We start from the raw sequence: 55,663 nt of genomic DNA on the forward strand, positions 1-55,663 counted from the left end.
CCACACCGGGAGGATGTCCAGCGGCAAGCCCCGGCACCGACCACCCCGCGGAACATCCGCCCGCGAAGGGAACGACAGATGATGCACGAAGTCCTGCGCCGCCACGTCGACTCCGGGTTCGTCCCGGGCGCGGTCGCCCTCGTCGCGCGCGGCGACGACGTCCAGGTGACCGCGGTGGGATCTCTCGACGTCGAGGGCACCGCGCCGATGACTCGCGACTCCATCTTCCGGCTCGCCTCCATCACCAAGCCGATCACCGCGGCAGCCGTGCTGATGCTGGTCGAGGACGGCCTGTTCCACCTGGACTCACCCATCGCCGAATGGCTGCCCGAACTGGCCGACCCGATGGTCGTCCGGACGCCGCAGAGCCCAGCCGACGACGTCGTACCTGCCGAACGGCCGATCACCGTCCGCGACCTGCTGACCTTCCGCGCCGGGTACGGCTTCCCGTCGGACTTCTCGTTGCCGCAGGTCCAGGAGTTGTTCAAGGTGCAGACTGACGGCCGCGAGGTGCGGCTGCGTCCGGAGCCCGACGTTTGGCTCGCCCGGCTGGCCCGCATCCCGCTGCTGCACCAGCCCGGCGCGGCCTGGCTGTACGACACCTGCGCCGACCTGCAAGGCATCCTGATCGCCCGCGCGTCCGGCCAGTCGCTGCCGGACTTCCTCGCCGAGCGGGTGTTCGAGCCGCTCGGCATGGTCGACACCGCGTTCGAGGTTCCCGCGGCCAAACGGCACCGCTTCGCCAGCTACTACCGCGCGGGCGAGAACGGCCTGGAGCTGGCCGACGCGCCGGACGGCCAGTGGCGCGAGGTGCCGCCGTTCCCGGCCGGATCCGGCGGGTTGGCAGGCACTGCGGACGATTGGCACCGCTTTGCCCGAATGCTCCTTTCCGAGGGCGAAGGACTGCTGTCGAAGGAATCAGTCCGGCAGATGACGACCAACCACCTGACCGCGCAGCAGCGCGCGGCCAACCCGGTCTTCCTCGAAGGCCAAGGCTGGGGGTTCGGCGGCGCGGTCGACGTCGAGCCGACGCAGCCGTGGCAGGTCCCCGGCCGCTACGGCTGGGTTGGCGGCTCCGGAACCAGCGCCTACCTGACTCGCTCGACCGCCGAGGTGGCGATTCTTCTCACCCAGCGCGCGGTGGACGGGCCTGGCGGCATCCCGCAGATGCAGGACTTTTGGCGCGAGGCGGCCGCGCCGGAGTGATCCGGCGCGGGTCGCGCACTGTACTGTGGCCCGCGGGCACGAGGCAACGACGAGGGGTCAGACGTGGGCATCTTCGACAAGATCCGCGGCGAGTTCATCGACATCATCGAGTGGACCGACGACAGCCGGGACACCATTGTGTGGCGCTTCCCGCGCTACGACAACGAGATCAAGATGGGCGCCAAGCTCACCGTCCGCGAATCGCAGGCCGCGGTCTTCGTGAACGAGGGCCAGGTCGCCGACGCGTATCCGCCGGGCATGTACACGCTGCAGACGCAGAACATGCCGATCATGTCCACCCTCAAGGGCTGGAAGTACGGCTTCGACTCGCCGTTCAAGGCCGAGGTGTACTTCGTCAACACCCGGCAGTTCACCGACCTCAAATGGGGCACGCAGAACCCGGTCATCCTGCGCGACGCCGAGTTCGGCATGGTCCGGCTGCGCGCGTTCGGCGGCTACGCGATCCGCGTCGTCGAGCCGGTCGCGCTGCTGAAGGAACTCGCCGGCACCGATCCGCAGTTCCGCACCGAAGAGGTGTCGGACTACCTGCGCAGCATGGTCATCAGCAAGCTCGGCCCCGCGATCGCGGCCGCCAAGGTGCCGATGCTCGACCTGGTCACCCAGCAGGACCAGATCGCGGGCAAGATCGCAGTCGCGCTGAACCTCGAACTGCGCGAGGTCGGCATCGAGATCTCGAAGTTCATGATCGAGAACATCTCGGTGCCGCCCGAGGTCGAGGCCGCGATGGACAAGCGGACCCAGATGGGCGTGGTCGGCGACCTCGACCAGTACACGAAGTTCCAGTCCGCGAACGCGATCGAGGCGGCGGCGAACAACCAGGGCGGCGCGGGCGAGGGGCTGGGCATCGGCCTCGGCATGGCGCTCGGCCAGCGCGCGGCCGGGCCGCAGCAGCAGCCCGCCCCGCAGCAGTACCAGCAGCAGGCTCCCCAGCAATACCAGCAGCCGCAGTATCAGCAGCAGGCTCCGCCGCAGATGCCGCCGCCGCTGCCGCAGGGCGAGCAGTGGTTCATCGGCGCGAACGGCCAGCAGCTCGGTCCGTTCGACCGCTCCGGCCTCGGCCAGCAGATCTCCTCGGGCGCCCTCGGCCAGGACACGCTGGTGTGGAAGGCGGGCATGGCCCAGTGGACCCCGGCCGCGCAGGTGCCGGAGGTGTCGGCGCTGTTCGGCGCGGCCCCGCCGCCGCTGCCGCCGTCCTGAGCCGCTTCAACCTTCCGGGGGACCCATGACTGATCCACGTTCCCAGCAGGGCGGCGTGGCCAACACGACCTATCCGTGCGGCGGCTGCGGCGCGCGGCTGGAGTTCGCGCCGGGCACGACGGCCATGCAGTGTCCGTACTGCGGGTTCCGGCAGGAGATCGCCGCCGGCGACCGGGAGATCCGCGAGATCCCGTTCGCCGAGCTGGCGAACCTGGCGCGCAAGCCGGTGGGTTCGATCGGCAAGTATGTCTTCGTGTGCCAGCGATGCGCGGCGAGGACGGAAACCAACGAGACCGCCAGCATGTGCCAGTTCTGCGGCGCGCCGCTGGTCATCGATCCGGGCGCGTCCGGGCAGCTGGTGCCGGAGGGCGTGCTGCCGTTCGCGTTCGACCGTCCCGCGGTGAGCACACACCTGAAGAAGTGGACGTCTTCGCGCTGGTTCGCGCCGACCGCGCTGAAGAAGGTCACCACGGCCGAGTCCACGAAGAGCACGTACATCCCGCACTGGACGTACGACTCGCAGACCGTCTCCGTCTACACCGGTGCGCGCGGCGAGTACTACTACGTCACCGAGAGCTACTACGAGAACGGCGAGCGCAAGACGCGCGAAGTGCGCCATACGCGCTGGTACCCGGCGCGCGGACGGGTCGCGCGGAATTTCGACGACGTCCTGGTGCCGGCGAGCACCCAGCTGCCGTTGCCGGAGCTGGACAAACTCGCGCCGTGGCCGCTGCTCGACTCCGCGCCGTACCAGCCGCAGTTCCTCTCCGGGCATTTCGCGCTGCGGTACGACGTCGAGCCGGAGAACGGCTTCGAAGAGGCGAAGAACCGGATGGCCCCGGTCATCGCCGACGACTGCAAGTACGACATCGGCGGCGACACCCAGCAGCTGAATTCGGTCGACACACAGCACAGCAACGTGACCTTCAAGCTGATGCTGCTGCCGGTGTGGGTCGCGACCTATGTGTACGCCGGGAAGAACTGGCAGATCCTCGTCAACGGCCGCACCGGCGAGATCCACGGCCAGCGTCCGTGGAGCAAGGTCAAGATCGCCGTCGCGGTGGTGCTCGCGCTGATCGTGATCGCGGCGATCGTCTACTTCGTCGCGATGAAGGGCCACAGCACGGGCACGACCCACCATTCCGTTACGCACCACTGAATTTTCCAGGGAAGTGATGTTCCATGCTGATGGGCATGGTTCTCGGCGACCGCTGCTCCCGCGCTTCGCGGGAGCACGCGGGTTCGCCACTGTCTTGACCGGCGGGAATCCTCGCCCGCTCTCCGCGAAGCGTCGACGGCTGACTGGCCCTTCGACCCTTCCCGGGAGCATTAATGTCCACCGTCCAGTGGACCGAAAACGGAACCCACCACACCGCCCGTTGGCATTCCGAAAACGGAACTCTGCCGCCGGGCCGCATTGTCGTCGTCGATGATCGGCTGACCGCTGCCGCGGCGCTGCGTTATGCCCGCGCTGGCACCGGAATGCTGTGGCGCGGCGACTTTCCCAACGCACGACAGCTCGTCCGCGCCATGGACCGACGGCTCCCGCAGCGTTCGGGTTCTTTCGCCGAGGTGCGTTCAGCACGCTCGGAACGCGCGACGCTGCTGGGGAAAGTCCTGGTCTCCGTCGAGGACGACCATTCGCTGCGCCTCCGCCGAGCCCCTGACGTCCGAGCCGCCTGCGAGCACGCGTTCGGCGGTTTACCCGGCACGTTGCTCTCGTTGCGTGAGCTGCTCGGCGCCCTGAGCGCTTTTCAATGGCATCAGAAAGGCATACATATCAAGGCTTTGAACGCGCGGTTGTATCCCGCGTACAGCGTGTTCGCCCCAACACGGAGCGAATACCTTGCTCTGGTCGCGGAGGAACCGTTGCCGGGCAAGGGTTCTCCGGTCGTCTTCGATCTCGGTACCGGCACCGGTGTGCTCGCCGCGATCCTCGCCCGGCGCGGTGCCGCCGAAGTGGTGGCAACCGACCTGAACCCGCACGCCGTCCGCTGCGCACAGGACAACCTGCGGCGGCTCGGGCTGTCCGACCGGGTCCGCGTCCTCGAAGCCGACCTCTGGCCCGCCGACCGACGCGCTGACCTGGTCGTCTGCAATCCCCCCTGGCTGCCCGGAAATCCGGCTTCGGCGCTGGAACTCGGGATCTACGACGCCTCGTCGGCCATGCTGAACCGGTTCCTCGACGGCCTGCCCGAACACCTGACGCCGCACGGCGAAGGCTGGCTGATCCTGTCGGACCTCGCCGAACACCTCGGCTTGCGGACCCGGGCCGAACTGCTCGACCGGATTTCCGCGGCCGGGCTCAAAGTCGCGGGACGTCGCGAAACCACGCCAAGGCACCGACGCGCCACGGACAGTGCCGATTCCTTGCACGCGCACCGCGCCCGGGAGCGGACAATGCTGTGGCGGTTAACCATGTCCAGAGCGTGACCCGGCGTTTCCACACTGGACTACACCAATCGAATATCCTCGCCGAAGACACGGGGAGGGACGATGCCCGGACCGGGTTTTGCCGTACCACGCCGGGAATTCGTGCGGACGCTGCTGCATCGCGGCAGCCCGCCGGAGCGGCCGGACGCGGAAGAGGACCTCGCCGCGGTCGGAGACGCGACGCTGGCCCGCGCCGCGCGGTACTGGGTCGTCGTCCCGGTCGCCTACCGGATCGCCGCGTTCGTGAAGGTGTTCATCGGGTTCGCCGCGGCCAACGGCAGCACCGGACTGGTTCCGGTGCTGCCCGCGGCCGCGCTGGGCGTCGCCGCGAACGCCGCGTTCCTGTGGTGGCTGCTGCGTTCCGGCGGGCTGCCCGCGCGGCGCACGCGACGGGTGCTCACCGTGGATCTCTGCGCGGGGCTCGTGCTGAACCTGCTGATCGCCGTGCTCGCGCCGGACTCGGTGCAGCCGTTCGCGATCGACGTCACCTGGACGTGGCTGGTCGGCTCGGTGGCGATGTGGGCCGGGACGTCCGGGCTGCCCGCGGCGTTGCTGCTGCTCGCCGCGGCCGTCCCAGTGCGCGTCCTGCTGACCGTGGCGGGCGGGCTGCGGCTGGACAACCCGCTCGCGATCAACCGGTCGATCGGCTGCCTGGTCGCGCTGGCCGTGTCGATCGTGGTGGCGTGCGGGATCCTGGTGCTGCTTGGCGTCGGCACGCGGTTCGCGCTCGACATCGGCCTGCGCCGCGGCCAGGAAGCCGAACGCAGGCGCACTCAGCGGTTGCTGCACGACAGCGTGCTGCAGACGCTGGAAGCGCTCGCGATCGCCCCTTCCGACGACGCCGACCACGCCGCCGAACGGCTCGCCCAGCTGCGCTCGGTCGCGCACGCCGAGGCGGCCGAACTCCGCCGGAGCATCACCGAGCCGATCGAACCGCGCACGAGACGCGGTTTCGTGGTCGAACTGGCCGACGTCGCGGCCGATATGGCCCGCGAAGGCCTGCGCACCCAGCTCGTAGCCGCCGACTTCGCCGACGACGACCGCCTTTCCGCTGACCGGCGCACCGCGATGTGCGAGGCGGTGCGGGAAGCGTTGCGCAACACGGTGAAACACGCCGGGACCAGCCGAGTCGTGCTCCGGGTGGAGGAACGCGACGGCGGGACCGCAGTGGTCGCGCGAGACCAAGGCCGCGGCTTCGACGTGCGCGAACGGGGGCCGGGGTTCGGCATCCGCCAGTCGATCGAAGCCCGGCTGGCGGAGGTCGGGGGAACCGGGCAGGTGGAATCGACGCCGGGACACGGGACCCGGGTCACTCTTTGGGTGCCGCACTGAGCGCTGGACGGCGGATTCTTCTCTGAATCAGCGAAACTGTTACGTTTTCCAGAGTAATCAGCACGCTTGAAGATTGTTCTTGTGAGGCGCTTGCGTCATCATTTGCGGACAAACAACCTGCCGCGCATGCACCACGTTCGTAGCTTCACATTCCGGTTTCGCGAGGCTGATAATGGAGGGTCGCGCACGACGACGCCCAGCCGCGGGAGCGCTTGCATGGACACGCCGGACGAGGCACGCACGAGTCGGACCGAGCGGAACCGCCGGATGCTCGAATCCTGGCGGGCCGGCGCGTCGATCACCGAGATCGCCAGGGAACACGGGCTGTCGCTCAGCTGGACCGGACGCTTGCTGCGCCAGGAAGGCGCTGTTCTGCCGGAAATCCGCCAAGGCGTGCGGCGTGAACTTGACGTACCGCGAATAGTCCGCGAGTACGAGTCAGGATCTACTATTCAGAGCATCGCGGACGCGCATCAGGCGTCCTACGGGACCATTCGTCGCTTGCTGCTGCGGGAAAGAGTCACCATCCGCCCACATGGCGGGCAGAACGCTCTCGATCGGCGCAAGACCGGCAATACCGAGCGTCACCCCTGATTTCCCTTTCAGGTGGGTGACTCGCACCTCGTTCCGGTTCCTTTCGTCGCCCGAAACAGGTAAGGAGGAATAATCGGGGGTGTGGAATGACTGAAGCACGGCCAGGGGCAGCGACGTCCGACAGACCTGTGCGAGCGCCGGTCCAGCTTCCGCCCGCACCGCCCGTGCTCCTCGGCCGAGGCCAGGAATTGGCCCGGCTGGACGAACTCCGCGTCCGGTCCGCCCCGGCCCCGTCGGTCGTCGTGCTCACCGGCGTAGGCGGGATCGGCAAAACAGCCCTCGCCCTGCATTGGCTGCACGCCCAGCGCCACCGATTCCCCGACGGCATCCTGTGCACGAGATTTTCCACCGGAGAAACGGAAACCGCGGAATCCGCGAGCGGAGCACTGCACGGTTTCCTGACCGCACTGGGCATTCCGGCCGACGACATCCCCGCCTCGTTCGCCCAGCGAGCCGCCGAATTCCGTGCGGTGACAGCGGATCGCCGGTTCGCCGTGCTGCTCGACGACGTCGTGCACAGCGCCGACGCCCGCGCCGTGCTGCCGTCCAGCCCGCACGCGCTCGTGCTCGTCACCAGCCGGTCCCAGCTGACCAGTCTCGCGCTGGACGGCGCGGAAATCCTTCCGCTCAGCCCGCTTCCGGACCAGCCCGCCCGCGAGGTGCTCGCCCGCGCCGGGCAACGGCAGATCAGCCAGGAGGACGCGCAAGACCTGCTGACCGCCTGCGCCGGTCTCCCGCTGGCGCTCGCCATCACCGGCGCGAGGCTCCGCGTCCGGCCGAGACGCAAGCCGCACCAGGAAGCCCGCCGCGGACGCGTCCGCCCGGCCGGAGGTTTCCCCGCGCTCGCAACGGTTTTCGACGCCTCGTACGCCGCCCTCGACGACTCGGCGGCCCGGCTCTACCGAACCTGCGGCATCCTGCCCGGCCCGCATCACGCCGTCGACGCGCTCGCCGACACCCTCCAGAGTTCGCCCGCCCATCTGGACGACGCCGTCGACGAACTGATCGAAGCCAACCTCCTCCACGAACTGGAGGACGAAACCGTGGCACAGCACGACGTCGTCCGCCATGACGCCCGCGTGCGCGCGGAACGCCAGGACGCCGAGGTCGACCGGGACTATCTCGTGCACCGCTACACCCGGTGGTACCGCGACCAGACCGTCACCGCGAGCGCGCTCATCCATCCGTTCCGGCCGACGTTCGCGTCCGAAACCGTTGCGGCGACCGGGTCTTTCGCCGATCGGGACCACGCGGTGAACTGGTGGCGACGGGATCGGTCAGTCATCAACGCCGTCGCGAAAGCCGCCTCGGCCCACGGCTGGGACGAAGAACTGTGGCAGCTCGCCGAAGCCTCGTGGGGATTCTTCTTGCACCACCGGGATTACGAGCCGTTCCTGGAGCTGTGCACGGCCGGGATCGAGGCGGCCCGGCGGTGCGGAGAGCCGCTGGTGGAAGCCCGGATGCACAGCCAGGCCGGTTTCGTCTGCGACCAGCTCGGCCGTTACGCCGAAGCGGCCGCGCACAACGCCGTCACCCTCGAAATCGGCGAGAGGGAACAGCACGGCCCGACCCAGGCCTCCGCGCTGGCCCGGCTCGCCAGGGACGCGCGAAGACAGCAAGAGTGGGAAGCCGCGCTTGAGCTGTACGAGCGCAGCGCGCGGAAACACGCCGAAGTCGGGCTCCCGCGAGGAGTCGGACAGGCCCGCTATCGCCGCGGCGAGGTCCTCGTCAAGCTGGGGCGCGACGACGAAGCACTGCGCGAGCTGACCGAAGCCACTGCCATTCTGGACGAAGAAGGCGACGTCGCCCAGCACGCGCGTGCTGTCCTCCCGCTCGCCGCGATCCACGCCCGGCGGGGCGACTACCGCCGGGCGCGCGCTGAACTCCGGCATGCGCTCGAAGGCGTCGAACGGCTCCAGTCACCGCATTTCCAGGCCGAGGTCCTCACCGCGCTCGCCGACCTCGAACGCGGCGACGGCGACGAGGCAAGCGCCCAGCGCCATCTCGACGAGGCTCGCCGACTCATCGGGGATTCCGGCGAGCCGCCGCACTGACCACACCGCCCCGCCCGGCCAGCACACCGCCGCGGCGATCGCCCCCGGCCATTCCGCTCGCAGCTCGTCAGCCTCGCACTTCGCCGCGCCGCTGGCCCGGTTCCGGACCACGACGTCCGCGCTGGCCGCCTGCCAAGGTCCGGCCCGATCCACGTCGGCGACCAGCACCGGCGTCGCGCGACGGCCGGGCAGCGCGAGCCGGACGCTCGCGACGCCGGGGGTCACGCGTCCCACCGAGGCAACGGCCGGGGCATCGCCGGCAACGGCGGATACGCCGGCGTGTTCGGTTCGGACAACTCCAGCAGCCGGTACATCGCCGATCGCAAGATCCCCGCCGAGCAGTCGATCCTCGTGCTGACGACCGGCAACACCTCCGCCGCGAGCCTGGGAGCCGCGGCGATCGCGGCCTCCTCCTGACGTTCGAGCGGCTGGTCCAGATCCAACGGCTCCGAACGCGCGCGCACGAGGTCCGCGACGCTTCCCGCTCGCGCTTGTCCGTCCGGCAGCGAGGCGAGCGTCACCGGCCTCCCCAGGGCGGCCGCGTAGCCCGTGGTCGAGCCGTGGTCGCCGATCACCCAGTCCGCCGCGAGCATCGTCGCCTGCCATCCCTGTTCGGGCGGGAGCACGCGAAGACCCCGGCACCCGTCGAGCCAGGCGGCGACCTGACGCCTCCCGTGCACCGCCCAGACGTTCGGATGCAGCACCGCCGCCACCGCGTATCGGTCGTCCGGCAACGCGTTCACGATCGCCTCGGGCAACTTGGGAACGCGGCCGAATGCGGAGTCAGTGAACCAGGTCGAACTCAGCACCACGAGCCGCCGCGATCCGACGCCAAGCGCCCGCCGGTATCGCTCCCGCAAGCCGCTCGCCGCCCGCATCCCGTCGAGGCAGAGGTCACCGGCCACGACCGCCGCCGGCAGCGCCTCCGGGCACCGCTCCCGCAGCACGCCGACCTCCGATTCGGTGGAGAGGCCCAGCACCGCCGGAAGCACCCGTCCGCGAAAGGTGAGCAACTCCCGGTCCAGTCCGGTCGTCTCGACCGTCGCGCTGCCCGCCTTGCGGCTGAACCGGCGCGGCCGGACCTGCCCGATTCCGTGCCCGATCAGCATCAGCGGCCCGCGCACCTGGTCGATCTGCCGGTGGCACGCCGCCAGCACCAGGTCGAACCGGTGCGCCACCGCCTGCTCCCAGGGCAGCAACAGCCCGTGCTGCGCCCGCACGTACTCCTCGACCCCGGCCCACCGGTCGGTGCTGTGCGGCACGGTGAACATCACCTGCACCCGCAGATCCCGTTCGAGCAGCGAGATCAGCTCGAACAGCCGCGTCCCCGCCGTCACCGTCGGAACGACCGCCAGCACGGTGCGGCAGCCCGGCCGCGTCACCCGCGAAGCGGCGTCGAGACCGATCGGACCGCGGACCCATACGTCGTGCGCCATCTTCATCCCCTCCGTCCAGAACCACATCGACGAGCCGAGGCTGCGGCGCGGTTCTGACCGGACGCTTCCCGCCGCTGGACACAAAGCGGACCGAAACCGGACAAGACAATTCCCCGGATGATCGTTATGCCGAACCGGTCGCCGACGCACCGGATCAATGCGAAACTGGGCAATCGACGAGGGAGGACGTCGAATGGACTTCGCCTACGGAATTCTCGGGCAGACTGCGGTGCGGATGCACGGGAAGATGAATGCGCAGTGGGGCCAGCGGCAAACCCGGAATATTCTCGGCGTCCTGCTCACCCGGCCGAGCCAGCGCTTTTCCCAGGACGCCCTCATCTCCTGGCTCTGGGACGACGACCTGCCCGGCAACCCGCAAGAAGCCCTGTACAAGGCGGTCCACCGGCTGCGAGACGCCGTCGCCGAGGCCGACGCGCACGCCTCGGTCACCCGGTCCGGCGACGGCTATCTGGTCGATCTCGACGAGAGTCTCGTGGATGTCGCCCTCTTCCGGAAAATAATTCGGGAAGCGCACACCGCGGCCGAATCCGGCGATCATGAAGCGGCTCACGAATCAGCCGCGTCCGCGCTTTCCTTATGGCGCGACGAACCGCTGGCGGAACTCCGCACCGAACGCGCGGGCAATTGGCGCGAGGACAAAGTCAAATCCATGTTGCTCCCCGCGCGAGAATTCCTGACGAGCCAATTGCTCGCGCTCGGCCGCCCCGACGAGGCCGCGGACTGGATGCAGGAACTGGCCCCCGAGCACGCCAGCCGGCTGGCCTTCGTCAAGCTCCAGATCCAGATCTACTACGCGCTCGGGCAGTCCGAGCAGGCCCAGACGCATTTCCTCGACGCCAACCGCCGGTTCAACGACGCCGCCGACGACACCGCCAAAGCCGTGCTGCACGCCTTCCACACCGAGATCCGGGACCGCTACGAGCACCCGCCCGCCGCTGTCGCCCCAGCGCGCCGAGCCGCGCCGCCGACCCATCCGCTCCCCCGTGATCTCCGCGGGTTCATCAGCCGCGCCGGCGCGCTGGAGACGCTCGACCAGTGGCTCCGGCCCGGCTCGCCGACCCGCTCGCCCGCCGTCGTGCTCAGCGGGCCGCCCGGGATCGGGAAGACGAGCCTCGCGGTCCACTGGGCGCACCGGGCCGCGAACTGGTTCCCGGACGGGACGATCTACCTCGACCTGCACGGCTTCGGCCCGGCCCCGCGGCTCGAACCGTCCGACATCGTCGACCAGCTTCTCCAGGAACTCGGCTACCCCGTCGACCATGTCGTCGACGCGGCCGCCCGCGCCGCCGTCCTGCGCCAGCAATTAGCCGACCGGTCGGTGCTGGTGATCCTCGACGACGCGGAGAACTCCGAACACGTCGACCGGCTGCTGAACGTGCTGTCCGAATGCGCCGTGATCGTCACCTCGCGCCGCCGGCTCGGCGCGCTGACCCGGCGGCACGAACTCGCCGCTCTCAGCCTCGGCCGCCTCGACGACCACGATTCGCTGGAACTGTTCGTCCGGCGCCTCCGCGGCCGCGGCGAACGAGAACTCGACGCGGCCCGCCGCATCGCCCACCTCTGCGACGGTCTGCCGCTCGCGTTGACCCTGATCGCCGAAAGCGCCGCTCGTCGTCCAGGGTTGAGCCTCAGCACCATGCTCGACCAGCTGCGAGACCCGGAAATGCTCCTGAGCATCGGCGACGACGGCGACGACCAAAGCCTGCGCGCCGCCTTTTCCTCGTCGTACCAGATGCTCGAACCGCCAAGTCAGGCCGTTTTCCGGCTCTTCGGCCACCACCCCGGCGCGGAAATCCACGTCGACACCCTGCTGTCGGCGGCCGGACGTCCTGCCGCGGAAACCCGGCGGGCGCTGGAAACCCTGGTCGCGTTGCACTTGATCGACCAACCCGGCGACACGGATCGCTACCGGATCGTCTCGATCTTCCACCGTTACGCGCAGACGCTGAGCACTCAGGACTACGACCCGAAGCCGTTGCGCCGCTTGCTGTCTCATTACTGCAGCACTGCGGACAACGCGCACCGGATGGCGCACCCGCACCGCGACCGCCCGCCGCGACTCGACCCGGAGCCGGACATCCGCCCGACGCGGTTCGAGACGCCGACCGCCGCTCACCGCTGGTTCCTGCGCGAACGCACCAACCTCACCGCCCTCGCCGCGATCGCCGAGCAGCACCAGCTCTTCGACTACGCCTGCACGCTTCCGCATCTCATGCACGACACGTTCGTCATCTACGGCTTCTACGACGAGATGACCACCGGGCTGGCCGTCGCGGCCCGGGCCGCGCGGGCGAACCGGGACTCTCACGCGGAAGGGTCGACGCTCAACGATCTGGGGGAACTGCACCTCACGCTCAGCAACCATCAAGCGGCCGAGGACGCGCTGGCCCGGGCGCTGGAACTGGCCATCGACGACGAATCGCCCGTGGCGAAGCTGACCATCAACATCAACCTCGCCCGGCTGCACCGGCAGACCGGCCGCCCCGCGGAAGCGATCGCCCTCTTCCGCACCTGCATCACGCACGCGCGACGCAACGGCGACCCGGTCCGCGAGGCGAAATCGGAGCACTACCTCGGCGAAACCCTCGCCGAACTCGACCAGTACGAGCAGGCGCTCCCGCACTACCACCGCGCCCTCCACCTGCGCGCGCTCACCGGCGACGCCTCCGGACAGGCGGCCACCTACATCACGCTGGCCGAACTCCACCTCGGCCAGGAGGAATTCGCGGTCGCCCACCGGCATTGCCAGCTGGCGCAAGCCCAGATCGCCGGCGACCTCACCGCCGGGATGCGGCTGCGCACCGTGCAGGCCCGGCTCGCCGCGGCCGAACGGGACGACCGGGCCGCACTGCGGTTGTCGCAGGAAGCCGTCGAACTGGCCGAGCGCGCGCACAATGCGACCGGCCAGGCGCGGGCGCTGGAGGCGTTCGCCGAGATCCTCTACTCGCGGGGGAACCGGGAGGACGCTGTCGACGCCTGGACTCGCGCCGCTGCCTTCTACCGGGGCCGCGGCCGGGATGCCAAGGCCGACCGCGTCGAGGAGCGGCTGTCGGCGGCCCGTGATCCACACCCGATTCCGCAGGCCAGGGACGGCGAGAACGACGGGGAAAGCACCGTTGCCATGCCTTCTCCGCGCCGATCCGCAATCCGCCGCGGCTGATCAAGCCGGGGGCGCCGAAACGGTTCACTCTCCTGTACGGCAAGATTCATCACACTGAGGCTGTCTGCATTTGCCGACAAACTTTGGGTAACCCCTGAAGCTCGTTCGCAGAGGATGTCGGACAGCCCGGTCGTAACAATATCCATGTTACGGAAACGTGAAAAGCCTACACGATCTCCGTAAGGAGTTTTTCTTGAGTTCGATTGCCTCCACCGTGCTCGCTCTCGCACCGTTGGCCGTGATGGCCATCGGAGTCGTCAGCGATTGGTGGCGTTGTTGAATAGTCGTTAATACGGGGCTGGCGTTGCGATTAATCTGATTTTCGGAGTCGCAACGCCAGCGCCGGACAAGCCGCAGCGGCCCGTCGGGCCTCGGCCAGCAGCGGCTTCGGCACCGATTCCCCGCGTACCACCGGGTAACCCCATTCGTCCACAGTGATCAGTTCCGGCAGGACGTCCGCGCACAAACCGTGGGCGCGGCAGGCGATCGGGTCGACCGTCAGGCGGTTCATGCCGCACCTGCCGTGATCCGGCACGAGCCCGCGGTCAGGTGAGCCCGGACATCGGCCGCGAAGACTCGCAGGGCGCTCGCGGCCAGGCGGACCGCTCCGTCCGGGTGGGCGCACGCGCCCCGTCCGGTGAGGAGCGGGAGTCGGCGGGCCAGGCGGCCGGTGGCGTCCCGTCCGGCCAGCAGATCGGTGAAATCCCCCGCGATGGCAGGGAGTCCGAACATGCACGGTCCGCATTGGCGGGCCGATTCGGCGGCCAGCCGGGAAAGAATATTCCGGGTCAGTTCGATGCCGCAGCTCGGTTCCGGGAGCAGGTGCAAAGAGGACAGACCCGGTTCCCGTCCGAGAGGCAAGGGGTCGGCCAGAGAACGCGGCATCCAGGTTCCGCCGTAGCCGCCGAGCAAAACTGCCTGTGCGGCAACGGATCCGCCAGCGCGGGCGAGGATCGCGGAAACGGGAGTGTCGGCCGGGACTTCCAGCACGCCGGGGCGAGCGACGGCACCGGTGACGGTGACCAGGTCAGTGTGGACAGTGCGATACCTGTTCGCGCCGATTCGGGCGACGATCGCGAATCGGGCCAAGGTTTCGACATTCTGGACCAGCGTCGGACGGCCCCGCAGGCCGCGTTCGGCCGGGCGCGGGAATTTGCCGGTCGGGCGGGCGTCGCCGGTGCCCAGGAAATGCACCAGCGCGGTTTCTTCGCTGGCGACGTATCGGGGCGGGACTGCGACGAGCTTCACCGGCACGGCATCACGACGTTCGGCTAACGCGGCCAAGACGCTCCGGTTTTCCCCGTGCAGACAGAGAAATGCCTCGGTCGCCCCGACTGCGCGAGCGGCGACTTGGATACCGTCAAGAACCAGGTGCGGCGCAAGCTCAAGCAGCGCGCGATCCTTGCCGCTGAACGGATCGCTCTCGCAGCCGTTGGCGACCACAATGGACCGTCCAGGCGCGACGGAGCGCAGTTTCGCCGCGGCAGGGAAGCCAGCTCCGCCGCGGCCGCGGATACCGGCGGCGTCGATTTGGTGGATCAGCGCGTCGCGGCCAAGGTTGACGGGAAGTCCACCATGGACGGACAGGTGAGCAGCAAGGTTGTTCCGGTGCAAGGGAAGCACATTCACCTCCTAAGCGGAGAGAGGCGGCGAGCCTCGGTGTCGGGACTGGTGCTGCCGAACCGCACGCTCGCGGCGGCCAAGACGGCGAGCAGGCACGCGATGTCGAGCGCGATCAGCAGTGGACGCGCGCTGTCGGACGCGACGAGACCGATGCTGTGCGCGAGTGCGACGGGCCAGCACAGGTAGGCGAGCCAGTGCACCGCGCGCCACAACCGCGGCGGGATGCGGGTCCGCAGCAGGCTCGTCACGACGATGGCCAGCAGCAAATCCACTGCTACCGCACCGATTCCGATCCAGAACGGCTGATAGCCCGAGACGAACGGAACGACGACGGAGAGCCAGCTGAGGTTCACATAGCCGTCGACGACCGCGAAGACGATGTGTGCGCCCAAAAACACGAGGCTGGCCAGCGCGAGGTTCCGGTGCAGGTCAGCGAGGGCGAAGCGGGGCCACCGCCGCGTCGCGAACCTTCCCGAATTGAGCAAGCCGAGCACGACGACCGCCGTCGAGAACACCAGCGAGACGATTCCGGTGGCACGGCTGAAATACCAGAGTGCGGAACTCACGACGCACACTCCCGACGGTCCGCCGGCCAACCCGCCGTCGTCCGGATCGCGCCGCGCGAACTCACCAGCCGCGCGGGCAATCCCCGCGACCCGAGCCAGTCCAACGCTGCCACGCCCAGCACCACCGAAGCCGTGCTCGCGGTATTGGCGTCCACACAGGACTTCGCTGCCACCGACACCGTTCGCCAGCACGGATCCGCCGGTTCGCCCGTGCGCGGGTCGACGATGTGGTGCACTACGCGACCGCCGCGTCGCCAGGTTCGCCGGGCAACGCCGGACGTTGCCAGGCCGCCGCTGGTGAGCGTGATTGTCGGGTCAGTGTGGGCAATCGCGTCGCTGTGGTCGTCGCCGATCGCCACTTGCCAGCCCCCTGCCGGAGCGGGACCGGCGACAGCGAGGTCACCGCCGAGGTTCACCAGCACACCGCAGCCGGTGCGGTGGGCGATCTCGGCGGCGGTCCGGTCCGCGGCAAATGCTTTCGCGGTCGCGCCGAGGTCCAGCGTGACGCCGCGCGGCAGTACGACAGTCCGCCGGGCCGGTTCGAACAGCACCCAATGCGAACCTGGCGCGGGGACTGGCGCCGCAGCGGGTCCGTCGGTGATCTCGGCGAAATCCCGGTCGTAACCGAGCGCCGCCATCGACCTGCCGACCGTCGGATCGACCAGCCCGCCGCTCAGCCACGAGGCCCGCAAGGCCGCCGACAGCGCGTCGGCCAGCAGTGGGCTCACCTCCACCTCCCGGCCCGCGGCGCGGTGGAGGGCCGAAATTTCCGAATCCGTCCGGAAACGGCTGCATGCCCGATCGAGTTCGGCGAGCCGCGTCCGCAGCAACGCGGTCGCCGGGCCGAGCGCGGCCTCCTCGGTGACGAGCACCCGCGCGGTCGTGCCGAGCGCGGGGAACGCCGCCGAATACGGCGTGGTCACGACGCACCCGATCGAGTGTGCGCGTGGCCGGAACCGGAGCCGGGATCCTGCGTGGGCACCTGCAACTGGTCCTGGCCGGACGTGCTCGACCCGCTCGAAGTCGACCCCGTATCGCTGGTCGACGACGTATCGCCGGTCGACGACGACCCGGTTCCGCTGGTGGACGGCGAGGCCGCCGCCGTCAGCCCGTATCCGATGCCTCCGGCCGCCGCGACCCCGAGCACTGCCGCGGCCGCCGTGACGAACGCGGTCCGATGCCGGACGCGCGCCCGCTCCTCTTGCCGTCTCCTGATGTTCGGATCCATGCCGGGTGTCCTCTCCGGTGGTGGGAACACCAGTCTCAGCCGCGAATCTATGAGTCCGCTGGGAGCGACCTGTCAGTTTGCTTCCAGTCACTACACTCCGCGCATGAGCACGGTCCTTGCGTGGGCGACGCTGGCGGTGTGGGCCGGGCTCGCGTTGGGCCACAGCTGGTTCTGGCGCACCGACCAGCGGCTTCCCCCGCTGGTCCGGCCGGACAACTGGCCGTCCGTCGCCATCGTGGTGCCCGCTCGCGACGAGGCGGAACTGCTTCCGGAAACCTTGCCCACGCTGCTCCGCCAGACCTATCCAGGCGACGCGCGCATCATCCTCGTAGACGACGGCAGCAGCGACGGCACCGCGGAAGTCGCCCGCTCCCTGACTGTCCCCAGTGGACTCCCGCTCACCGTCACGAGCCCCGGCGAACCACCGGACGGCTGGACCGGCAAACTCTGGGCCGTCGCACACGGTGTCCGCGAAGCAGGAGACGTCGACTTCCTTCTCCTGACGGACGCTGACATCTCACACGCCCCCGATTCGCTGGAAACCCTCATCGCCGCGTCCACCAGCGGCTGGGACCTGGTATCTCAGATGGCGATTCTGCGCACCGCAACGTTCTGGGAACGGCTCATCGTGCCCGCCTTCGTCTACTTCTTCGCGATGCTCTACCCCTTCCGTCGCGTCAACTCCGCACGCTGGCGCACCGCCGCCGCAGCCGGCGGTTGCGTCCTCGTCCGCCGGTCAGCGCTCGAACGCGCTGGCGGAATCGCCGCGATCCGAGGCGCAGTCATCGACGACGTCGCGCTCGCCCGCGCGGTCGCGGTCGCGGGCGGCCAGATTTGGCTGGGTTACGCCTCGAAAGTCCGGAGCGTCCGGCCGTATCCCCGGCTCGCGGACCTGTGGCAGATGGTGGCCCGCAGCGCCTACACCCAGCTCCGGCATTCGCCGCTGCTGCTGGCCGGGACCGTCGTCGGCATGATCGCCGTTTTCCTCGCCCCACCGGCACTCGCCCTAACCGGCTCGTGGCAGGCCGCCGCGGCGTGGCTCCTGATGGCGCTGACGTTCGTCCCGGTCGCCCGGTATTACCGGCAACCCCTGGTCGCGGGGCTGCTGCTGCCGTTCACCGCGGCGCTGTACACCCTGATGACGCTGGACTCCGCTCGCCGCCGGACCGGCTGGAAGGGCCGCACGTACTGAGCGGACGAGCGAGCGCACTTGCGACGACGCCGTCCGGATCCCAGCCCGGCCATACCGACGGCCCGGGACAGCCGAACCTCGCACCACCAAGAAGATTTGGCCGCAACTGCCGGAGCGCTCCTAACGAGGCAAGGCCACTCGGACTACCGCCGACGCGGTCATCCCTCAGCTGCCGGATCGATCTCCTTCCGCCTGCCGCCCAGCCAGCCGGACCCTTCCGACCGGGCGAGGATCGGGCTATTCGTTCCGATCGAGAGGCCATCTCCGAACAACTCGCCAAGCCATGCCTCTCCCGGTCCGGCTCGGCGCCCTCCGGAACCCGCGAGGAACCTGGGAGAGCGAGTTCACACCACCCGGGGATGCACGTTCATACATCGTCGTGCATAATCATTCCTATGTCCAAGGTGCTCACTTCCCTTCCCGTCGGCGAGCGGGTCGGCATCGCGTTCTCCGGCGGCCTCGACACGTCCGTGGCGGTGGCGTGGATGCGCGACAAGGGTGCGGTTCCGTGCACCTACACCGCCGACATCGGCCAGTACGACGAACCCGACATCGCGTCCGTCCCCGGCCGCGCGCACGCCTACGGGGCGGAACTCGCGCGGCTGGTCGACTGCAAGGAAGCGCTGGTCGAGGAGGGGCTCGCCGCGCTGACCTGCGGCGCCTTCCACATTCGCACCGGCGGCCGGGCCTACTTCAACACCACCCCGCTCGGCCGCGCGGTCACCGGCACCCTGCTGGTGCGCGCGATGCTGGAGGACGACGTCCAGATCTGGGGCGACGGCTCCACCTACAAGGGCAACGACATCGAGCGGTTCTACCGCTACGGCCTGCTGGCCAACCCGGGCCTGCGGATCTACAAGCCGTGGCTCGACGCGGCGTTCGTCGGCGAACTCGGCGGCCGCAAGGAGATGTCCGAGTGGCTGCAGGCGCACAACCTGCCCTACCGCGACAGCACCGAGAAGGCCTACTCCACCGACGCCAACATCTGGGGCGCCACGCACGAGGCGAAGTCCCTCGAGCACCTCGACACCGGCATCGAGATCGTCGAGCCGATCATGGGCGTGCGGTTCTGGGACCCGGCGGTCGAGATCGCGCCCGAGGACGTCACCATCGGGTTCGAGCAGGGCCGTCCGGTGAGCATCAACGGCAAGGAGTTCGGCACCGCGGTCGAGCTGGTGCTGGAGGCCAACGCGATCGGCGGGCGGCACGGGCTCGGCATGTCCGACCAGATCGAGAACCGGATCATCGAGGCCAAGAGCCGCGGCATCTACGAGGCCCCGGGCATGGCGCTGCTGCACGCGGCGTACGAGCGGCTGGTCAACGCGGTGCACAACGAGGACACCATCGCCAGCTACCACAACGAGGGCCGTCGGCTCGGCAGGCTGATGTACGAGGGCCGCTGGCTGGACCCGCAGGCGATGATGCTGCGCGAATCGCTGCAGCGCTGGGTCGGCACCGCGATCACCGGCGAGGTCACGCTGCGGCTGCGGCGCGGCGAGGACTACTCGATCCTCGACACGTCCGGCCCGGCGTTCAGCTACCACCCGGACAAGCTGTCGATGGAGCGCACCGAGGACTCCGCGTTCGGCCCGGTCGACCGGATCGGCCAGCTGACCATGCGGAACCTCGACATCGCCGACTCGCGCGCCAAGCTGGAGCAGTACGCGAGCCTCGGCATGGTCGGCGGCAACTCGCACCCCAAGCTGATCGGCGCCGCGCAGGCGGCCGCGACCGGCCTGATCGGCGCGATGTCCGAGGGCGGGGCCGAGACGATCGCGTCCCGCGGCCGGGCCGACGACGTCGAACTGCTCGACCGCGCCGCGATGGAATCCGGCACCGACTGAGCTTTTTGCCCCGAATGCCCGCGCCGGAACACCGGCGCGGGCATTCTCTATACCAGGAGCCAGACCCCGCTAACGTCTCTAACTTCGGGCGGAGCCTCCCGGCTAACGTGGCGGCGTGACCCCGATTTTTCAGCTGTCCGCCGACCACGTCACGGCTGAGGCAGCGCTCGACCCGATCGCCGCGACCCTGGACGGCGTGACCACCGACCCGACCGCGCTCACCGACCTCACCCCGGACGGTTTCGCGGCCCGCGCCGACCTGGCCCGGCGCACGCTCGCCACTCTCGCGACGCTGAATCCCGAGTCCCGCGCGGACCGGATCGCGTCCGCGAATCTGCGCCACAGCCTCGAGGCCGAACTGGCCTGGCACGCGCTGGACGAGCCGTTCCGGCAGGTACAGGCGCATTTCGGCACGCTGAGTTCGATCGCCGATTCGGTCCGGCTGCTGCCGCGCCGCGACGCGGACGACTGGCACGTCCTCGCGGTCCGGATGTCCGGCGTCGAAACGATGCTCTCCGGCTGGCAGAAGACGCTGCAGGCCGGTCTCGACCGCGGTCTGCGCGCGGCCCGTCTGCAGGCGCTGGAAACGGCGGCTCAGGCCGAGCGTTACGCCGGTGTCCACAATGCACTAGTCGAGGAGTACGGCGACGGACCTCGGGCCGACGAACTCCGCGCCGGAGCCGACGCCGCGCACCGTGGTTACGCGGCGCTCGCACGGTTCCTGCGCGAGGAATACGCCCCGCACGCGACCGAAACCGACGGCGTCGGCACGGAACGCTACGCCGTCGCGGCCCGGCTTTCCCTTGGCGCGGACATCGATCTCGCCGAGGCTTACGAATGGGGCTGGGCGGAACTTCAGCGGATCGAAACGGAAATCGCCGCCGAAGTCGCGAAAATCCAGCCCGGCGCGAGTGTGGCGGAAGTCCTGACGCTGTTGGACAAAGAGTGCGCGGTGGACGGTGAGCAGTCCTATTTGGACTGGCTGCGGGCGGCGCACGAGCGCGCGATGGAAGCGGCGAGCGAGCATTTCGACATCCCGGAACCGTTGCGTGCCTTGGATGTCGTCCTCGCGTACGGCTCCGCGTCGGGTTCGCCGTATTACACCGGACCCGCCGAGGACGGCACGCGTCCCGGTCGCACGTGGTGGCCGCTGGGCGGACGGGAACGCTTCGCGACCTGGTCCGAGCTGACGACGGTGTTCCACGAAGGCGTGCCCGGACACCATCTGCAGATCGGCGTCGCGGGCCTGGCCGGGGACTCGGTGAGCCGCTACGCGCGCGTTCATTCAGTGAGCGGCCACGCGGAAGGCTGGGCGCTGTACGCCGAGCGCCTCGCCGACGAACTGGGCTGGTTCTCCGAGCGCGGCACCCGGCTCGGCATGCTCGCCGGTTCCGCGCTGCGGGCCGCGCGCGTCGTGATCGACCTCGGCTCGCACCTCGATCTGCCGCTGCCGGACGGTTCCCGCTGGGACTTCGCCACCGCGTGCCGGTTCCTGCAGGAGCGCGGATTGGCCGCGGAACACCGCGTGCACGCCGAAATCGTGCGCTACCTCGGCTGGCCAGGACAGGCGATCTCGTACAAGCTCGGCGAACGCGCGTGGCTGCAGGCGCGCGCCGAAGCCGCCGCGAAGCCCGGGTTCACGCTGCGCCAGTGGCATCACGACGCGCTGGCCGTCGGCCCGGTCGGGCTCGCGGCGCTGCAGGACGCGTTGCGCTAAGCCTGTGGCTCGTGAGTGGCAATCCCGGTTAGAACCGGCATAAACACTCACGAGACCACAGCGCTACGCCCCTTTAGCCTCGCACCCCGCGCACATCCCCCACCACGTGACCTCGGCCTGGTCCACCCGGAAACCGGGCACCGGACCGGGTTCGAGGCACGGCGCGGCTCCGATCGCGCACGGCACGTCCTGGATCCGGCCGCAGCCGCGGCAGACCAGGTGGTGGTGGTTGTCGTGGGTTTCGAGTTCGAACCGCGCCGGCGAGCCCGCCGGTTCGAGAGGACGCAGCAGGCGGGCGCCGACGAGGTCGTCGAGCACGTTGTAGAGCCCCTGCCTGGACAACGCGCCGACGGCCCCGTCGGCGTCGAGCACCGTCGCGATTTCCGCGGCCGTGACGTGCGGGGTCCGCGCGACCGCGGCCAGCACCGCACGCCGCTGCGGCGTGTTGCGCAGGCCCTTGTCGCGCAGGCGCGTCCCGAACTCGTCCATGGCCGGGATCGTACCCGTAGACTTGACCGAATCAACTCTGGCGTGCAGTGGCTCACAGTCCCAGAGTTGACCCGATCTTACATTTGACTGGATCAACTTTGGGGACTAGAAAGGAGGCGTGCTCACGACCTCCGCACCCACCCCGTCCAGCGCCGACGCCGGTAGCCGGCTCCGGCGCGCCGGCCTGCGCGTGACGACCGCCCGGCAGGTCGTGCTGGAAGTTCTGGCCGAAAACCCGCACGTGACCGTCGCGGAACTGCTGCCGCTGGTCCGCGAACGGCTGTCGATGGCGTCCACGAGGGGCGTCCACGACGTGCTGACCACCGGCGTCACCGCCGGTCTTGTCCATCGCTTCGACCACGTCGGCGTGGCGCAACGCTACGAGCTGTCCGGCTTCGATCACCGCCACCTGCTGTGCCGCCAATGCGGCCGGCTGGAGGCAATCGACGGCGCACCAACGGAATCCGCCGAGGAAGCCGTGTCCGGCGTGTGCTCGCGGTGCGCTTCGGCCGAGTAGATCCTCAGCGGAACGCGGCGATATTGCGGGTCGCCCAGTCCGCGAAGGAACGCGGCGCGCGGCCGAGAATGCGCTCGACGTCCGGGCTGACGCGCAGTTCGGCCGGAGTCGGCGAGCTGAGGATGTCCAGGGTGTCGTCGGCGAGTTCGCCCGGCATGCTCTGGGTCATGCCCGCCTTGGCTTCGGCGCGGGTCAGCTCCTGGAACCGCACCGGCTCGCCCAGCGCGGTGGCCAGCGCCGCCGCCTGCTGACGCGGTGTGATCACCTCCGGCCCGGTCAGCTCGTACACGCCGCCGACGTGCCGGTCGTCCACCAGGCACGCGGCCGCGACCTCGCCGATGTCCGCCGGATCGATGATCGGCACCCCGGTGTCGCCGAACGGCGCGGCGACAATCCCTTGCGTACGAACGGATTCCGCCCACCACAGCGCGTTGGAGTCGAACCCGCCCGGCCGCAGGATGGCCCAATCCAGACCGGACTCCCGCAGCACGTCCTCCAGCTCGCGCATCGCGATCCGCGTCGCGCCGAACGGCCTGGTCGCCACGCCCAGAGTGGAGAGCAGGACGACCCGGCGAACCCCGGCGTCCGCGGCCTTCGCGATGAGGTCGGCCGGGTTGGCGCCGACGGCGTGCAGATCGCCGGACAGCAACAAGAACAACGCTTTAGCCCCGGTCAGCGCGGGCTCAAGACTCGCCGGATCGGCCAGGTCCGCCACCACGTGCCGAACGCCGTCCGGCACCTCCGCGGCATTCCGCGACACCGCCGTCACCTGCTCGCCCGCGTCGGCGAGCGCCCGCACCAACGGCTGGCCGATGTTTCCGGTAGCCCCGGTCACCACAATCATGATTCGCTCCTTCGGTAGGCGACCGACGCTAGGCCGATTTGCTTACTCTTCGTAAGGACATACCTTTGGGTAAGCTCGATACGTGACAGGAAGCGCGCAGTTCACCCCGGCCGTCTCGCCGCCGCGTTATGAGGTGTTTCACACCGACTGCCCCGCGCGAGCCGTGATCGACTACGTGACCAGCCGGTGGGGAATCTGGATCCTCATCTCGTTGCGGGACAAGGAACTCCGGTTCTACGAACTGCGCGAGAGCATCCGGGGCATCAGCGAGAAAATGCTCGCCCAGTCCCTGCGCGCCCTGGTCGAAGACGGCCTCGTCTGGCGGCACGTCGAACCGACCACCCCGCCGCAGGTCACCTACGGACTGACCGAATTCGGCAAAGATCTCGGCGAACCGCTGGACGACCTGTTCGACCGGATCACCCAGCGGCTAGGCCCGCAGTAGACATCGCCCCTGGTCAGGACCGGCATTACCGCAGAGGTAATTTACATACAGACTGCATGTATGTATCTTTGCCAGCATGACAGCCCACGAAGAACTCGGCACTGCCCGGCACGTCAACCTCCCCCAAGGCGAGATCCGGTACTTCGAGCGCGGACGCGGCCGTCCGGTCGTTTTCGTGCACGGCGTACTCACCAACGCCCTGCTGTGGCGCAAGGTCACCCCCGCGGTCGCGGACGCCGGTTTCCGTTGCCTGGCCCCAGATCTGCCGCTCGGCGCCCACTCTGTCCCGATGCGCTCGGACGCCGACCTCAGCGCCCCCGGCCTCGCCACCTTGCTGGGCGACTTCCTCACCGCACTCGACCTGGAAGACGTCATCCTGGTCGCCAACGACACCGGCGGCGCCATCACGCAACTGCTGCTCGCGCGGTACCCGGAACGGGTCGGCCGGGTCGTGCTGACGCCGTCGGACAGCTTCGAGTACTTCTTCCCGCCGATCTTCCAACCGCTGCCGACAATCGCGCGCGTCCCCGGCTCGATGGCCGTTCTCGGCCAGCTGCTGCGAATCAAGGCGCTGTACCGGCTGCCGCTGCTGTTCGGCTGGGTCACGAAGCGCCCGCTGCCGCCCGACATCGCGCGGGAGTACCTGGGCAAGCTACGGAAATCCCCTGGCCTGCGAAGGGATCTGCGCAAGTTCCTGCGCACCGTCGACTCCAGCCACACCCTGGCCGCGGCTGAAAAACTGCGCCAGTTCAAGCGTCCAGTACTGCTCGTATGGCCGCCGGAAGACAAGCTCTTCCCGATCAGCCTCGCGCACCGCTTGGCGGAAGTGCTTCCGGACGCCGAGATCGTCGAGGTGCCGGACTCGTACACCTTCGTCTCGGAGGATCAGCCGGACGCTCTGGCCGGGCACATCACGCGCTTCGCCGCCGCCATGGCAGATTAGGTGCGTGCGACGTACCCAGCAAGAACGCTCCGACGCGACGCGAGCCGCACTGATCAAGGCCGCCCGCGACCTCTTCGGCGCGCGCGGCTACCACGACGTGCCCGCCGAAGAAATCACTCGCACAGCAGGCGTCACGCGGGGCGCGCTGTACCACCACTTCGGCGACAAACAGGGCCTGTTCCGCGCCGTGGTCGAAGTGCTGGAACGCGAGCTGACCGCCGAGGTCTCCGAGGTCCTCGATTCCGCGGCGGACCCGCTTACTGGCCTTTCAGGGGCGCTGGGGGTGTTCCTGGACGCCTGCCTGCGACCGGACGTCCGGCGAATCTCCCTGACCGATGCCCCCGCCGTACTGGGCTGGGATGCCTGGCGTGATCTTGAGGCCGAGTACGGCTTGGGTCTGGTGGCGGAGAACCTGGCGGCTGCTCGGGAAGCCGGGTTAATTGTGGACACGCCGGTGGATGCTTTGGCGCAACTGGTCTTGGCCGCGGTGATGGAGGCGGCGCGGATGATCGCCCATGCCGACGACCCGGGCCGAGTGCGGGGGGATGTGCAGCAGGTGTTTTCGGGGTGGTTGAGCGGGTTGTTGCTTCCTAGGTGAGGAGCCTGGCTGTGTAGCCGCTCGCGACCAAGCGCTCGAACGCTCGCTCAACCTGGCTCGGAACGTCTTGCGGTATCGAGAATCCCCGCTGGGCGTAGACGCTGACCCGCTGAGTGTCGCCGACGAGCATGGTGATGACCCGGTCTACGTCGCCGATGCTCTCGACGTATTCGTCCAACGGCAATGGCTGCGAGGGGCAGAGAACGTCCACCTCGGGCCAGAGCTTCTTGCACGTCGCGTAGGCCCGTCGTTGTTGGTAGGGACGCGAGATCAGCGTGACCGGTTTGGGCTCGATCCCCTGTGCTTCCAACAACTGTCGGCTTCGCTCGATGTTGTCGCCGGTGTTCCGCGCTGTTGGCTCGACCAGGATCGCGTTGTCCGGGACGCCCAGCTCCAACGCGTGCTCCCGGTAGTGCACGGCTTCCCCGCGCGGGAATCGCTCTACGGTCGTCGGCGCGTTGGCTCCGGTGAAGACGATCTTCGGGAAGTACCCCTGCTGGTACAGCTTCGCGGTGTGGGCAGCGACGCCGAGGTCGTGGCTGCCCAGCCCGATCCCGACGTCCGTGGGGCGGAGTTCGTGGTGCAGGTCGTGGTAGTCCCAGAGCGTTTGAACGTCAGCGCGGAGGCGGTCCGGCAGGGTGCTCGAACGCTCGGGCATGCGGGGACTCCGAAGTCAGTCGGGGCGCTTGAGCGTAGCTTGGCCACGAATCAAAGCCGGATCGACTTCTGGTTCATGAACTATCCCGGCGTCCAGGCCACCTCGGGCCATACCTGGAGAAACCGCCTCTGAACTGCCTTTTTGCGTCCTATTAGGTCCGGTCGTGCCCGGACCGATCTTGACGTCTGACGGCCTGGTGACGGCTTGGCCCGCCGCGCCCAAACCTCCCGCTTCCTCGTCCCTACCTCCGTTAGCAGCGGGACGCTGGTGTCAAGGGTGGACGCTTGCGGCCATCGCGCAGCGACGCCGAAGGCGCCCTTGATGGCGGCGTCCCGGTGTTAAACGATCAACGACGAGGGAGCGGGCGGTTACAATCTCGCACCGCTTGTAACGGGTCTCGTGCCGCGTCCGTATATGTCCGTATGCGCCTCTACGGATCACCCGTCGACGACGGCGGTGCGCCACCAGCCGCACCTCCGGCGGGCCGCCCGCGGCCGGCGGCCGAAGCGGAGCGGCAGGCCGTCCGTGCCGCATGCGGCGAGCCCGCCGAACGCCAAGCAACCACGCGCCGCCGACGGCGGCGCCTTGATCTTATAGAGCCAAATTCGGCAGATAACAGCCGAACAGACGTGGGCCTTCAGGGAGGCTTTCGATGCGCCTTACCAGCTTGAGAGTGAGACACTATCGAACCATTGGCACCGCAGAGCAGCGGCTACCATTGGAATCGAGCTTAACAATCGTTGGCCCAAACAACACCGGAAAGACCAATCTCCTTAAAGCGGTGGCTCTATTTTTCATAGGACACGAAAATAATGGCGAATACGACCTCTTGTCGGATATTCCCTTCGGTGCGTCGAACGTGAAAAGTAGCCTGCTTGCGACTTTTGATGGCGACGATCAGAATACGAGCGGATCAGACTGGCAATTCTTTCAGCAGCTAGATAAACTGTTTGCTCTCTATGGTCGAGCTAGATCCGAGTCCACCTTTAGCCTAAGCTTGGTATTCAGCCCAAGCGGAAACCCTGTATATCAGTTCTTTCCTAACTTGCGGAAGCCTGTAGACGCATCTAAGCAAACGCAAATTTCACGCCTGCAGCGCCAGCTTGTAAGCGAGCTTATATCTATGTTCGCGGTTCACTATGCACCTTCCGCAAAAAGCGTTCCAGAAATATACGAGGAGGTGCTTGCACCTTTTCTTCGGCAAGCAGCAAGAGGGGTAATCGACCCCTATGTTGACAAGATTAAGGAGGAGCTAGATGCCGTCGCAACTAGCATAACTGGAGAATTGGAGCAAGCTGGCCTTTCCCATATCAAGGCGTCTTTTAGCATACCGCAGAGTCGGGACTTACTTTCCGGCTTTGACTTTAATCTCAGCGATCCACACGGAACGCCAATCTTCCGCAAGGGGCAAGGAATACAGACTACATCAATCTTGGCTAGCTTTCTCTGGGTCTCCAGCGAAGAAAAAAAGCTAGGAAAATCGACTATATGGCTACTGGAAGAGCCGGAATCTTATTTGCATCCGCAGTTGATGGAGACTTCTCGCAAGATCCTAGACAAGCTTGGCGGTGAGTCTCTTGTCGTCGTGAGCACGCATTCGCTCTCATTCGTGCCGCAGGATCCGGTCAGCACAGTCGGCACATCCCTTGTCGATCAGAGCACGAACGTCACCCACTTTAGCACTTACGCGGAGGCGACTGAGAATATTCGGCGATCACTGGGGGTCAGATTTTCCGACTACTACAACCTGACTCGATACAATCTATTACTCGAAGGGAAAACGGACCGCGAATCGGTGAAATGGTTCCTTGATATAGCAAAGAGAGAACTAATCGACTGGCCGAGATTATACGAAGCGTCACGGCTTGATTTTGGGGGGACCGGTGGGCTTGGCGGTTTCTTGAAGGCAACCTATGCGATCATAAGACGAGAGCGAGCGGTAGTTGCGATATTTGATGGAGATAGTGCCGGGGACAAAGAGCGAAGGTCATTGCAAGGATACTTTGGCGCCAAGAATGTTCCATTTGATCCAGGGCACGACTTCCTGATCTTGCGTGATCGATTCGCCCTTGAAGGGTTGTGGCCAGACGGCTTCATCTTGGATGCCGGAGAGGCTAATCCATCCTGGTTTATAGACCTTTCGACTGACATTGACGGAAAGCTGCTTCCATTTAGAGTCAAGGATCAGCACAAGACCGAACTGCTACGTTATCTTCAAGAACGCTCGGAAGCGGAATCGGACTTTAATTGGGCCAGTCAATGGGTCAAGCTGATGGATGCCGCCGAAAAAGCACTGACCTGGCATGAAGAGCGACTTGGCAAGCTCGACTGAATTGATTGCTATGTGAAATAGACCTTGCGTTCGACGTCAACTGCATGTGTTATACGAAGAGCGATTGAGGGATGAACAGGAAGGTTATGCAGTTCTTCACGGCGCACCCACCTGACTTCTTTGCTCTCGTCACTGGTGTGGACTGAACCGCTGACGAATCGAGCGCGGAAGCAGATAGAAAACTCCTGTCGCACCTCGCCATCGTCGTAGGCGATGACATGCTCAGGATTGGAGTAGAGGCCGACAACGCTGGTGACGTCGCACTCTATACCGGTTTCTTCGCGAACTTCTCGCACGGCGGCCTGGGCCAGGGTCTCGCCTAACTCCAACTGTCCGCCTGGAATGGCGTACAGGTCGTTATCAGTCCGGCGGATCATCAGGATCCGGCCTTCCTCGTCCTGGATAAAAGCGGAGACGGCGACGGCGATGCTGTTGGCTTTGGGTGCGTTGGGGTCGTTGTAGTAGTCGACGCGTGCCATGGGGTGCCTCCTAGATGGTGGCGGGCTTGGCGAGGTTCCAAACGGTCTCAAAGCTCTCCGAGTAAGTCTCGAAGAGGTCTCCGGCGGAGAGTCGGCGCAGGTGCAGGGATGGTGCGTGCGCGCCTTGGAATCCGTAGACGTGCGTGTTGATGATCATCTCGTCGTCGAAGCGGAAGATGGAGTTGTAGAGCGTCGTGTTGTGGAACCGCATTTCGACGCCTTCGACGCCGACGAGCGGCCGGTAGAAGGCCAGCGCGTTGCGGACGCGTGCGGGGAGCGTCCCGTCTCCGAGCTGTTCTTCTTCTCCGCGCAGGGCGACGCTGTCGCCGTCCGGGTCGCCGAACGCCAGACGGATCTTCGCGCCGGCCGCGGCCTTGGCTGCGATGTCCTTGATGAACCGCGGGCGTTCGACCAGGAACAGCGCCGCGTGCACCAGGATCTCCACGGTCTCTGACGCGTCGTTGATCAGCCGATCCCACAGCTCGACCGGGATCGCGTTGCGGTGCGGGAACACGCTCACGACCTCGGCGGCGGCGGTCTCGGCTCTGCGCTCGGGTGCGACGGAGTCCGGCCACAGGTAGGTCTCCGATTCGCGCGCCATCGCGGCGATCTTGTGCCGGTGCTTCGGGTACGGGGTGCGGCCTTTGGTGATCCACCGCTCGACCGTCTTCTGGTCGACGCTGAGTGCCTTGGCCACCTGTTCCAGCGTGAGCCCGTTGCGCAGCAGCGCGTCACGCAGCCGTTCGTTCGGCATCCGCACCCCCTTGGGACTTTTAGGGACGTCTTCGACCGTACCAGGGACGTCCCAAGATGTCCCGCCACGTGGTGATCATGTCCCGCCTTTTGGCGGAGATTGGGTGGCACGTTGCCGAGACTCGCTCGGCGGCAGAGCCCAAGGGAGGCAGACATGACGACTGCAAGGACGGCTTCGACGCTCGGAGGCGGGTCGAGCGGTCCGGCCGCGCAGGTGCCGCGCAAGTACGTGGTTTAGGCGCGGGCGACATGCGCGACACGGTCCAGATCCACGTGACGGCAGACCTGCCGATCCGCGTCCGCGCGCTGACGTACGCGAACCGAGCGGAGATCCGCTTCGGCAAGGCGTTCCCCGTGGTCCTTCTCGTCGACTCCGACGCGATCGCGGTTCTGGGCAAGCAACTCGAAGAAGCAGGGATGGCGCTGGGCGCGGCGACACGAACGAACGACGGCGGCGAGGCGCCGGAAACGACTGACTGACAGAGAACACAGGGAGCTAGCGGTTATGGCTATCGAAAAGGGACACCGGTTTGCGATCGATTTCGACGACGCGTTCCCGCAGGGGCTTGTGATGGTGGGGGAAGTGATTCCGGACAACGAGTATCAGTCTCGGGAGGATCGCGCGGCGGGGCGTCCGGTGCGGCAGCGCATTGACGAGGTGACCGGCAAGCGGCAGTGGCGGGCTGCGGTCACGGACCCGGGCGAGACGAAGGCGAAGCGGGCGTCGTTCGAGGTGACGTTCCTGGCGGACGTGCAGCCCGTGCCGACTACTGCGGAGGCGTTGCCGGGGATGCGGCCGGTGGAGCTGGACGGGTTGACGGCGGAGCCGCGTGTCGGCGGGCAGGGCGAGTTCAAGTACCAGACGTACGTGTTCCGGGCGACCGGCTTCAAGGCTGCGGCAGGAAAGCCGTCGCGGTCTGCGTCTGCAACTGGTGACAGCAAGGCGGCGTAGATGCGTGGGACGGATATGGCGAGCCCGCGGGCACGCGGCCTGGGTGCGGCGTTGCGGGATGCGCGGATCGAGGCGCGGTTCGGGTTGCGGGAGCTGGGACGCCGGATCGGGGTGAACCCGGCCCTGTTGTCGAACTGGGAACTCGGTCAGCGGGTCCCGACCCCGGAGGAGGTGTCGAACGTGCTCGGTGCGCTCGGGGTGACCGGGGAGCGGAAAGCCTGGATCATGCTGCTGGCGCATGGCGTGACAGGGCCGAGTTGGTCGTCGGTGGGGTCGCAGGCGGACCCGGCGCACTACACGACGTTGATCGCGCACGAGCGGGTCGCGACGGCCGTGACGGTGTGGGCTCCGCTGTTGATCCCGGATCTGCTGCAGGTCCCGGATTACGCGCGGCTCGTCTTTGGCCCGGACTTGCGGGACAAGGAGAAGCTGGACCAGGTCGTGGAGAGCCGGATGGACCGCAACCGGATTCTGTTCGGCGTGGGCGCGGTGAAGGCTCAGATGTTCATCGGGTCGGAGGCGCTGAGGAACCACTTCGGGGATGCCGAGGTGATGCTGCGGCAGACGCGGTTCCTCAAGGACTTGATCGGGCTGTCGCGGACGATGACGATCCGACTGGCGCCGAGTCAAGCGGTGACGGAGGAAGCGTTCAGCCGGTACGCGCTGAAAGACACCTCAGACGTCGTGTACTGCCCGCATCGCGCAATGGGCGTGTTCCTGGTCGGGAAAGAAGCGGCCTCGTACGAAGTGACGATCGAGCGGCTTGCGAAGGCGGCGTTGACTCCGGCGGAGTCGCTGGCGCGGCTGTCCGTGGTGGTCGACCAGCTCCTGAAAGAGGTGAAAGCGCAGCGGCGGGCGACTGACGCCGGGCTGACCCAGCTGTTGACCGGCGAGGAACCCGCCACCGACGAGTCGAACACTGACGAATCGAGCACCGACTAGCAGGAAAACCTAAGCGGGCACTGAAAAAGCGCACGGCGACGTGTGCTGTGTTCAACGCGCCCATTTGCGCTTGGAATTGTTCCGTATTAACGCAGAACCGGCCTCTGGCGACCAACCTTCACCGGTTCTGCGCTGTCCACTGGGAAGTGAACAATGACGAACATAACCGGTTCTGGACGGCGTGCGTCAACGGGGGTCACCCGGATGCGTTGCGCCGCATGCAAAAAGTTCACCCGACTCGTTCCGGGTGAAACGAAGTGCGCGGCATGTCAAGGAATGCTGCCGCTCGACCTCACCGCGGCTGAAGGCGGTGAGCGGCGATGAACGCGGCCGTGTTGATCGCTGTCGGCGCGGGTGTCGCGGTGATGCTGTGGGTGCTGGCGAAGCTCGGCCGTGCGCTGGCGTCCATTGTGGAAACCCTGGCGGCGTTGGCGTTCCTGGGTTTCGTGTTCTGGACGGTGCTGCGGGCGGTCGGCTGGCTGGTGCGGCAGATCGTGACCCGCTGGCGCACGTGCCTGACTCTCGTCGCACTAGCGGCGTGGTTGCGGTGGTGGGGCTGGCTGTCGCTGACGGTCGTGCTCGTCACGCTGGCGCTGATCGCGGTGGTCTGGCATCAGCTCGATGTGGTCGGGTTCGACCGGTGGTGCGGCCGGTGGCTGCGGGCGTGGTGGCTTCGCTGGGCCGTCTACGGGCGCAAGCTGCCGGACTGGCTGCACGCCTGCGGCCTGACCGTCCGCGACGAAGCCATCCCCGTGGACGTGACCGTGAATCTCGCGTCGCGGCGGCGGAAGCGCCAGGCCATCACGCAGGCCCGTAAGACGTCCGGTGTTGCGGTGCCCACGTTGGTGCGGGTGCGGTCGGGGGCCTCGTGGGACGAGGTCCGGGTCCGGCTGGTGCCGGGGCAGAAGCCGGAGGATTTCGACGACGCGGCGCGGGCGCTGGCGACGGCGCGGAAGGTGTCGCGGGTGCAGGTGCGCGAGATCGCGCCGGATGTGGTGTCGCTGGACTTCATGCGCCGCGACCTGCTCACCACCCCAGTCCGATGCCGTGAGCTGCCCGGCCTCGAACCAGCTCGGGTGAACCTGCGGGCGGTGTATGCGGGGACGACGGAGTACGGGACGCCGTGGCGGCTGCCGCTGACCGGTGCGGGCGCGCACATCCTCGTCGCCGGTGCCAGCGGCGCCGGGAAGAACTCGGTCATGTGGTCCCCGCTGGTGTCGGCCGCCTCGGCGATCCGCTCCGGTCTGGTGCGGGTGTCGGGTGTGGACCCGAAGGGCATGGAGCTGGCCTACGGGCGCGGGATCTTCGCCCGCTACGCCGTGTCCGGCAAGGACACCCTGGAACTGTTGGAGGGGCTGCGGGACGAGCTGGAGCGCCGTAAGCGGGAGTTCGCGGGGAACACGCGGGATGTGCCGCTCTCGCAAGAGTTTCCGTTGGAGTTGCTGGAGTTCGACGAGATCGGCGCGTTGACCCGCTACACCGACCGCAAGACCCGCGAGGCGATCGTGGAGCACGTCGCGGTCCTCAACACTCAGGGCCGGGCGTTGGGGGTGTCGGTCCGCGGCTACGTGCAGGAACCGACCAAGGACACGGTTCCGGTTCGGGAGCTGTTCACCCGCCGCGTCTGCCTGCGCGTCACGTCCAAAAACCACGTCGGGATGGTGCTGGGCGACGGTGCGTACGAACGCGGGGCGTGGGCCAACCGCATCCCGGAGACCATGCCCGGCACCGGATATGTGTGGGGCGAGGGCATCCGCGAACCGCTGCGGGTCCGCGCGGGCTGGGTCTCCGACGACACCGTCAAGGCACTGGAGCGGTACGTCACCAACGGCGGCACTCACCACCTCGACCACTGCGGGGAAAGGAGGGCCGCATGAACCGGCTGATGATCTTCCTCGACACGATCCGCGATCACCTAGACCTGCATCAGCTGCCGCCGGTCGCGTCGCTGGACGTCTCCGCGTGGTCGAGGCCGATCACGGTGCAACTGGACGTCGACGGCCTGGCCGAAGTCGCCCGGGCGCTGCTGACCTGGGCGAACACCCTCGACGACGTCACCGCGACGCTGTGGCGGATCGCCGAGGGCAGCTGGGTGCACATCGGGATCGTCGGCCGGACGCCGTGCGGAATCCCGGTGCGCGTCTACGGCGCGGTGCTCTTCGACCCGAGCGTGTTCCCGGACCTCCCGGCCGGGGACAGGCAGTCGATGCCGGTGCAGGTGCTGCGCGGGTGGGCGTCGCGAGGGGAGGCGGCGGCCTGATGGAAGGGACACGAGCGGAGCGGATGCGGATGCCGCTGGCCGACGACGTGATCCGGGCGACGGCGGAGAAGCACGGGGTGTGCGTGCGGCCGTTCACGATGGAGGTCGGCGACCAGGACACCGGCGAACTGCGGTACGTGCCGGTGCCGTGCGGGTCCACTGTGGAATCGGTGTGCCTGCCGTGTGCGCGGAAAGCCAAGGCGCTGCGGCAAGTCCAGTGCCGCGAGGGCTGGCACATGACCGAAGAACCGGACCTCACGTCCGACGAGCCGACCGAGGATCAGACGGAGCTGTTGGCCTACCGGGCTGATCTCGCCGCCTCCTACCGCGAGGTCGCCGACACCGACCAGCCCGAAGCGGAGGAGCTGCGGGACGAGATCCGTGGCGTGGACGACGAACTTCGGCAACTCGGGGCCCGGGGCCGTCTCCCGTCGGTCGACCTGCCGACGAAGAAGGCGGTGAAGCGGTCGACCAGGCGGCGGCAGGACGCGCCGAACCTGCCCCGACGGAAGGTCGCCAAGACCACGGTGGGCAGGGAGTACGCGGGCCGGTTCCGGCCGTCGATGTTCGTCACGCTGACCTGCGACACCTACGGCCCGGTCCGCGGTGACGGCTCCCCGGTCAACCCCGCTGCCTATGACTATCGGCGGGCTGCGCGGGATGCGGTGCATTTCTCGGCGCTGGTGGACCGGTGGTGGCAGAACCTGCGCCGGGTCGTCGGCTGGGACGTGCAGTACTTCGCGACGGTCGAGCCGCAGAAGCGGACCGCGCCGCACCTGCACGCCGCCATCCGGGGAACGGTGCCGCACGAAGTGATCCGGCAGGTCACCGAAGCCACCTACCACCAGGTCTGGTGGCCGAAGCACGACGAGATCGTCTACACCGACCGGCTCCCGAGCTGGGACGGGCCGGAGCGAGGATTTGTCGACCCCGACACCCGCCAACCCCTGCTCACCTGGGACGACGCGGCAGACCAGGTCGAGGAACCCGCACACGTGGCGACGTTCGGCCGCCAGGTCCACTCCAAGGGAATCCTCGGCGGCACCGAAGACGCCGGCCGCCACATCGGCTACCTGACCAAATACCTCACCAAGTCCACCGGCGAAGTGGTCGAGGCCGACACCCCGGCCCTGGCCGACCACCACGACCGGCTCCACGCCGAACTGGCCGTCACCCCGTGCTCGCCCCGGTGCGCGGTCTGGCTGCTCTACGGCATCCAACCCAAGGGAGCCAACGGAAAGACCACCCCGGGGCACTGCAAGGGCCGGGCGCATCGGCGGACCACCCTCGGCCTGCCGGGGCGGCGGGTTCTGGTGTCGCGGAAGTGGTCGGGCAAGACCCTCGTGGACCACAAAGCCGACCGCAAGGCATTCGTGATGGACGCCTTGGCCGCTGTCGGGATCGAGAAACCACAACCCGACCCGGCCCGGCTCGTCTGGCGCAAGGTCGACGCCGCCGACCCGCAGGTGCCACCGAGACCGCATCTGGTGATGCACGCGATCGCCGAACGCATCGCATGGAAAGCCGAATACGACCGAGCACTACTCGCCGCCAGTCCGCCGGAAACTTCGGCAACTCAGCAAGCGGCCTGACGAAGGGAGGTTCTATGGGGGCACAAGTCACGGTGGTGAGTGTCGAAGGTCTGTGGTCTCCGGACGAGCTGGCGGCGTTTCTCGGCATCCCGCCGAAGACGTTGCGTGACTGGCGTTTCAAGGGCTACGGCCCGTCCTGGAAGAAGATCGGGAAGCACGTTCGGTACAGCCCGGAAACGGTGCGTCAGTGGCTGGAAAGCCTCGACGAATCAACGGAAGCGGCGTAGCTGCCAACTGCGACGGCCCTCCCCGCGCCCCGACAAAGAGGCGCGGGGAGGAGTCGCGTTCGCGTACAACGGAGGAGACGACATGAAAGGTCACGTACAAGACCGCTGGTGGCGGCAGAAAAAGGACGAGCAAGGCAAGCCCGTGTTCAATGCCAAGGGCCATCCTGTTCGAGAGAAGACCGAACTGTTCGGCAAAGGCGAACGCTATAAGGTCCGGTACTACGATGCGGAAGGCAACGAGCGATCGAAGTCCTTCCCGGACAAACAACTTACGCGGGCACGTGCCTTCCTGACCAAGATGCAGCACGACGTGATGACGGGCGAGTACATCGCGCCGGAGTCGGGCGACGAGAAGTTTCGCGACTACACCGCGCAGTGGCAGAAGGGGCAGTCTTCCGACGCAGGGACGCGCCAGACTGTCAACAGCCACCTCAAGACCGGGATCTTCCCTTTCCTCGGGGACAAGCCGTTGAAGGTGGTCGAGAAGACCGACACAATCCGCGATTGGCTCGACTGGCTGGAGAGGCCGAAGAAGGAGGGCGGCCGGGGCCTCATGGCTTCGTATCGCGCGGTCCTCTTCGACACAGTGTCCGCCATCCTTCAAGCCGCGGCGGACGACAAAAAGGTCCGGTCTAACCCGTGCCGCGCCAAGAGCATCAAACGGCCGAAGCCGCTGCAACGCAAGGTGATCCCCTGGGCTGAGTCACGCATGCACGCGGTCCAGCTCGCTTTGCCACCGGAGTACACCGTAGTGGTTCCGCTTGGTGCCGGGCTTGGGTTGCGACAGATGGAGATCTTCGGGTTCAGCCCGGACGACATCGACCGCGACGAGATGATCGTCAACGTTCAGCGCCAGATCCGGTGGATCGGCGGGCAACCGGTGTTCTCTCCTCCCAAGGGCGGGAAGACGCGAGTGGTCCCGCTCGGAGCTGGTGTCCTCGACCAAGTTGACGACCACATCGCCAAATACGAGCCGGTGACCCTCACACTCCCCTGGCTTGAACCTGGCGGCCCGCCCGAGACTGTCCGGCTGCTAATCAGTCGGGTCCTCCGGCGGTCCCGTCAGTACCGGAACAAGCCTGTGTGGCACATCATCAAGGGGTCGAACTTCACGAGGGGCGAGTGGAAGTGCGCGTTCGTGTCCGCCGGACTGGACTACGTCGACCGCCGCGACGGGATGCACGCGATGCGGCACTTCTACGCTTCCACGCTGCTCGCTCAAGGCGTATCGATCAAAGAGGTAGCTGAGTACCTCGGCCACCACGACCCCGGCTACACCCTCCGCATCTACACCCATCTCGTGCCGTCGAGCCATAAGCGGGCTCGGGTCGCCGCCGACAAGGTGTTCGCTCCGCGTCAGGCCGTCACCGAGTCCGAGACGGCCTGATGACGGCCTGAGGGGGTCCACAACTGCAAACGTGCAGGTCAGAGGCGGATAGATTTCTTGTTCATGAACTCCTCGATCCCCGAAGGCCCCAACTCCCGCCCCATCCCCGACCGCTTGATCCCGCCGAACGGCAAATCCGCCTGCGATCCACCGGATTTGTTGAAATACACCATTCCCGCCTCCAGCCGATCCGCGGCGCGGCGCAAACGCGCCGGGTCCGTGCCGAACACAGCCGCGCCCAAACCAAACGGCGAGTCATTCGCGATCTCGATAGCATGATCATCCGAATCCGCCCGGAACAAGATCGCCACCGGCCCGAAGATCTCCTCCCGGTAAGCGTCCATCTCCGGAGTGACATCAGTCAGCACAGTCGCCTCCAGATACGCACCCTCACCACGACGGCCACCGGTACGCAAAGTCGCCCCCTGCTCCACCGCGCGAGCCACCTGCCCAGCGACCTCGTCAGCAGCGGCGACGGAAGCCAGCGGAGGCAGCTTCGTAGCCGGGTCAGCCGGATCCCCCGGGACGTAATAGTCGGCGACCCGCTTGGTGAAACGGTCCGCGAATTCCTCATAAAGCTCATACTGGACAATAATCCGCTTAGGTGCATTACAGGATTGCCCACAGTTACGCATCCGCGCGGTCGCGACAGCCTGCACCGTTTCGTCCAGATCCGCGGTGTCGAGAACCAGCAACGGATCCGCGCCGCCCAGTTCCAGTACGCATCGTTTCAGATTCCGGCCTGCTTCGGCTGCCACGGAGATACCGGCCTGTTCGCTGCCGGTCAGGGAAACGCCTTGAATGCGCGGGTCGGCGAGAATCGACGGGACCTGGCGGCTCGAAGCGAAGACGTTTACGTAAGCATCGTCCGGTACGCCTGCTTCGTGCAGAATTTCCTCGATCGCCAGCGCTGAACGCGGGCAGATCGACGCGTGCTTGAGCAGGATTGTATTGCCCAGCACCAGATTCGGCGCGACGAACCGGGCCACCTGGTAGCACGGGAAATTCCACGGCATCACGCCGAGCAGCGCGCCGATCGGTTCCTTGCGGATGACCGCGGATCCGCCGCGAATCGCGAGGGGCTGGTCGGCGATCAGGTCCGGCCCGCGCTCCGCGTAGTAGCGGAAGATGTCCACGACGATCCCGACCTCGCCGCGGCCTTCGTTGATTCGCTTGCCCATCTCCAAGGTCATGATGGCGGCCAACTCGTCGGCACGCCGCTCGAACAGGTCTGCGGCGCGTGCGACGATCGCTGCTCGTTCCGCTACCGGACGGTCCCGCCAGCTGCGATATCCGTTGCCGACGCGCTCGATCGCCGCGCGAACCTCCTCGTCGGTCGCGTTCTCGATTTCCTCGATCAGCTGGCCCGTGGCCGGGTCGGTCACCGTGTACATCGCGGTCTCCCTGCGGTCGGCATCCTCGCCCGCATCCTATTGCATACAGTATCCCGATGTACAGATAACGCAGAGTAGCTGATTCTTGACCGAGTGCGGGCGGCCGGGTATGGTCTAGACCACAAATCTCCCCACCCCCACCGCCCGCGCACCACCCCACCGCGGGCTCGTCGGTCGTGCCGTGGCTCGTCCGGCCGCCCTCCGGCGCGGGAGCGGGCCCGGCTTCGAAGGAGCCACCATGCCCCGCAAACGCACGATGCTCACCGCACTCGGCGGCGCGATACTCGCTCCGGTGCTGATGCTGATCGGCCCCGGCATCGCCAGCGCGCACGGCTACGTCAACTCCCCGCCGAGCAGGCAGGCGCAATGCGCCGACGGAACGGTGTCCTGCGGCGACATCAAATGGGAACCGCAGAGCGTCGAAGGGCCCAAGGGCCTGCAGAGCTGCAGCGGCGGCAACGAGCGGTTCGCCGACCTCGACGACGACAGCAAGGGCTGGAAGGTCACCCCGGTCAGCACCCAGGTCACCTTCACCTGGGTGTTCACCGCGCGCCACCGCACCAGCGACTACGAGTACTTCATCGGCGGCACCCAGGTCGCGAGCTTCAGCGGCAACGACCAGGCCCCGCCGGAAACCGTGTCGCACCAGGTCGACCTGAGCGGCTACACCGGACAGCAGAAGGTGCTCGCGGTGTGGAACATCGCGGACACCGGCAACGCGTTCTACGCCTGCATCGACTTGAACGTTTCCTGACCGCGTGAAAATGCCGGGCAGCCGGGCGGACTCTCCGCTCCGGCTGCCCGGCGTTTCATCCGGCGAATGCCTCCGCGACGGCAAGGCTGTCTTCGTAAACGTGGTACCGCGTGATCAATCCGTCGCTGACGGTCAGACACACCGCGAAGCTCGTCGCGAAACGCTTGCCGGTCAGCTTGACCGTCTGGGAACTCGTCCCGACGAGCACCGCGTCCGGGCCGTCGATCAGGATCCGGTCGACCCGGATCTCGCTTTCCTCGGCAGCACAGGCATTTCCGAGCATCCGGAAGTGGTCCGCGACGTCCGCCCGGGAGGAGCGAGGGCGAATCCAAGGCACCGTGGGATGCTCCGGTTCCGGCCAGCTCACCCGCCAGTCGACTGCTTCCGCGAAAAGCTCCGCGATCCGATCCGGGTCGCCCTGCGCGAGCCGACGCACGAATTCGTCCGCCGCAACCCGTGCGTCCGGGAACGCGGGGCGAGGCGGTTCGGCGAATTGGCAGTCGCGCCGGATGCGGCCGTCCTCGCCGAGTTCAGCCACGACAAAGCCGGTCCAGACGACCTCCCCGCCCGCTGCGGGGACCATGCACGTGCTGAACCGGACCATGCCGTGATGGCCGACCGCGTCTCCGGCGGACCGGAACACGAATCCCGCCCCGCCAACGAATTCTTCGAAAGCCTCGCGGACCCGACTCTCGAGTGCCTGATGCCCCCGATACTCCGCGGACTCGATGAACTGCACCCCGTCCTCGGCCCACAACGAGGCGATCGCCGTGCGGCGGGCGGCCGGGTCGGATTCGTTCCACACTGCGACATACCGCTCGGCGAACTTGCCAGCGTCAATCTCATGATCCATGCCGGGACGCTAACTGCGGTCCACTGACATCTTGTGTCAGCGAAAGGAAGCTTCCGCGCTCTTCTTGCCGACCAGGAACCACAGCATCGGCCCGAGGAACGGCGCGCAGAACGCGAAGATCACCCACACGAACTTCATCCCGAGACCGAGCGGACTGCCGAGCACGCTCACCAGCGCACCGATGAACAGCAAGATCGGAAACGCCACCAGCGCCACCATCCCGGCAACGGCGGCGAACTGCAGGCCTCGATGGACAGTGTCGGCCAGAACGGCGGTCATCGGCGGATTCCTCTCTCACAGCGGGTTGAGGCCCATTCTGCGAGCGGAACCGCCCGGCCCGGATCGGCTTGACGGCTCGATCCGGGTACCGCTTAAGTCGTACTTGCGTCCACTGTGGACGTCAGGCTCCGAACAGCTCGAGCAGGGCCGCCGGTGCGTCCGCGCGGAAACAGCTGTCGAGACTTTGCGCCGACTCCGCCGCCGATTTCGCGCTGCGCGGGAACAACGCGGCCTCGTACTCGGCGAGCGCGCGTTCGACGTCGTCCGGGTGCCGGGCAAGGGCGAGCCCCAGCTCAGCACCGTCGAGCATGGCGAGGTTGGCACCCTCCCCTGCGAATGGCGACATCAGGTGCGCGGCGTCGCCGACCAGCGTGACCCCGGGCACCCGCGCCCACGAATGCTCCACCGGGAGCGCGTGGATCAAGCGCGGGACCAGGTCGCCGTCCGCGTCCGCGACCAGCGCGCGGAGCTGGTCAGGCCAGCCGTCGAAGTGGCTCAGCACGGCGGCTTTGGCGGCGTCGCGGTCGGTGAAGTCGACGGACGCGGTCCAGGTTTCCGGGACGCGCACGGCGGCGTAGACGTGCAGGCTGCCGTCCGGTTCGCGGTGCGCGAGGAAGCCTTTGTCCTCGCCGAGCGCGAAGCTCATGCCGCCGCCGAGGAGCGCTGCCGCGTCCGGGTGCCGGGTGTCGGCTTCGAGGAGGTCGATCTCGACGAAGGAGATCCCGGTGTACGCCGGTTTCTCCGGCGAGACCAGGGGACGGATCCGCGACCAGGCGCCGTCGGCTCCGACGAGCACGTCGGTGGTCAGGAACGTGCCGTCGGCGAGGGTGAGCCGATGCCGTCCGTCGGACAGCGGCTCCGCGGCGGTGACCTTCGTGCCCCAGCGGACGGTGCCTTCCGGCAGCGAGTTGAGGAGGAGGTCGCGCAGAGCCCCGCGGTCGATCTCGGGCCGGTCGCCAGTGCCGTCGTCCGCCTCGGAGAACAGGAGGGCGGCGGTCCGGTCGTAGACGCGGGTTTCCTGGCCGCCTGAATGGACCAGGGCGCGGAATTCGGCGTGCAGGCCGGCGGCGCGGAGGGCGACCTGGCCGGAGTCGTCGTGGATGTCGAGCATGCCGCCCTGCGCGCGGGCGGACGGGGAGACGTCGAGGTCGAGGACGGTGGCTTCGATGCCGTGGACGTGCAGGACGCGGGCGAGGCTGAGACCGCCGAGGCCGGCGCCGACGATGGTGATGGTCATGAGGTGCTCCCTTTCTTCGTGGTGGCTGCGCTTCAGACTAACGAACATGTTCGTTACGAACAAGTTCGTTCTGGAGTGATGCCGGTCAACTGGAGGGGCGGATCTGGTTCGGCTGCGCGGGTGGCTCTTGGAGTGGCGGCGCTCGGCGTTGCTGGGCGATTCCAGGAGCGGGGGCGCTCGGCGACGCTGGACGGTTCCAGGAGGGGCCGCGCTCGGCGTTGCTGGGCCGAGCGCGGGCGGACACGGCGAATGGACAACGATTCGCCAAGCGGGACAACCTGATCGAGGTTCAGCCGTCGTCGGCTACCCGGGCCGACCAAGCGGTCACTCGATCGGTGGCGATCCAGATCACCTTGTGGGGCCGGAACATTCGCGCGGTTCGAGCGTTGTACAGGGTGTCGGTACGGAGGTGCCCCCGGGCCTCACCTTCTGCCTTCCAGGAATACCGGTTCGGCCGGAGCCTGGTCGTGCCACTCGCCGCGAGGCGGCCCCCGTACCGGCGCAGAACTACCCGCTCCGCGCGACTGCTCCCCCCGGCGCGGAACGGGATCCGGTGCTCCTGCTCCCGCCGGCCGGTAACCCCCAGCCGGTCCGGAGGAGAGCGGGAGCACACCCCCGGCCGCGGGAATGTTCTTGGCCCGCAATGAGTTGTATTGAATAGCGGCAACCACGATTGGCCTTGTGAACCGGATACGCCGAACTCGCCCGATACGCCGCCGAGCCTCTTCGGCGTGCCGGACGATCCGGGTAAGACGGTCCGTATCGAACACGCTCGGGTGCGGGACAGCCCGAACGAGACCGTCCACACCGAACACACCGGTGTCCGGGGCAGGCCGAACGAGACAGTCCGGACCGAACAGTCCGAGGTGCGGGACCGCCGAACGAGACCGTCCGCCCCGAACACGCCAGGGTGCGGCACAGCCCGAAAGGGACTGTCCGCGCCGAACCCGCCAGTTTTCTCCCAGCCACCCCGTCCGCTGCGGTATCTCCCCCAGTGCCCCGCGCGGACGGGGATCCCGCGCCCCCGCTCCGGCTCCCGCAAGCCGGACGCGCGGGGGCGCTCTCAGACCACCTCGCTCGCCGCGCCACCCCTCCCCCACGGTCGCGCGAGCGGGGACATGTGCCCGCCCGGCCGCCGGATCCCGACCGGACCGGCCGGGGCGGGCACTCCCCAGCAGCTCAGCCGCTGCAGGTCAGCTACTGCAGCTCAGTCGCTGCAGGCCAGCCGCTGCAGGTCAGTGGACGCAGGTCAGCCGATCCATTCGCGGGCGTCGCGCAGCAACCCCAGCATGCCGGAGACCAGCCGCATCTGGTCCACCGTTCTGATGTCGGCTTCGAGCAGCTTCGGGGAGCACACCAGGACCGCGACGGACTGCGCGCGCGACAGAGCGACATTCAACCGGTTGCGGGACAACAGAAAATCCAGGCCTCGCGGCAAGTCTACCGCCGACGAGGACGTCATGGTGGTCACCACAACGGGTGCTTCTTGGCCCTGGAACCGGTCCACCGTACCGACGCGGACGTCGCCGAAACCAGCGTCGGACAAGGCGCGCGTCACGACTCGCGCCTGCAGGTTATACGGTGCCACGACTAGGAAATCGGCGTCAGTGAGCGGACGGCCTTCCCACGACCGGCCGTGCAGCGACTTGATCACCGAGACCACTTCCCCGGCTTCTTCCACCGAACGCGTGGTGTTCCCGCTGTGCTCGACTGTGGCCAGATAGAGACCCGAGGGGAAACCGTCGATCGAGCGTTCCGCGGTGGGATGCGAGTGCAGCAAACCCGCGTACGACAGGTTCGACACCGGCGCGCACACAGCGGGATGCATCCGGCGCGTCAGATCGAGGAAATATCCCAGCTCCGGCGGGATGATGTCCGCGTCGCCGATCAAGTGGCCGAGCGCGGACGCCTCCGCGCCTGCTGGGTGCGTGCCCTGCACCACCTGCGGCAACTGCTGCGGATCCCCTAGCAACACCACGTTCTTCGCGCACATCGACACCGCCAGCGCGTCCGCGAGGGCGAACTGACCGGCTTCGTCGATCACGAGAACGTCGAAGGGTTCCTCGCGCACGGCGGCATTGGCGAAGGTCCACGCCGTGCCGCCGACCAGGTGGCCGGTGTCATGCTCTTCACGCCACTGTACCAGCGCCTTGTTGTTTTTCGGTTGTTCCCAAGGCAATTCCGGGTCCGGCGTCCGCTTCGCGCGCTTGGCGCAGGCCATCTCCGGCGCGTTCTCCATGGCCGCCGAGAGCACGTTCTCGACCGCTTTGTGACTGTTCGAGGTGACGCCGACGGTCCGGCCCGAACGCACCAGATGCGCGATGAGTTTCCCGGCCAGGTAAGTCTTTCCGGCTCCGGGTGGGCCCTGGACGGCGAGCACGGAACCGTCGAGCTGGTCGACCGCGGTGATCACCGTGGCGACCAAATCTTCCCCCGGTTCGGGCAAACCGCCGCGCAACCGGGGGATACGGCGGAGCAGGTCGACGCCGGGGTGTGACGGCAGCGCGGGCAGAGTTTCGCCTACCAGCCGGGCGAGATCGGCTACCGCCTCGTCCTTCGGCGACGGACGGACCGGGCTGCCCGGCAGGACTGCTGCGGGACGGTCGTTGGACGTCTGATCTGGAGCGCTGCTCTCTTCCAGGGTTACTTCGACGGCCGTTGCGGAGACGACTTTCGCGTCGCGAGCGTCAGCGCCGTAACGCAAGCGCACGTCGTCGCCGGGTGCGAACGGGTGCGGACGGTCGGGGTCGCACCTCACGACGAGCGTGCGTTTCGCGGTGCGCAACCGGCCGGACGGCGGCACCCACTCGCCCGCGGTCACCGACAGCGGGACCGCGCAGGTCGTGTCCACTTCGAGGTCGCTGAGCGGGGCGGCCAGCTGCCGGAAGAACTCCCACCACGCCGGGTTCGTCTCGCGGCGGTGGTAACCGACGGAGGCGGCCAGCAGCGCGCGGGCGTGGTCGTCGGGAGTGAAATCGGCGGGGTCTTCGGGGAGGCCGTCCAGGAGCGGATCGACCAAAGCCGCCATCGCGGCGGCGCGTTCGGCTCGGCGCTGGGCGGCTTCTTCCTCTTCGGTGCGACGGAGCAGAGCGTCCACTTCGGACTCAGGATCCGGCTCGGCCAGGTCGATTCCGGCTTCGGCGCGCACACGGTGGAGGAATTCGTGCAGGCGCAAGGTAGAGACGCAGTCGTACTCGTTGTAGTCCGCGATGCCGCGGAGAATTTCGTCGGCTTGCTCGGCGTTTCCTGCCGAGGAGAGCGTCAGGTAGTCCTCGTACGCCTCGATGCTCGACGCTGCCGTTTTTACGTCGCCATCGCGGGCTTCCGGCATGTACAGTGGTTCTAAATACTTGATCGAATACGACCGCTGTCCTACCCGCAAAGCCTTGCGTACCACGGCATACAGGTCGATCATCGCGCCGCTGCGCAGCAGCTCGTCCACGGCTTCCTCGCGCGTGCCGTGCACGGCAGCCAGCCGCTTGATCGCCGTGACCTCGTACGGCGCGTAGTGGTAGACGTGCGCGTCGGGGTGTTCCGCGAGCCGTGCGGTGGCGAAGTCGATGAACTCCTCGAACGCTCGTTTCTCCTGCGCGCGCGAGTGTGCCCAGAACGGGGTGAAGCGCTGGTCCGGGGTTACTGCGCCGAAGAGGTACTCCAGGCCGGTGCCAGCCAATGCGTACGGGTCGCCTTCCATGTCGAAGAAGACGTCGCCGGGGCTGGCTTCGGGCAGTGCGGCGAGCGCGTCCGGGGCGATGATTTCGTAGGCCAGCTCACCGGTTTCGTCCTGCCGGACCTGGATCGCGGCCTGCGCGCGCAACGAGGCGAACGTGCCCTCGGACATGTCGCGCGGACGGTCGGCGGGATCGGCGCCGGCGAGCGCGTCGATGGTGCCGAGCCCGGCGGTCGCCAGCTTGCGCCGCTGCTCGCTGCGCATCCCGGCGACCAGCGACAGGTCCCGGTCGGCCTCGCGCGCGGACGAACAGTGGTCGGCGAACGCGCATCCGGTGCACGCCGGACGCTCGTCGGCCCAGATCCGGTCCGGCAACTGGGGCGGACGGTCCTGCAACCGGTCGCGGAGCCGGTCCACGAGCGGGAGGAAGTCGTCGACGCGGAGACTGCGCGTGCTGCCGTCGCCGAGCAGCAGGTGCATCTCCGGGCCGGCGGGCCAGCCGCCTCGGCGCAGCGCGTCGGCATACGCGGTGAGCTGCACGACCGCGGACGGCTTGGCGTGCCGGGCGAGCTTCGTGTCGTAGACCTCGTAGCGGCCCTGGTCGTCGCGGAGGAGGAAATCGGCGCGGCCGGAAAACTCGCCGTCGTGGAAGACCGCCTGGTAGACCACCGGCGCGCCCGCGCGCAACGCTTCCTCGGTGGCCTTCGCCGCGACGACCGGATCGTGCTCCTCGATCTCGACGACCTGCGTCCGCTCGGCGCGCAACCGTCCGAGCGTGGCCGCCTCGTGCGCCCGCCCGTGCTTCACCGCCAGCCGATCGGGTGCGGAACTGGGCCGCGGCGCGCCGGGTATCCCCGCCGCCAATGCCTGCTTGAGGATGCTCCGGTGCTCGCATTCGAGCAGGTCAGCGAGATCAGACGGCGTGTACATCGCCCGGCAGTCTGTCATGGGCGATGGTGGGCGCTAGCGAGGCGGGTGGCGACACGCCGCCCGGAATTGTCGGTGGCGGGTGGGATGATCTTGGGGTGGTTCGGAGGGGGTGGATGCTCGTGACGGTCGTCTTGTCGATACCTCAAACCGAGTCCGCGGCCGCCTTGCGGTTGCGGCCGTGGCGAGCGGAGGATCGGCCGGTGCTGGTCGCCGCGCATCGTGATCCGTTGCTGCGCCGCCGGTTGACGAAGCCTCTCGTCGACGACGCCGAGGCCCGGCGATGGCTGGACGCGCAGGTCTCCGGCTGGGACTCCTCGACGCAGTTCAGTTTCGCGGTGGTGGCCGACGATGACTCGCCGCTCGGCCACATCGTCGTGAAGGTTCGCGACGCTGGGACCGCTGAGGTCGGTTACTGGACGGCCGCTCAAGCTCGGGGGCGCGGTATCGCTGCCCGGGCGTTGGAAACCACGTCCAGGTGGGCGCTCGGCACGCAGCAGTTCGTCCCGTTGAGCCGCCTGGAGCTGCTGCACGCCGAGGACAACCCGGCGTCCTGCCGGGTCGCGGAGAAGTGCGGCTACGTCCTCGACGAACTGCTGCCGCCAGCACCGCCGGACTTTCCCGTCAGCGGGCACCGGCACGTGCGCGCCGCAAAAGGCTGACGACCAGCTGGGGACATCGTCGGCCATCAAGGATTTCGACAACCCAGCGAACCGGTCATACGTCTGCCTGCCGAAGAGGACTGGTAGGTCTCGTGGGCTTGCCCTGCTACGAGTCCGGAATTTCCGGGAGACCGCTAGCGGGCCTCTCCAGCCAGGCCACGACGGCGCGGACGAAACCGTCGACCCTCGACAAGGGCTTCCCGGTGAAGACCGCGTGCAGATGCTCGACGCCAATCGGGTCGTTCCACGCCTGAGCGCGCCGGAAGGTCTCCTCGTCGGCAGCCGCGCGGAGGACGTCCCAGCCGTGCCAGCTCGCGACGAGCGCCGCGTCGATGGCTGGGTCCCCCAAGATGGCGAGGTCCCAATCGAGGACACCGGTCAGTTTGCCGCTGGTGTCGAAGTGGACGTTGCTGCCGCCGAGGTCGCCGTGGACGAGTCTGGCGGGGACCTCCTTGAGTGCGAGCAGCGCGTCCAACCGCTGCTGGACGCATGGTTGCCACCCCTCGGGCAGTTGTGGGATCACCTCGCGCAAGATCTCCGCCCAGCCCAGGCCGTTGGCGTATCTGCGCGGCCGGTGGAGAACGGCTTCAAGCTCCGGTGAGATCTCAACCTCGCGCAGCGCGGTCAACAGCGAACCGAACGCCGCTGGGTCGCCGACGCCTTCTGGCAAACCTTCGCCGTCGATCCAGGAGACCGCGACGGCCGCGCGGTCTCCGAACGTCGTCACCGGAGTCAGCTGTTCTGGCACGGCGAAGGGCAGTCCGGCCGCGGCGACGGCGCGAAGGATCTCGACTCGGCGCGGCAGCTCCGCGGCGGAGTCGGGGCGTTTGCTGATCCGCACCGCGGCGACGCCGGGCAAGAGCACGACGTGGTGCATATTCCCTTGGGTGGCAAGGCGAGCGGAGTCCACCGCAGAACCGGGGACAAGGGCTTCGGCGATTTCCAGCACGTCAGCGGGGACCGGTTGAGCCATCACGCCATGATGCCGGACCCGGCCGCAACCTCACCGGCGAGGAGGCAGCGGCACCACGTCCAGATCGCGGGCCACGTGGATCTCTCCGTCGAACACCTTCGCGGCCTCGTCGCGGAACCGGTCCGCTTCCTCGTACGGGTAGCGCTGCGAGAAGTGCGTCAGCAGCAACTCCCGGGCACCCGATTCAGCCGCTAGCCGGCCGGCGTCGGTGCTGGTCAGGTGGCCGTAGCGGTAGGCAAGGTCGGCGTCTTCGGCGCGGAAGGTCGATTCGGCGATCAGCAAATCCGCTTCGTGCGCGCAGGCGAACGCGCCCGGGCACAGGCGCGTGTCCATCACGAACGCGACCACTTGGCCTGGACGCGGTGTGCTCACGTTCTCCAGTCGGACCACGCCGTGAGGTGTCTCTAGTACGCCGTCGGCCTGGAGTTTTCGGACGGCGGGGCCTTGCACGCCTGCTGCGGCGAGTGCGTCCGGCAACATCCGGATGCCGTCGGGCTCGGCGTAGCGGTAGCCGAAGCAGTCGATGCGGTGTTCCAGCGGGTATGCCGACAGGGCGCCACCTAGCGGGCCAGGTACGGAGATCGGCAGCGGGACCAGTTCGGCGCGTTCGTGGAACGACGTCGAGTGCCGCAGGCGGTCGAAGTACTCCTGGCCGGACGCTGGGTAGTGGCAGCGCACCGGGTGCGCGACGCCGTCGAGGGACAGCCGTTGGATGATGCCGGCGAGGCCGAGGCTGTGGTCGCCGTGGAAGTGGGTGACGCACAGGTGCGTGAGTTCGCTCGCCGTCGCCCCGGCGTACATCATCTGCCGCTGGGTGCCTTCGCCCGGATCGAAGAGGATGCCGTCGGCGTCGAAGCGCAGCAGGTAGCCGTTGTGGTTGCGGTGCCGGGTCGGCGTCTGGCTCGCCGAACCCAGCACGACTAGCTCGCGTCGGGACATGACGATCATCTTCGCGCCACGCCCGGGCTCGCCGCCACCGAAATGAACTTCGCGGAAACAGCGGCGGCCGTCCGGGATGACATTCTCCGGACGGCCGCGCGCCGCGAACAATTGCCGCGCGAATTCGTTCGATTACTTTCCGCGAATTCGATCTTCAACCGGCAACGGGAATTGCCAGCGTTTCCCGATACCAGTTCCGGGATTGGGCCAAACGGACGCCGAGTCCCGGTCCGGGGGACACGCCGGTGACTTCCCAGACCTTTCCGCTGTCGTACCAATGGTCCCGGGTGAGCAGCGACCATTGGTGCTCGCTGAGCCACGGCGTGCGTGCCCGGTGCTCGGCGAGCGGCAGGTCGGAATCGGGAATCGGCAGGTCAAGCAGGGTGCAGACGGCCTCGAGCAGCTCGCGGATCCGCACCGGTTTCGGGTCGGCGACGTGGAACACCTCGCCGGGCCTGCCCAGTGCCGGGTCCAGCGCGAACGCGCTGAGCACGGCAGCAAGATCCCAGGACGAGACCACTGATGTCCGCGCCGTGCCGCCCGCGGCCCAGGCGGGCACCGCTTGCAGCCACTTGACCAGCGCCGGGACCACGTGCCGGTCACCGTCGCCGTACACCAGGTGCGGGCGCAAAACGATCCCGCCTGCCGCGCGGACCTGCTGTTCCCCGACCAGCCTGGTGCGGCTGGTGGCCGAGGCGGGCCCGAGGTCCATTGTGTCCTCGGGCTCGCCCCGGTGGTCGCCGTCGCGGTAGACCGCGCAGGTGCTGAGGCTGACGATGCGACGCGTGCCCGCGCGGTGTGCTTCCGCGAGAAGCCGGGCCGTGCCGCGATCGTTGACCTCCGCGCATTCCTCTTCGGTGCCGCCGATCCGGGACGCGGCGTGCACGAGCGTCGAAACGCCCGCGCACGCCCCGGCCAGCCCGGCGGCGTCGGTGAGGTCGCCTCGGTGGATCCGCGCGCCGGATCGCGCGATCCACTCCGGCACCGCACCGCGCGCCAGCACCCGCACGGCGGCGCCGCGGGCGAGCAACGCCCGCAGCACCGCCGAGCCGATGAACCCGGTCGCTCCGGTGAGGAGGATTTCCCCGGTCGTACTGTCCGCCCCCAGGCCGGCAGTCATGACCTGCGCATCGCCAGGATGCCGGTCGCCGCCGCGCGACCCTTCTGCTCCAGCACCACGCGCACCACGCGGGACCCGTCGGCGTCGGGTTCGAGTTCCTCGGCCACCAGCAGGCATTCGGAGTCGAACTCGACGTAGGCGGAGAACTCGAAATCCGAGCGCAACGGCAGCGCGTACGGATCGCCGAGCGTCAACAGCGCCGCCTGCCGCGCGCCCTCCAGCAGCACCATGCCCGGGACATGGTCCACCGAGTGGTCGAACAGCACCGGATGGTCCGGATCGAACTGCAGCGACCAGGTTCCCGGAACCGCGGTGTCCGCGACCAGCACGTCTTCCTCGCGGTCCCGGCCGACGAGCACCGGGTCCACCGTGGGCAGCGCGCGGGCTTGGAACGGCGTCGCCGCGAAGTGGTCGCCGCGCAGCCGGCGGTAGACCGCCGGGGACACGCAGCGCCAGGTCTCCGAAGCGGTGCCGACCAGTTCGTCGTCGCGGAAGCAGCCGAACTCGGCCCGCATGCCGATGAGATTCTTGCCCCGGAACACCGGGTCGTGCGCGCTCGCCCGCAGCACCACGTCGATCGGCCGACCCTCGGTGACCAGCCCTTCGGGGGTGATAGAGCTGGTCTTGCGGTCGGAGATGAACGCGTTGCCGAGCGAAACGCCGTAGGCGCGGTGCGCGATCAGCAGCCCCGCCTGGCGGCAGGTTTCCGCGTACAGCATGGGGTCGTGCGACCCCGGAGCGCACGGGCCGAAGAAGCCGTGCCGGCGCGGCCACTGCGCGCCGACTTCGAACTGGCCCTCGCCCACGATCTTCAGGTCGGTGACGAAAACTTCCGAAACGGCCGCGCGGTGCACGAGATTGCGCGGGATCGTCTGCTGGAAGTCGACCGGGCGGCCGCCCGGCGAACTTTCGCCATCAGTGATGAAGGTTCTTCTGACAGACTCCTCTAACAGCGTACCGACCATGTCGGTCCTCCCAGAAAAAAGTACTTCCCCAGTACCCCCACCACATTTTTAGCGGAAAGGCGCGGACAAAACCATACCTACCTACCGGTTTTTTTCTCTGGCTCCGACGGCCGCAACGGAGGTAGACTGGCGTGTCAGCGCGGCCGTTCCGGGCCCGCGGCTTCCCGAAAGGAGTGCGCAGTGGCTCGCCAGGAACGCGCGGAGCAGACCCGCAAGGCCATCCTCGACGCCGCCGCGTCCAGGTTCGACGCGGTCGGCTTCCTCGGCGCGAGCCTGTCGGACATCCTCGCCGAGGCCGGAGTCACCAAGGGCGCGCTGTACTTTCACTTCAGGTCCAAGGAAGAGCTGGCGGACGCGTTGATCCGCGAGCAGTTCACCGTGTGGGACCCGCTGGCCGGCATCGACGATCCCGGGCTGCAGACCGCCATCGACCTCACCCAGAACATGGGGCACAGCCTGCGTTCCGACGTGCGCGTGCGCGCGGGCATCCGGCTGGTCATCGAGCAGGGCTCGTTCGTCACCCCGGCCGCGAACGCCTACAAGCAGTGGATCGACACCGTGCACGGGTTGCTGCTCGCCGCGAAAGCGGCCGGCGACCTGCGGAAAGAGATCAACGCGCACGATCTCGCGCAGTACGTGGTCGCGTCGTTCACCGGGAGCCAGCTCAGCTCGCAGGTGCTGACCGGGCGGACGGACCTGCACGAGCGGATCACGTTCATGTGGCAGATGATCCTGAACTCGGCGGTCCCGCCCCGGCGGCTGCACCGGTTCGATCCGGCCGGGACTCCCGCCGATTCCGAGTGAGGTCCAGGACAGCGGACCGGGCGGTCGGTTCGCTGTCCTGAAACCGTTGTCGCGCAACGTGTTTCAAGGATCCGCCACGAGCAAAAGGTCGGTCGGCGTTCAGCTGCCAGTCGCCTCCGAGGCCTGCGAACTCACCGGTTGTGCCGCCTCGATCACCCGCCACAGCTCGGAAAGCGTGTTCGCCAGGTCCGTACCGGCCGGGATCGTCCCGCTCGCCGCCGCCGACTCGAGGCCCACGCAGGTCACCAGGACCAGCAGCGCCGCCATGTCCGGGCGGACGTGCGGGCTCAGCTCCCCCGCTCCGTGCGCCGCGGCGATGTGCGCGCGCACCTGCCCCAGCCACGCGCGCACGAACGCGACGAACCGCGGGTCGTTCGAACCCATTTCGCGGGCGAGCCGGAAGCTCGCGCCCACCTTCGCGTCCTCGGCCAGCCAGCTCATCAGCGCCCGGCTCAGGTCGGCCAGCCTGCGCAGATGCGGACGGCGACCGCGTGCTTGCGCGACGTGCTCGTGCAGGACCGCGACCGCGGCCGACTGCACCTCGTCGCACACTTCGTCCTTCGACGAGAAGTGGAAGTACAGGCCGCCCTTGGTGACGCCCGCTTCGCGCGCGATGTCCACCATGCTCGTGGCCGCGTAGCCGTCGCGGTGCAGCAGCACCGCCGCGGCGTCCAGCAGCAGGTGCCTGGTCAGCTCCGCACGGGCCTGTTTCGTCACCGTCTTCCCCATCGTCTCGCGCCGGGAACGGCACGGCGTGCGTTCCGGCCACCCCAGCATGACATACCGACCGCCCGGTTTACCAGAGTTCATGCCCGATTACCTGGCAACACGCGGCATCTCAAGATCGAAACAGACCAACCTCCCGGTTTTTCCTTGAAAACCGACCTCCCGGTTTGCTATGGTCCAGTGGTGGACCCGGCTCGGACCGGCAGGCAGCGGCGCTGGGGGCGCCGCCGGGCGGGTCCGGCGCGAGAGACACCGGAGGGCAGTCATGCTGAACTACGAAATCCTCGGACAGATCAGAGTGAGCGGCCGGCCCGGCGTCTGCGCCCCGCGGGCCCGCAAGATCGAGACCCTGCTGTCCGTGCTGCTGGCGAAGAACAACCAGGTCGTGACCGCCGAGCACCTGATCGGCGAGATCTGGGGCGAGCATCCGCCCTCGCGGGCGAGTGCGGCGCTGTATGTGTACGTGTCGCAGCTGCGGAAACTGTTGCGGGGCACTAATAAGGATGCGGAAGAGAGTCCTGTGGTCACCAGTCCGCGGGGGTATTCGCTGCACGTCGGCATCGACGAGCTTGATGCTGATCGGTTCACTCGGCTTTACGAGCAGGGTCGTACGCTGCATTGGGATCGCAGCTACGGGCAGGCGGCGAAGGTGCTGCGGGAGGCTACGAAACTGTGGCGCGGGCTGGCTTTCGGGGGGTTCATCGATTCTCCTGACGTGCAGGGGTATGCGACCCTGCTTGAGGAGAGCCGGCTTGGGTGTCTTGAGTTGCTGATGGAGACCGAGTTGCTCATCGGGCGGCATCGTGAAGTGGTCGGGCAGTTGTCCGCGCTCGCGAAGGAGCATACGCTTCGGGAGACGTTTACTGAGTATTTGATGACTGCGCTCGCTCGGTCCAATCGGCGGGCTGAGGCGTTGGAGACGTTCGCGTCGGCGCGGCAGAATTTGGTGCAGCAGCTGGGGATCGAGCCGGGGAGTTCGTTGCGGAAGCTGCACCACAGCATTCTTGTCGGGGAGATGTCGGACGCGGTTTGATCCTGTATCCGCGTTTGGGTTGGCCCGGTCTTCCGTCTTGCGGGGGGCCGGGTTCTTTGTGCGCGGCTGCGCCGCGAAAGAGTGGTTGCGTGGGGCACCCCGAAGCTGATTGTGCTGACGGTCTGAGGGTGGTTGTCAAGGCGGGAAAGATGCCTTGACAACCACCCTCAGACCGCAGAGAAGGCTTCGTATCGGGGTGCGGGGGTGGTCTGGGTGCCTCGAACGTTGAGCGAATCGGTGGCGGTTCGCGGGCGGGGCCAGCGCCGCAATGCAGCATTGGGTGCATTGCGACGCACCCGACGCCGCATTGCCGCATTGCGGTGCACCCCGGCAGGCGGGGACGGGCCGTGAAGGACCCCTCGAGGGAATCCCAGTCCCTGAAGGGGCCCCTCACGGACCATCGTCGGCCGTGAGGGGAACCCTGACGGACTCAGAGTCCCTGAAGGTGGCCCTCACGGAACTCCACCATCCCCCTAAGTCCGTGAAGGACCCCTTGGGGGAATCCAAGTCCGTGAAGGTGGCCCTCACGGACCATCGGAGGTCGTGAGGGGAACCCTGAGGGACTCAGAGTCCCTGAAGGTGGCCCTCACGGAACTCCGCCGTCCCCGAAGTCCGTGAAGGGCTCCTTGAGGGAATCTGACCTGGATCCACCGGTGTTTGTGGTGTTGTAGGCCGTGTCTGGACGCGCAGATGCCCTCTGGCCTGGGATGGTTGTTCTTGCGAAGGAAAGACCAATCCGAGCGAGAGGGCATCTGCTGGATGCGATCGTCTCATAGTGCCGCCGCGGTGTCGGCGAGGTTCGACGACTCGAATCTGGTGTCGCATGCGGGGCTGGTGCCGGTGATGCGGCTGGCCCGCGATGCCGGGCTGGGCGAACTGGCCGAGGGGATGCTCACCCTGGGAACGACCGCGGGGTCCAACGCGGGCGCGAAAGTGTCGACGATCGTGGCCGGGATGGCCGCGGGCGCGGACTCCATCGACGGCCTGGACGTCGTCCGCCACGGCGGCATGGCGAGATTGTTCACCGGTGTCAGAGCTCCCTCCACGCTGGGCACGTTCCTGCGCGATTTCACCCCCGGCCACGTCGCCCAGTTGGAGAACGTCACCGGTCAGGCCCTGCGGGGCCTGCTCGCGCGGGTCCCGCTGCTGCCCGGCGCCGGGCAGGTCGCGTTCCTCGACATCGACTCCAAGATCACGCCGGTGTCCGGGCGCGGCAAAGACGGCGCCAAGACCGGCTACACGGGAGCCCTCGGGCTGAACTTCCTCGCCGGATGCCTGTCCACCCCGATCAGCGCACCGGTGATCACCGGGACCCGCCTGCGCGGCGGGCAGGCTCATTCCGCCCGCAACGCAGTCTCGTTCGTGCGCCGCAACCTCGCGGCCGCCCGCGCCTGCGGCGCGACCGGAACACTGGTAGTGCGGCTGGATTCCGGTTTCTACCACGGGGAAATCCTGGCCGCGGTCATCGCCGGCGGGGCCCGGTTCTCCGTCACCGCACCGCAGAACTCCTCGGTCCGCGCCGCGATCGCCGCGATCGACGAGACAGCGTGGACGCGCATCGGCTACGGCCCGCCCTGCCGCGACGACGGACGAGCCGGCACCGCCGAGGTCGCGGAAACCCCCTGCACCGCGTTCACCAACCCGAGCCGCAACGGCCAGTTCATCACCGCCCGCCTCGTCGTCCGCCGCGTCCGCGACACCGCCGCCGACGCCCGCGACGCGACCGGGGAACTGTTCCCCGCCTACCGCTACCAGGCCGTGTTCACCAACACCACGGTCGACACCGCCGCCGCCGAAGCCCAGCACCGCGGCCGCGCCGGAACCATCGAGCAGATCTTCGCCGACCTCAACAACTCCGCCCTGGCGCACTTCCCCTCCGGCCGGTTCCACGCCAACGCCGCCTGGCTCGCCCTCGCCGCGTTCACCCACAACCTCCTGCGCGCCGCGGGCTGCCTCGCCAGCCATTTCCACGCCAAAGCCCGCACCGGCACCATCCGCGCCCAGCTGATCGCCGTCGCCGCCCGCCTCACCCGCACCGCACGCACCACCACCCTGCGCCTGCCGCAACACTGGCCATGGCAAGACAGCTGGCACGGCCTCTTCACCGCCACCCACCGAAAAACCTGACCCGCCCACACCCGCCCACCCCGACCCGAACCAGTGGAAAGCGCTGGTTCGACGACAGCCACCCCACCACCCCCACCCCCCCAACCCGCACCCGCACCGCACGCACCACCACCAGACACCACCACAAAAAACAACCAGTTGATCCAGGTCAGATTCCC

The 55,663-nt window shown here is 67.8% G+C and carries 50 protein-coding genes; 29 read left to right on the plus strand and 21 right to left on the minus strand.

All coding sequences use genetic code 11. The features are described from left to right. The first annotated feature begins 78 nt into the window (after window positions 1-78). The 7 genes from D0D37_RS04520 (at window position 79) to D0D37_RS04550 (ending at window position 8,837) form a co-directional block, all read left to right on the plus strand. Window positions 79-1,206 (plus strand): serine hydrolase domain-containing protein, encoded by a 1,128-nt coding sequence (locus D0D37_RS04520; RefSeq protein ID WP_116199231.1) that lies wholly within the window; start codon window positions 79-81, stop codon window positions 1,204-1,206. 63 nt (window positions 1,207-1,269) lie between these two features. Then, window positions 1,270-2,424, plus strand: a complete 1,155-nt coding sequence (locus D0D37_RS04525; RefSeq protein WP_116199232.1) for an SPFH domain-containing protein — start codon at window positions 1,270-1,272, stop codon at window positions 2,422-2,424. A 25-nt stretch (window positions 2,425-2,449) separates the two neighbouring features. Beyond that, window positions 2,450-3,583, plus strand: coding sequence for a TFIIB-type zinc ribbon-containing protein (locus D0D37_RS04530; RefSeq protein ID WP_116199233.1), 1,134 nt, complete (start codon window positions 2,450-2,452; stop codon window positions 3,581-3,583). Between the two features lie 173 nt (window positions 3,584-3,756). After that, window positions 3,757-4,857: a methyltransferase gene (locus D0D37_RS04535; protein ID WP_116199234.1), complete on the plus strand. Its 1,101-nt coding sequence runs from the start codon at window positions 3,757-3,759 to the stop codon at window positions 4,855-4,857. Between the two features lie 63 nt (window positions 4,858-4,920). Next, window positions 4,921-6,189 (plus strand): sensor histidine kinase, encoded by a 1,269-nt coding sequence (locus D0D37_RS04540; protein ID WP_116199235.1) that lies wholly within the window; start codon window positions 4,921-4,923, stop codon window positions 6,187-6,189. A 216-nt stretch (window positions 6,190-6,405) separates the two neighbouring features. Next, entirely contained in the window at window positions 6,406-6,783 is a 378-nt protein-coding gene (locus tag D0D37_RS04545; RefSeq protein ID WP_116199236.1) for a helix-turn-helix domain-containing protein, read from the plus strand. A 164-nt stretch (window positions 6,784-6,947) separates the two neighbouring features. Next, window positions 6,948-8,837, plus strand: a complete 1,890-nt coding sequence (locus D0D37_RS04550) for a tetratricopeptide repeat protein (protein ID WP_162834077.1) — start codon at window positions 6,948-6,950, stop codon at window positions 8,835-8,837. Between the two features lie 221 nt (window positions 8,838-9,058). On the opposite strand, the gene D0D37_RS04555 is transcribed toward D0D37_RS04550, so the two are convergent. Continuing rightward, complete coding sequence (locus D0D37_RS04555) at window positions 9,059-10,273, minus strand: hypothetical protein (protein WP_116199285.1); 1,215 nt, start codon at window positions 10,271-10,273, stop codon at window positions 9,059-9,061. Between the two features lie 193 nt (window positions 10,274-10,466). Here D0D37_RS04555 and D0D37_RS04560 point away from each other — a divergent pair, with 193 nt between their 5' ends. Further along, window positions 10,467-13,454, plus strand: a complete 2,988-nt coding sequence (locus tag D0D37_RS04560) for an AfsR/SARP family transcriptional regulator (RefSeq protein WP_162834078.1) — start codon at window positions 10,467-10,469, stop codon at window positions 13,452-13,454. A gap of 310 nt (window positions 13,455-13,764) precedes the next feature. On the opposite strand, the gene D0D37_RS04565 is transcribed toward D0D37_RS04560, so the two are convergent. The 5 genes from D0D37_RS04565 to D0D37_RS04585 are packed head-to-tail and all read right to left on the minus strand — an operon-like array spanning window position 13,765 to window position 16,871. After that, window positions 13,765-13,965 (minus strand): ferredoxin, encoded by a 201-nt coding sequence (locus D0D37_RS04565; protein ID WP_116199239.1) that lies wholly within the window; start codon window positions 13,963-13,965, stop codon window positions 13,765-13,767. Continuing rightward, a complete protein-coding gene (locus D0D37_RS04570) occupies window positions 13,962-15,083 on the minus strand; it encodes an NADH-ubiquinone oxidoreductase-F iron-sulfur binding region domain-containing protein (RefSeq protein ID WP_162834079.1) in 1,122 nt (373 codons plus the stop codon). Before D0D37_RS04570 ends, D0D37_RS04565 begins: the two co-directional genes overlap by 4 nt. Beyond that, window positions 15,080-15,643, minus strand: coding sequence for a ferric reductase-like transmembrane domain-containing protein (locus tag D0D37_RS04575; RefSeq protein ID WP_116199241.1), 564 nt, complete (start codon window positions 15,641-15,643; stop codon window positions 15,080-15,082). Before D0D37_RS04575 ends, D0D37_RS04570 begins: the two co-directional genes overlap by 4 nt. Continuing rightward, a complete protein-coding gene (locus D0D37_RS04580; RefSeq protein ID WP_116199242.1) occupies window positions 15,640-16,566 on the minus strand; it encodes an FAD:protein FMN transferase in 927 nt (308 codons plus the stop codon). The genes D0D37_RS04575 and D0D37_RS04580 overlap by 4 nt, the downstream gene beginning before the upstream one ends. Beyond that, window positions 16,563-16,871, minus strand: coding sequence for a hypothetical protein (locus tag D0D37_RS04585; protein ID WP_116199243.1), 309 nt, complete (start codon window positions 16,869-16,871; stop codon window positions 16,563-16,565). Before D0D37_RS04585 ends, D0D37_RS04580 begins: the two co-directional genes overlap by 4 nt. Window positions 16,872-16,974: 103 nt before the next feature. Here D0D37_RS04585 and D0D37_RS04590 point away from each other — a divergent pair, with 103 nt between their 5' ends. From D0D37_RS04590 to D0D37_RS04600, 3 genes are all read left to right on the plus strand, one after another. After that, window positions 16,975-18,063 carry a glycosyltransferase gene (locus D0D37_RS04590; protein WP_116199244.1) on the plus strand — a complete coding sequence of 363 codons (1,089 nt, stop codon included), beginning with the start codon at window positions 16,975-16,977 and terminating at the stop codon, window positions 18,061-18,063. Window positions 18,064-18,458: 395 nt separating this feature from the next. Next, on the plus strand, window positions 18,459-19,907 hold the full coding sequence (gene argG, locus D0D37_RS04595) for an argininosuccinate synthase (protein ID WP_116199245.1): 1,449 nt from the start codon (window positions 18,459-18,461) through the stop codon (window positions 19,905-19,907). Window positions 19,908-20,022: 115 nt separating this feature from the next. Continuing rightward, window positions 20,023-21,624, plus strand: a complete 1,602-nt coding sequence (locus tag D0D37_RS04600; protein ID WP_116199246.1) for a DUF885 domain-containing protein — start codon at window positions 20,023-20,025, stop codon at window positions 21,622-21,624. 63 nt (window positions 21,625-21,687) lie between these two features. On the opposite strand, the gene D0D37_RS04605 is transcribed toward D0D37_RS04600, so the two are convergent. Next, on the minus strand, window positions 21,688-22,113 hold the full coding sequence (locus D0D37_RS04605; protein ID WP_116199247.1) for a Fur family transcriptional regulator: 426 nt from the start codon (window positions 22,111-22,113) through the stop codon (window positions 21,688-21,690). Between the two features lie 118 nt (window positions 22,114-22,231). Here D0D37_RS04605 and D0D37_RS04610 point away from each other — a divergent pair, with 118 nt between their 5' ends. Beyond that, entirely contained in the window at window positions 22,232-22,630 is a 399-nt protein-coding gene (locus D0D37_RS04610) for a Fur family transcriptional regulator (RefSeq protein ID WP_116199248.1), read from the plus strand. Window positions 22,631-22,634: 4 nt separating this feature from the next. On the opposite strand, the gene D0D37_RS04615 is transcribed toward D0D37_RS04610, so the two are convergent. Then, complete coding sequence (locus D0D37_RS04615; protein ID WP_116199249.1) at window positions 22,635-23,474, minus strand: SDR family oxidoreductase; 840 nt, start codon at window positions 23,472-23,474, stop codon at window positions 22,635-22,637. Window positions 23,475-23,556: 82 nt separating this feature from the next. On the opposite strand from D0D37_RS04615, the gene D0D37_RS04620 reads away from it, so the two are divergent. The 3 genes from D0D37_RS04620 (at window position 23,557) to D0D37_RS04630 (ending at window position 25,460) form a co-directional block, all read left to right on the plus strand. Beyond that, complete coding sequence (locus tag D0D37_RS04620; RefSeq protein WP_116199250.1) at window positions 23,557-23,919, plus strand: winged helix-turn-helix transcriptional regulator; 363 nt, start codon at window positions 23,557-23,559, stop codon at window positions 23,917-23,919. Window positions 23,920-23,995: 76 nt separating this feature from the next. Beyond that, on the plus strand, window positions 23,996-24,862 hold the full coding sequence (locus D0D37_RS04625) for an alpha/beta fold hydrolase (protein WP_116199251.1): 867 nt from the start codon (window positions 23,996-23,998) through the stop codon (window positions 24,860-24,862). 4 nt (window positions 24,863-24,866) lie between these two features. Further along, window positions 24,867-25,460, plus strand: a complete 594-nt coding sequence (locus tag D0D37_RS04630) for a TetR/AcrR family transcriptional regulator (protein ID WP_116199252.1) — start codon at window positions 24,867-24,869, stop codon at window positions 25,458-25,460. Here the strand turns inward: D0D37_RS04630 and D0D37_RS04635 are convergent. Further along, on the minus strand, window positions 25,453-26,118 hold the full coding sequence (locus tag D0D37_RS04635; protein ID WP_116199253.1) for a YdcF family protein: 666 nt from the start codon (window positions 26,116-26,118) through the stop codon (window positions 25,453-25,455). The two genes, D0D37_RS04630 and D0D37_RS04635, sit on opposite strands and share 8 nt — an antisense overlap. A gap of 652 nt (window positions 26,119-26,770) precedes the next feature. Between D0D37_RS04635 and D0D37_RS04640 the strand changes: the two genes are divergently transcribed. Continuing rightward, window positions 26,771-28,450, plus strand: coding sequence for an ATP-dependent nuclease (locus D0D37_RS04640; RefSeq protein ID WP_116199254.1), 1,680 nt, complete (start codon window positions 26,771-26,773; stop codon window positions 28,448-28,450). A gap of 8 nt (window positions 28,451-28,458) precedes the next feature. Here the strand turns inward: D0D37_RS04640 and D0D37_RS04645 are convergent, their stop codons facing one another. After that, window positions 28,459-28,929 (minus strand): NUDIX hydrolase, encoded by a 471-nt coding sequence (locus tag D0D37_RS04645; RefSeq protein WP_116199255.1) that lies wholly within the window; start codon window positions 28,927-28,929, stop codon window positions 28,459-28,461. A gap of 10 nt (window positions 28,930-28,939) precedes the next feature. Then, window positions 28,940-29,683, minus strand: coding sequence for a helix-turn-helix domain-containing protein (locus tag D0D37_RS04650; protein ID WP_116199256.1), 744 nt, complete (start codon window positions 29,681-29,683; stop codon window positions 28,940-28,942). A gap of 248 nt (window positions 29,684-29,931) precedes the next feature. Here D0D37_RS04650 and D0D37_RS04655 point away from each other — a divergent pair, with 248 nt between their 5' ends. The 8 genes from D0D37_RS04655 to D0D37_RS47770 all read left to right on the plus strand — a co-directional run bounded on the left by D0D37_RS04655 (window position 29,932) and on the right by D0D37_RS47770 (window position 37,042). Then, complete coding sequence (locus D0D37_RS04655; protein ID WP_116199257.1) at window positions 29,932-30,162, plus strand: hypothetical protein; 231 nt, start codon at window positions 29,932-29,934, stop codon at window positions 30,160-30,162. A gap of 25 nt (window positions 30,163-30,187) precedes the next feature. Then, a complete protein-coding gene (locus D0D37_RS04660; protein ID WP_116199258.1) occupies window positions 30,188-30,634 on the plus strand; it encodes a hypothetical protein in 447 nt (148 codons plus the stop codon). Then, window positions 30,635-31,576: a helix-turn-helix domain-containing protein gene (locus tag D0D37_RS04665; RefSeq protein ID WP_116199259.1), complete on the plus strand. Its 942-nt coding sequence runs from the start codon at window positions 30,635-30,637 to the stop codon at window positions 31,574-31,576. 320 nt (window positions 31,577-31,896) lie between these two features. Beyond that, window positions 31,897-33,453, plus strand: coding sequence for an FtsK/SpoIIIE domain-containing protein (locus D0D37_RS04670; RefSeq protein ID WP_116199260.1), 1,557 nt, complete (start codon window positions 31,897-31,899; stop codon window positions 33,451-33,453). Next, complete coding sequence (locus D0D37_RS04675; RefSeq protein ID WP_116199261.1) at window positions 33,450-33,836, plus strand: hypothetical protein; 387 nt, start codon at window positions 33,450-33,452, stop codon at window positions 33,834-33,836. Before D0D37_RS04670 ends, D0D37_RS04675 begins: the two co-directional genes overlap by 4 nt. Next, window positions 33,836-35,428 carry a replication initiator gene (locus tag D0D37_RS04680; protein ID WP_116199286.1) on the plus strand — a complete coding sequence of 531 codons (1,593 nt, stop codon included), beginning with the start codon at window positions 33,836-33,838 and terminating at the stop codon, window positions 35,426-35,428. The genes D0D37_RS04675 and D0D37_RS04680 overlap by 1 nt, the downstream gene beginning before the upstream one ends. A 14-nt stretch (window positions 35,429-35,442) precedes the next feature. Further along, complete coding sequence (locus tag D0D37_RS04685) at window positions 35,443-35,655, plus strand: helix-turn-helix domain-containing protein (RefSeq protein WP_037810528.1); 213 nt, start codon at window positions 35,443-35,445, stop codon at window positions 35,653-35,655. An 82-nt stretch (window positions 35,656-35,737) separates the two neighbouring features. After that, window positions 35,738-37,042: a tyrosine-type recombinase/integrase gene (locus tag D0D37_RS47770; RefSeq protein WP_244223384.1), complete on the plus strand. Its 1,305-nt coding sequence runs from the start codon at window positions 35,738-35,740 to the stop codon at window positions 37,040-37,042. 38 nt (window positions 37,043-37,080) lie between these two features. On the opposite strand, the gene D0D37_RS04695 is transcribed toward D0D37_RS47770, so the two are convergent. After that, entirely contained in the window at window positions 37,081-38,436 is a 1,356-nt protein-coding gene (locus tag D0D37_RS04695) for an NAD-dependent succinate-semialdehyde dehydrogenase (RefSeq protein ID WP_116199262.1), read from the minus strand. Between the two features lie 238 nt (window positions 38,437-38,674). Here D0D37_RS04695 and D0D37_RS04700 point away from each other — a divergent pair, with 238 nt between their 5' ends. Further along, the gene (locus D0D37_RS04700; protein ID WP_116199263.1) at window positions 38,675-39,190 is read left to right on the plus strand and encodes a lytic polysaccharide monooxygenase auxiliary activity family 9 protein; all 516 of its coding nucleotides are present in this window, start codon (window positions 38,675-38,677) and stop codon (window positions 39,188-39,190) included. Window positions 39,191-39,245: 55 nt separating this feature from the next. On the opposite strand, the gene D0D37_RS04705 is transcribed toward D0D37_RS04700, so the two are convergent. From D0D37_RS04705 to D0D37_RS04720, 4 genes are all read right to left on the minus strand, one after another. Beyond that, on the minus strand, window positions 39,246-40,043 hold the full coding sequence (locus D0D37_RS04705) for a nuclear transport factor 2 family protein (protein WP_116199264.1): 798 nt from the start codon (window positions 40,041-40,043) through the stop codon (window positions 39,246-39,248). 36 nt (window positions 40,044-40,079) lie between these two features. Further along, window positions 40,080-40,322: a PLDc N-terminal domain-containing protein gene (locus D0D37_RS04710; protein ID WP_116199265.1), complete on the minus strand. Its 243-nt coding sequence runs from the start codon at window positions 40,320-40,322 to the stop codon at window positions 40,080-40,082. Between the two features lie 121 nt (window positions 40,323-40,443). Beyond that, window positions 40,444-41,559, minus strand: coding sequence for an FAD-dependent oxidoreductase (locus tag D0D37_RS04715; RefSeq protein WP_116199266.1), 1,116 nt, complete (start codon window positions 41,557-41,559; stop codon window positions 40,444-40,446). 1,249 nt (window positions 41,560-42,808) lie between these two features. Beyond that, entirely contained in the window at window positions 42,809-46,159 is a 3,351-nt protein-coding gene (locus D0D37_RS04720) for a TM0106 family RecB-like putative nuclease (protein ID WP_116199267.1), read from the minus strand. A 119-nt stretch (window positions 46,160-46,278) separates the two neighbouring features. Between D0D37_RS04720 and D0D37_RS04725 the strand changes: the two genes are divergently transcribed. Next, window positions 46,279-46,818 (plus strand): GNAT family N-acetyltransferase, encoded by a 540-nt coding sequence (locus D0D37_RS04725; protein ID WP_208719800.1) that lies wholly within the window; start codon window positions 46,279-46,281, stop codon window positions 46,816-46,818. 106 nt (window positions 46,819-46,924) lie between these two features. On the opposite strand, the gene D0D37_RS04730 is transcribed toward D0D37_RS04725, so the two are convergent. The 4 genes from D0D37_RS04730 to D0D37_RS04745 form a co-directional block, all read right to left on the minus strand. Then, window positions 46,925-47,791: an aminoglycoside phosphotransferase family protein gene (locus D0D37_RS04730; RefSeq protein WP_116199269.1), complete on the minus strand. Its 867-nt coding sequence runs from the start codon at window positions 47,789-47,791 to the stop codon at window positions 46,925-46,927. 30 nt (window positions 47,792-47,821) lie between these two features. Further along, window positions 47,822-48,730: a ribonuclease Z gene (locus D0D37_RS04735; RefSeq protein WP_116199288.1), complete on the minus strand. Its 909-nt coding sequence runs from the start codon at window positions 48,728-48,730 to the stop codon at window positions 47,822-47,824. A gap of 154 nt (window positions 48,731-48,884) precedes the next feature. Further along, window positions 48,885-49,850 carry an NAD-dependent epimerase/dehydratase family protein gene (locus D0D37_RS04740; RefSeq protein WP_116199270.1) on the minus strand — a complete coding sequence of 322 codons (966 nt, stop codon included), beginning with the start codon at window positions 49,848-49,850 and terminating at the stop codon, window positions 48,885-48,887. Next, complete coding sequence (locus D0D37_RS04745) at window positions 49,847-50,815, minus strand: ScbA/BarX family gamma-butyrolactone biosynthesis protein (RefSeq protein WP_116199271.1); 969 nt, start codon at window positions 50,813-50,815, stop codon at window positions 49,847-49,849. Before D0D37_RS04745 ends, D0D37_RS04740 begins: the two co-directional genes overlap by 4 nt. A gap of 180 nt (window positions 50,816-50,995) precedes the next feature. On the opposite strand from D0D37_RS04745, the gene D0D37_RS04750 reads away from it, so the two are divergent. Then, complete coding sequence (locus tag D0D37_RS04750) at window positions 50,996-51,619, plus strand: ScbR family autoregulator-binding transcription factor (protein ID WP_116199272.1); 624 nt, start codon at window positions 50,996-50,998, stop codon at window positions 51,617-51,619. A gap of 99 nt (window positions 51,620-51,718) precedes the next feature. On the opposite strand, the gene D0D37_RS04755 is transcribed toward D0D37_RS04750, so the two are convergent. Next, a complete protein-coding gene (locus tag D0D37_RS04755; RefSeq protein WP_244223385.1) occupies window positions 51,719-52,429 on the minus strand; it encodes a ScbR family autoregulator-binding transcription factor in 711 nt (236 codons plus the stop codon). Window positions 52,430-52,610: 181 nt separating this feature from the next. Between D0D37_RS04755 and D0D37_RS04760 the strand changes: the two genes are divergently transcribed. Beyond that, window positions 52,611-53,378 carry an AfsR/SARP family transcriptional regulator gene (locus tag D0D37_RS04760; protein WP_116199274.1) on the plus strand — a complete coding sequence of 256 codons (768 nt, stop codon included), beginning with the start codon at window positions 52,611-52,613 and terminating at the stop codon, window positions 53,376-53,378. Between the two features lie 759 nt (window positions 53,379-54,137). Continuing rightward, entirely contained in the window at window positions 54,138-55,505 is a 1,368-nt protein-coding gene (locus D0D37_RS04765; protein WP_116199275.1) for an IS1380 family transposase, read from the plus strand. The last annotated feature ends 158 nt before the right edge of the window (window positions 55,506-55,663 follow it).

Origin of the sequence: Amycolatopsis circi (assembly GCF_003385235.1) — a bacterium.
GTDB lineage: Bacteria > Actinomycetota > Actinomycetes > Mycobacteriales > Pseudonocardiaceae > Amycolatopsis > Amycolatopsis circi.

Excerpts from the sequence above, each read along its gene's own strand:
- D0D37_RS04720 (WP_116199267.1), bottom strand. The coding sequence starts at position 46,159 with ATGTACACGCCGTCTGATCTCGCTGACCTGCTCGAATGCGAGCACCGG.
- D0D37_RS04660 (WP_116199258.1), top strand. The coding sequence starts at position 30,188 with ATGGCTATCGAAAAGGGACACCGGTTTGCGATCGATTTCGACGACGCG.
- D0D37_RS04545 (WP_116199236.1), top strand. The coding sequence starts at position 6,406 with ATGGACACGCCGGACGAGGCACGCACGAGTCGGACCGAGCGGAACCGC.
- D0D37_RS04710 (WP_116199265.1), bottom strand. The coding sequence starts at position 40,322 with ATGACCGCCGTTCTGGCCGACACTGTCCATCGAGGCCTGCAGTTCGCC.
- D0D37_RS04635 (WP_116199253.1), bottom strand. The coding sequence starts at position 26,118 with ATGCCCGAGCGTTCGAGCACCCTGCCGGACCGCCTCCGCGCTGACGTT.
- D0D37_RS04615 (WP_116199249.1), bottom strand. The coding sequence starts at position 23,474 with ATGATTGTGGTGACCGGGGCTACCGGAAACATCGGCCAGCCGTTGGTG.
- D0D37_RS04530 (WP_116199233.1), top strand. The coding sequence starts at position 2,450 with ATGACTGATCCACGTTCCCAGCAGGGCGGCGTGGCCAACACGACCTAT.
- D0D37_RS04730 (WP_116199269.1), bottom strand. The coding sequence starts at position 47,791 with ATGGCTCAACCGGTCCCCGCTGACGTGCTGGAAATCGCCGAAGCCCTT.
- D0D37_RS04655 (WP_116199257.1), top strand. The coding sequence starts at position 29,932 with ATGCGCGACACGGTCCAGATCCACGTGACGGCAGACCTGCCGATCCGC.
- D0D37_RS04640 (WP_116199254.1), top strand. The coding sequence starts at position 26,771 with ATGCGCCTTACCAGCTTGAGAGTGAGACACTATCGAACCATTGGCACC.
- D0D37_RS04590 (WP_116199244.1), top strand. The coding sequence starts at position 16,975 with ATGAGCACGGTCCTTGCGTGGGCGACGCTGGCGGTGTGGGCCGGGCTC.
- D0D37_RS04685 (WP_037810528.1), top strand. The coding sequence starts at position 35,443 with ATGGGGGCACAAGTCACGGTGGTGAGTGTCGAAGGTCTGTGGTCTCCG.
- D0D37_RS04740 (WP_116199270.1), bottom strand. The coding sequence starts at position 49,850 with ATGACTGCCGGCCTGGGGGCGGACAGTACGACCGGGGAAATCCTCCTC.
- D0D37_RS04735 (WP_116199288.1), bottom strand. The coding sequence starts at position 48,730 with ATGTCCCGACGCGAGCTAGTCGTGCTGGGTTCGGCGAGCCAGACGCCG.
- D0D37_RS04535 (WP_116199234.1), top strand. The coding sequence starts at position 3,757 with ATGTCCACCGTCCAGTGGACCGAAAACGGAACCCACCACACCGCCCGT.
- D0D37_RS04665 (WP_116199259.1), top strand. The coding sequence starts at position 30,635 with ATGCGTGGGACGGATATGGCGAGCCCGCGGGCACGCGGCCTGGGTGCG.
- D0D37_RS04700 (WP_116199263.1), top strand. The coding sequence starts at position 38,675 with ATGCCCCGCAAACGCACGATGCTCACCGCACTCGGCGGCGCGATACTC.
- D0D37_RS04645 (WP_116199255.1), bottom strand. The coding sequence starts at position 28,929 with ATGGCACGCGTCGACTACTACAACGACCCCAACGCACCCAAAGCCAAC.
- D0D37_RS04520 (WP_116199231.1), top strand. The coding sequence starts at position 79 with ATGATGCACGAAGTCCTGCGCCGCCACGTCGACTCCGGGTTCGTCCCG.
- D0D37_RS04555 (WP_116199285.1), bottom strand. The coding sequence starts at position 10,273 with ATGGCGCACGACGTATGGGTCCGCGGTCCGATCGGTCTCGACGCCGCT.
- D0D37_RS04760 (WP_116199274.1), top strand. The coding sequence starts at position 52,611 with ATGCTGAACTACGAAATCCTCGGACAGATCAGAGTGAGCGGCCGGCCC.
- D0D37_RS04680 (WP_116199286.1), top strand. The coding sequence starts at position 33,836 with ATGGAAGGGACACGAGCGGAGCGGATGCGGATGCCGCTGGCCGACGAC.
- D0D37_RS04670 (WP_116199260.1), top strand. The coding sequence starts at position 31,897 with ATGAACGCGGCCGTGTTGATCGCTGTCGGCGCGGGTGTCGCGGTGATG.
- D0D37_RS04705 (WP_116199264.1), bottom strand. The coding sequence starts at position 40,043 with ATGGATCATGAGATTGACGCTGGCAAGTTCGCCGAGCGGTATGTCGCA.
- D0D37_RS04585 (WP_116199243.1), bottom strand. The coding sequence starts at position 16,871 with ATGGATCCGAACATCAGGAGACGGCAAGAGGAGCGGGCGCGCGTCCGG.
- D0D37_RS04565 (WP_116199239.1), bottom strand. The coding sequence starts at position 13,965 with ATGAACCGCCTGACGGTCGACCCGATCGCCTGCCGCGCCCACGGTTTG.
- D0D37_RS04650 (WP_116199256.1), bottom strand. The coding sequence starts at position 29,683 with ATGCCGAACGAACGGCTGCGTGACGCGCTGCTGCGCAACGGGCTCACG.
- D0D37_RS04715 (WP_116199266.1), bottom strand. The coding sequence starts at position 41,559 with ATGACCATCACCATCGTCGGCGCCGGCCTCGGCGGTCTCAGCCTCGCC.
- D0D37_RS04675 (WP_116199261.1), top strand. The coding sequence starts at position 33,450 with ATGAACCGGCTGATGATCTTCCTCGACACGATCCGCGATCACCTAGAC.
- D0D37_RS04540 (WP_116199235.1), top strand. The coding sequence starts at position 4,921 with ATGCCCGGACCGGGTTTTGCCGTACCACGCCGGGAATTCGTGCGGACG.
- D0D37_RS04695 (WP_116199262.1), bottom strand. The coding sequence starts at position 38,436 with ATGTACACGGTGACCGACCCGGCCACGGGCCAGCTGATCGAGGAAATC.
- D0D37_RS04605 (WP_116199247.1), bottom strand. The coding sequence starts at position 22,113 with ATGGACGAGTTCGGGACGCGCCTGCGCGACAAGGGCCTGCGCAACACG.
- D0D37_RS47770 (WP_244223384.1), top strand. The coding sequence starts at position 35,738 with ATGAAAGGTCACGTACAAGACCGCTGGTGGCGGCAGAAAAAGGACGAG.
- D0D37_RS04765 (WP_116199275.1), top strand. The coding sequence starts at position 54,138 with ATGCGATCGTCTCATAGTGCCGCCGCGGTGTCGGCGAGGTTCGACGAC.
- D0D37_RS04745 (WP_116199271.1), bottom strand. The coding sequence starts at position 50,815 with ATGGTCGGTACGCTGTTAGAGGAGTCTGTCAGAAGAACCTTCATCACT.
- D0D37_RS04625 (WP_116199251.1), top strand. The coding sequence starts at position 23,996 with ATGACAGCCCACGAAGAACTCGGCACTGCCCGGCACGTCAACCTCCCC.
- D0D37_RS04755 (WP_244223385.1), bottom strand. The coding sequence starts at position 52,429 with ATGAACTCTGGTAAACCGGGCGGTCGGTATGTCATGCTGGGGTGGCCG.
- D0D37_RS04560 (WP_162834078.1), top strand. The coding sequence starts at position 10,467 with ATGGACTTCGCCTACGGAATTCTCGGGCAGACTGCGGTGCGGATGCAC.
- argG (WP_116199245.1), top strand. The coding sequence starts at position 18,459 with ATGTCCAAGGTGCTCACTTCCCTTCCCGTCGGCGAGCGGGTCGGCATC.